Annotated in this window: 42 protein-coding genes, 1 tRNA gene, 2 rRNA genes and 1 pseudogene; all 46 read right to left on the bottom strand. The window is 34.3% G+C overall.

Features of this window, described 5'->3' with window-relative positions:
* Nucleotides 1-4: 4 nt before the first annotated feature.
* A tRNA-Val gene (locus tag CD147_RS01190) sits at nucleotides 5-80 on the bottom strand.
* Between the two features lie 12 nt (nucleotides 81-92).
* A 5S ribosomal RNA gene (gene rrf, locus CD147_RS01185) occupies nucleotides 93-207 on the bottom strand.
* A gap of 558 nt (nucleotides 208-765) precedes the next feature.
* Nucleotides 766-2256, bottom strand: coding sequence for a lysine--tRNA ligase (lysS, locus tag CD147_RS01180; RefSeq protein WP_103165628.1), 1491 nt, complete (start codon nucleotides 2254-2256; stop codon nucleotides 766-768).
* A 203-nt stretch (nucleotides 2257-2459) separates the two neighbouring features.
* Complete coding sequence (folK, locus tag CD147_RS01175) at nucleotides 2460-2939, bottom strand: 2-amino-4-hydroxy-6-hydroxymethyldihydropteridine diphosphokinase (protein WP_103165627.1); 480 nt, start codon at nucleotides 2937-2939, stop codon at nucleotides 2460-2462.
* Entirely contained in the window at nucleotides 2940-3305 is a 366-nt protein-coding gene (gene folB, locus CD147_RS01170; RefSeq protein ID WP_103165626.1) for a dihydroneopterin aldolase, read from the bottom strand.
* The gene (folP, locus tag CD147_RS01165; RefSeq protein ID WP_103165625.1) at nucleotides 3283-4086 is read right to left on the bottom strand and encodes a dihydropteroate synthase; all 804 of its coding nucleotides are present in this window, start codon (nucleotides 4084-4086) and stop codon (nucleotides 3283-3285) included. Before folP ends, folB begins: the two co-directional genes overlap by 23 nt.
* Nucleotides 4087-4352: 266 nt before the next feature.
* Nucleotides 4353-5285, bottom strand: a complete 933-nt coding sequence (gene cysK, locus CD147_RS01160; RefSeq protein WP_103165624.1) for a cysteine synthase A — start codon at nucleotides 5283-5285, stop codon at nucleotides 4353-4355.
* A 240-nt stretch (nucleotides 5286-5525) separates the two neighbouring features.
* Nucleotides 5526-6410, bottom strand: a complete 885-nt coding sequence (hslO, locus tag CD147_RS01155; protein ID WP_103165623.1) for an Hsp33 family molecular chaperone HslO — start codon at nucleotides 6408-6410, stop codon at nucleotides 5526-5528.
* A gap of 237 nt (nucleotides 6411-6647) precedes the next feature.
* Nucleotides 6648-7886, bottom strand: a complete 1239-nt coding sequence (gene pbp4, locus CD147_RS01150; RefSeq protein ID WP_167409763.1) for a penicillin-binding protein PBP4 — start codon at nucleotides 7884-7886, stop codon at nucleotides 6648-6650.
* Between the two features lie 251 nt (nucleotides 7887-8137).
* On the bottom strand, nucleotides 8138-10291 hold the full coding sequence (ftsH, locus tag CD147_RS01145; protein ID WP_103165622.1) for an ATP-dependent zinc metalloprotease FtsH: 2154 nt from the start codon (nucleotides 10289-10291) through the stop codon (nucleotides 8138-8140).
* Between the two features lie 286 nt (nucleotides 10292-10577).
* Entirely contained in the window at nucleotides 10578-11117 is a 540-nt protein-coding gene (gene hpt, locus CD147_RS01140; RefSeq protein WP_103165621.1) for a hypoxanthine phosphoribosyltransferase, read from the bottom strand.
* Complete coding sequence (tilS, locus tag CD147_RS01135; protein WP_103165630.1) at nucleotides 11114-12409, bottom strand: tRNA lysidine(34) synthetase TilS; 1296 nt, start codon at nucleotides 12407-12409, stop codon at nucleotides 11114-11116. Before tilS ends, hpt begins: the two co-directional genes overlap by 4 nt.
* 246 nt (nucleotides 12410-12655) lie before the next feature.
* A complete protein-coding gene (locus CD147_RS01130) occupies nucleotides 12656-13057 on the bottom strand; it encodes a S1 domain-containing RNA-binding protein (RefSeq protein WP_103165620.1) in 402 nt (133 codons plus the stop codon).
* 124 nt (nucleotides 13058-13181) lie between these two features.
* On the bottom strand, nucleotides 13182-13586 hold the full coding sequence (divIC, locus tag CD147_RS01125; RefSeq protein ID WP_103165619.1) for a cell division protein DivIC: 405 nt from the start codon (nucleotides 13584-13586) through the stop codon (nucleotides 13182-13184).
* Nucleotides 13587-13606: 20 nt separating this feature from the next.
* Entirely contained in the window at nucleotides 13607-13885 is a 279-nt protein-coding gene (locus CD147_RS01120; RefSeq protein ID WP_103165618.1) for an RNA-binding S4 domain-containing protein, read from the bottom strand.
* The gene (locus tag CD147_RS01115) at nucleotides 13882-15072 is read right to left on the bottom strand and encodes a MazG nucleotide pyrophosphohydrolase domain-containing protein (RefSeq protein ID WP_103165617.1); all 1191 of its coding nucleotides are present in this window, start codon (nucleotides 15070-15072) and stop codon (nucleotides 13882-13884) included. Before CD147_RS01115 ends, CD147_RS01120 begins: the two co-directional genes overlap by 4 nt.
* On the bottom strand, nucleotides 15072-16646 hold the full coding sequence (locus tag CD147_RS01110; RefSeq protein WP_103165629.1) for a putative polysaccharide biosynthesis protein: 1575 nt from the start codon (nucleotides 16644-16646) through the stop codon (nucleotides 15072-15074). The genes CD147_RS01115 and CD147_RS01110 overlap by 1 nt, the downstream gene beginning before the upstream one ends.
* Nucleotides 16636-20145 carry a transcription-repair coupling factor gene (mfd, locus tag CD147_RS01105; protein ID WP_103165616.1) on the bottom strand — a complete coding sequence of 1170 codons (3510 nt, stop codon included), beginning with the start codon at nucleotides 20143-20145 and terminating at the stop codon, nucleotides 16636-16638. Before mfd ends, CD147_RS01110 begins: the two co-directional genes overlap by 11 nt.
* Nucleotides 20142-20714: an aminoacyl-tRNA hydrolase gene (pth, locus tag CD147_RS01100; protein ID WP_103165615.1), complete on the bottom strand. Its 573-nt coding sequence runs from the start codon at nucleotides 20712-20714 to the stop codon at nucleotides 20142-20144. The genes mfd and pth overlap by 4 nt, the downstream gene beginning before the upstream one ends.
* Before the next feature lie 196 nt (nucleotides 20715-20910).
* Complete coding sequence (locus tag CD147_RS01095; RefSeq protein WP_103165614.1) at nucleotides 20911-21573, bottom strand: 50S ribosomal protein L25/general stress protein Ctc; 663 nt, start codon at nucleotides 21571-21573, stop codon at nucleotides 20911-20913.
* Nucleotides 21574-21756: 183 nt separating this feature from the next.
* Complete coding sequence (locus CD147_RS01090) at nucleotides 21757-22722, bottom strand: ribose-phosphate diphosphokinase (protein ID WP_103165613.1); 966 nt, start codon at nucleotides 22720-22722, stop codon at nucleotides 21757-21759.
* A 121-nt stretch (nucleotides 22723-22843) separates the two neighbouring features.
* Entirely contained in the window at nucleotides 22844-24199 is a 1356-nt protein-coding gene (gene glmU, locus CD147_RS01085; protein ID WP_103165612.1) for a bifunctional UDP-N-acetylglucosamine diphosphorylase/glucosamine-1-phosphate N-acetyltransferase GlmU, read from the bottom strand.
* A gap of 333 nt (nucleotides 24200-24532) precedes the next feature.
* Nucleotides 24533-24835, bottom strand: a complete 303-nt coding sequence (spoVG, locus tag CD147_RS01080) for a septation regulator SpoVG (RefSeq protein WP_103165611.1) — start codon at nucleotides 24833-24835, stop codon at nucleotides 24533-24535.
* A gap of 66 nt (nucleotides 24836-24901) precedes the next feature.
* Entirely contained in the window at nucleotides 24902-25282 is a 381-nt protein-coding gene (locus CD147_RS01075) for a RidA family protein (RefSeq protein WP_103165610.1), read from the bottom strand.
* A 15-nt stretch (nucleotides 25283-25297) separates the two neighbouring features.
* Complete coding sequence (gene purR / locus CD147_RS01070) at nucleotides 25298-26122, bottom strand: pur operon repressor (RefSeq protein WP_103165609.1); 825 nt, start codon at nucleotides 26120-26122, stop codon at nucleotides 25298-25300.
* A gap of 16 nt (nucleotides 26123-26138) precedes the next feature.
* Nucleotides 26139-26987, bottom strand: coding sequence for a 4-(cytidine 5'-diphospho)-2-C-methyl-D-erythritol kinase (gene ispE, locus CD147_RS01065; protein WP_103165608.1), 849 nt, complete (start codon nucleotides 26985-26987; stop codon nucleotides 26139-26141).
* A gap of 307 nt (nucleotides 26988-27294) precedes the next feature.
* Nucleotides 27295-27558 (bottom strand): biofilm formation stimulator Veg, encoded by a 264-nt coding sequence (gene veg / locus CD147_RS01060; protein WP_011276767.1) that lies wholly within the window; start codon nucleotides 27556-27558, stop codon nucleotides 27295-27297.
* Nucleotides 27559-27657: 99 nt separating this feature from the next.
* Entirely contained in the window at nucleotides 27658-28548 is an 891-nt protein-coding gene (gene rsmA / locus CD147_RS01055) for a 16S rRNA (adenine(1518)-N(6)/adenine(1519)-N(6))-dimethyltransferase RsmA (RefSeq protein WP_103165607.1), read from the bottom strand.
* Nucleotides 28549-29100: a ribonuclease M5 gene (rnmV, locus tag CD147_RS01050; RefSeq protein WP_103165606.1), complete on the bottom strand. Its 552-nt coding sequence runs from the start codon at nucleotides 29098-29100 to the stop codon at nucleotides 28549-28551.
* A 189-nt stretch (nucleotides 29101-29289) separates the two neighbouring features.
* Entirely contained in the window at nucleotides 29290-30063 is a 774-nt protein-coding gene (locus tag CD147_RS01045; protein WP_103165605.1) for a TatD family hydrolase, read from the bottom strand.
* A 29-nt stretch (nucleotides 30064-30092) separates the two neighbouring features.
* Nucleotides 30093-32066, bottom strand: a complete 1974-nt coding sequence (gene metG, locus CD147_RS01040) for a methionine--tRNA ligase (protein WP_103165604.1) — start codon at nucleotides 32064-32066, stop codon at nucleotides 30093-30095.
* Nucleotides 32067-32321: 255 nt separating this feature from the next.
* Nucleotides 32322-33161: a 16S rRNA (cytidine(1402)-2'-O)-methyltransferase gene (gene rsmI, locus CD147_RS01035; protein ID WP_103165603.1), complete on the bottom strand. Its 840-nt coding sequence runs from the start codon at nucleotides 33159-33161 to the stop codon at nucleotides 32322-32324.
* Between the two features lies 1 nt (nucleotide 33162).
* Nucleotides 33163-33411 (bottom strand): GIY-YIG nuclease family protein, encoded by a 249-nt coding sequence (locus CD147_RS01030; RefSeq protein ID WP_103165602.1) that lies wholly within the window; start codon nucleotides 33409-33411, stop codon nucleotides 33163-33165.
* On the bottom strand, nucleotides 33404-34129 hold the full coding sequence (locus CD147_RS01025; protein WP_103165601.1) for a tRNA1(Val) (adenine(37)-N6)-methyltransferase: 726 nt from the start codon (nucleotides 34127-34129) through the stop codon (nucleotides 33404-33406). Before CD147_RS01025 ends, CD147_RS01030 begins: the two co-directional genes overlap by 8 nt.
* Nucleotides 34130-34283: 154 nt before the next feature.
* Complete coding sequence (gene yabA / locus CD147_RS01020; RefSeq protein WP_103165600.1) at nucleotides 34284-34682, bottom strand: DNA replication initiation control protein YabA; 399 nt, start codon at nucleotides 34680-34682, stop codon at nucleotides 34284-34286.
* Nucleotides 34683-34698: 16 nt separating this feature from the next.
* Nucleotides 34699-35502: a PSP1 domain-containing protein gene (locus CD147_RS01015; protein WP_103165599.1), complete on the bottom strand. Its 804-nt coding sequence runs from the start codon at nucleotides 35500-35502 to the stop codon at nucleotides 34699-34701.
* A gap of 1 nt (nucleotide 35503) precedes the next feature.
* Nucleotides 35504-36430, bottom strand: coding sequence for a DNA polymerase III subunit delta' C-terminal domain-containing protein (locus CD147_RS01010; RefSeq protein WP_103165598.1), 927 nt, complete (start codon nucleotides 36428-36430; stop codon nucleotides 35504-35506).
* Nucleotides 36431-36686: 256 nt separating this feature from the next.
* A complete protein-coding gene (locus CD147_RS01005; protein ID WP_103165597.1) occupies nucleotides 36687-37016 on the bottom strand; it encodes a cyclic-di-AMP receptor in 330 nt (109 codons plus the stop codon).
* Nucleotides 37017-37043: 27 nt separating this feature from the next.
* Nucleotides 37044-37661 (bottom strand): dTMP kinase, encoded by a 618-nt coding sequence (gene tmk, locus CD147_RS01000; RefSeq protein WP_103165596.1) that lies wholly within the window; start codon nucleotides 37659-37661, stop codon nucleotides 37044-37046.
* A 1-nt stretch (nucleotide 37662) separates the two neighbouring features.
* Entirely contained in the window at nucleotides 37663-39009 is a 1347-nt protein-coding gene (locus CD147_RS00995; RefSeq protein ID WP_103165595.1) for an aminotransferase class V-fold PLP-dependent enzyme, read from the bottom strand.
* Nucleotides 39010-39092: 83 nt separating this feature from the next.
* Nucleotides 39093-39863 (bottom strand): hypothetical protein, encoded by a 771-nt coding sequence (locus CD147_RS00990; protein WP_103165594.1) that lies wholly within the window; start codon nucleotides 39861-39863, stop codon nucleotides 39093-39095.
* Nucleotides 39864-40101: 238 nt separating this feature from the next.
* A complete protein-coding gene (locus CD147_RS12435; RefSeq protein WP_275113139.1) occupies nucleotides 40102-45051 on the bottom strand; it encodes a YSIRK-type signal peptide-containing protein in 4950 nt (1649 codons plus the stop codon).
* Between the two features lie 357 nt (nucleotides 45052-45408).
* Entirely contained in the window at nucleotides 45409-49764 is a 4356-nt protein-coding gene (locus CD147_RS00980; RefSeq protein WP_103165592.1) for a YSIRK-type signal peptide-containing protein, read from the bottom strand.
* A 521-nt stretch (nucleotides 49765-50285) separates the two neighbouring features.
* On the bottom strand, nucleotides 50286-50903 hold the full coding sequence (locus CD147_RS00975; RefSeq protein WP_103165591.1) for a LysE/ArgO family amino acid transporter: 618 nt from the start codon (nucleotides 50901-50903) through the stop codon (nucleotides 50286-50288).
* 3 nt (nucleotides 50904-50906) lie between these two features.
* A pseudogene (locus tag CD147_RS12525) lies at nucleotides 50907-51196 on the bottom strand (fatty acid desaturase).
* A 422-nt stretch (nucleotides 51197-51618) separates the two neighbouring features.
* Nucleotides 51619-51701, bottom strand: a 5S ribosomal RNA gene (rrf, locus tag CD147_RS12615); the annotation flags it as partial.

The raw sequence follows: 51701 nt of genomic DNA, 5'->3' as shown, positions 1-51701 counted from the left end.
AAAATGGTGGAGAATGACGGGTTCGAACCGCCGACCCTCTGCTTGTAAGGCAGATGCTCTCCCAGCTGAGCTAATTCTCCAATATTATAATTACCTGGCAACGTCCTACTCTAGCGGAACGTAAATCCAACTACCATCAGCGCTAAGGAGCTTAACTTCTGTGTTCGGCATGGGAACAGGTGTGACCTCCTTGCCATTGTCACCAGACAATAACTTACTCAATCAATTATAATGTTGTTTATTTTAATTTTCAATAGTTAATTTTACACTTTCTTAAACTTTCGTTTACAAGTTGTTTGCAAAATTAACTTTCGTTTTTGACGACTTTTATATCTTACAATATCTAAAAGTTCATGTCAATTAGTTTTTTAACTTTTATTAATAAAAGTTTTAACTAACACTGTGTTTTTTAGAACACTCATAATATATTAGCACATTGGTCTTCCTCTGACTACTCTTTTTTTCTTAATTTTACTAGAAAAAATCTCCTCTTTCTTCACATATGTAATCACAAGTGCACTACTAACACTTTAACCTTCCTCTTTACGAGCTAGTACATACTAAAAACCCACAACTACAATTCTAAAGATCTGTTTCATAATATAATAAATCCGCAGACGTTACATATGCTACTATGATTTTCAATCTTCAAGATCAATCCCTCTCCTTATTTAATTTCATTTGAAGTCTACCTATCTTTTATTACTTTTCAAATATAAAAAACGCTAACCACATTAGCAGTTAGCGTTCTTAAGTCTTCTATACCTATTTTTGTCTCATATAAGGGAATAATAATACGTCTCTAATAGAAGGTGAGTCTGTTAGCAACATGACTAGTCGGTCAATACCGATACCTAGTCCACCTGTTGGAGGCATACCATATTCTAATGCTTCGATGTAGTCTTCATCCATTTCGTGTGCTTCGTCGTTTCCTTGTTCTTTTTCAATAAGTTGTGCTTCGAAACGTTGACGTTGGTCGATTGGATCATTTAGCTCTGTAAATGCATTGGCATGTTCTCTACCTACTATAAAGAGTTCGAAACGATCTGTGAATCTAGGGTCTTCCGGATTTTTCTTAGCTAACGGAGAAATTTCGATAGGGTGACCATAAATGAACGTAGGTTGAATTAATGTTTCTTCTACTTTTTGTTCAAAGAATTCATTCAAGATGTGCCCATATTTCATATTGTCAGTAATTTCAATTCCATGTTCTTTAGCTAATGCTTTAGCTTCTTCGTCAGTTTGAACTTGGTAGAAGTCTACACCAGTTGCTTCTTTAACGGCATCTACAATGTGTAAACGTGTCCATGCAGATTCTAAATCAATCTCTTCCCCATTGTATTGAACTTTCGCTGAGCCAAACACTTCTTGAGCGATATGTCTAACCATAGATTCAGTTAAATCCATAATATCGTGGTAATCAGCATAAGCTTCATATAATTCAATCATAGTAAACTCAGGGTTATGACGTGTAGACACCCCTTCATTACGGAATACACGGCCGATTTCGTATACTTTTTCAAGTCCACCGACGATTAAACGTTTTAAGTGTAGTTCAATCGCAATACGCATATATAATGTTGCATCTAGAGCATTGTGATGTGTAACGAAAGGACGTGCAGCCGCACCACCTGCAATTTGGTGCATCATTGGTGTTTCAACTTCTAAAAAGCCTTTTTTATTTAAGAAATTACGCATTTCTTGAATGATTTTACTGCGGTTAATAAATGTGCGCGTACTATCTTGATTAGTGATTAAATCTAAGTAACGCTGACGATATCTTTGTTCAATATCTTGTAAACCATGGAACTTATCTGGTAGTGGTCTTAAAGCTTTAGATAATAACGTAAATGTTTTGGCTTTGACTGATAATTCACCAGTATTCGTTTTGAACATTACACCTTCAATACCTACGATATCTCCTAGGTCCGCACTTTTCCAAAGATTATCGAAATCTTCTTCGCCAATTTGATCTTTACGTACATAAATTTGAATTTGGCCCGTTAAATCTTGTACATGAGCGAAACCAGCTTTACCTTTACCACGTTTCGTCATTAAACGACCGGCAATTGAGACATGACTTTCTTCTTCTTTGTCATGTAATTCTTCTTTAGAAAACTCATCCCATTGCGTTTTTAATTCACTAGCAGTAGCTGAACGTTCAAAACGTTTACCAAACGGGTCGATCCCTAAATCGATTAATTCTTGTAGTTTTTGACGGCGGACCTGCATTTGGTCATTCATTTCTTCTGACATAACTTTCTCTCCTTTAAGTTTCTTGTTTTTCTGCTAATAGTTCCATATGTTCTTTTGGAATTTTTGCAAGATATCTATCATTTTATTCAGTATTAATTTGGTTTAGCGTTTTATGTACTTCTTGTCACTTTCAACATCTTTAAGGAAAATAAAGCAATTTACAAACTATTTAATTACTTCAATAGTTTATAAAATTATAGCTCTTAGCCCTTATACTTCTTAACCGTATCGTCCGCTATGACTAAATCACGGATTGGTTTTTGTGAACGTGGTTCAATTTTATCAGATGCGATATCATTTAACGGTATTAATACAAAGGCACGCTCGCTCATACGCGGGTGTGGGACCACAAGGTTATCTTCTTCGATTATGTTATCTTCATAAAGCAAGATATCAATATCTAGTGTTCTCGGACCCCAACGAATTTTTCTCACACGATGCAATCGTTGTTCTACTTCAAAGCAACTTTTAAGGAGTGCTTGTGGCGTCAATTCTGTGGCAATTTCTATACATAAGTTTAAAAAATTGGGTTGCTCCGTATAACCTACAGGAGCGGTTTCATATATTGGAGACACGTTTACAACTTCAATGCCGTCAGTATTATTTAGCATATTGATAGCTTCTTGTAATTGTTGTTCTCTTTCACCAATATTACTCCCTAAACCTAAATACGCTTGTACCATTTAACGATTCTCCCTCACTATCTCTATTCCTACACCGTCATAATATCCTGGTATGGGTGGATTTTCTTTAGTGATTCTGACTTTCGTTTCCATTACACGATTATAGTGTGAATTTATACGTTTTGCAATACGTTCAGCTAGATGTTCTATTAAATTACACGGTGGTCCTTCCATGATTTCTTTAACATCTTCGAACACCTCTCCATAATGTACTGTGTCAGTAACTTCGTCCGATTCACCCGCTTCTGCTAAATCAACCTTTAACGTCACATCTACTTTAAAGATTTGACCGATATCATTCTCTGCAGGTAAAGCACCGTGATATGCATAAAATTGCATTCCATTAAGAAAGATTGTGTCGTTCATCTTCATTCTCCTTTAAGAAGTCCATACTCTGACCTAAACGTGCATTTAATCGCACATTATGTACACGTACGGCTTTAACGCCTTTCATTATACCATAGGCTGTTGTCGCTGCTGTTGCTTCATCGCGTTCAAGCGCTTTTGTTTCTGTACCAATCATCTCTTTAATAAAACGTTTGCGACTGGTTGCTAGTAAGATTGGATACTCTGTGGCTACAAGTTCATCTAAGCGTGCCATAACTTCATTTTCTTCTTCACGACTTTTGGCGAAACCAATACCTGGGTCTAACCATACTTTATGTTGAGGGATGCCAGCCATTTCCGCTTTGTTTGCTTGTGTCATTAATGATAACAACATTTCTTCAACAACTGGTTGTTCTCGATGGCCATCCCCATTGTGCATTAGTACAATCTCCGCATTATACTCAGCTACTTTTTCTAAGATTTTAGGGTCATATAACCCAGCCCATTGGTCATTAATCATTGTTGCACCAAGTTTTAAGCACGCTTCTGCCACTTCACTTCGATATGTATCTACTGAAATTTGAACGTCAAATTGAGCTAATTCTTTAACTACAGGTACCACACGCTCTAATTCCTCTTCTATCGAGATTTCTGTGTAGCCAGGTCGTGTAGATACACCCCCTACATCAATAATATCTACGCCTTCTTCAATCATTTCTTTTGCACGAGCTACGGCTTTTTCAACTGAATTATATTTGCCTCCGTCAGAGAATGAATCTGGCGTAACGTTTAAAATTCCCATAATTTTTGTTTTAGTCATTTTTGTCACCCTTTGCTAATTTTGAAAATGAATAGGCCTAGGTCTTCGATAATCTATACTTTAGAAACATATTAACCTTATCCCCAAAGCGCTATTGGGCCCTAACCTTCTACTTATATTAATGATACCACTCTATCGACAATGATTTCAGTATCTGTACTTAAGTATGTCCCATATAATATTACATATAAGGTTATTACCTTTTCAAAAAGAAAAGCTGAGACATTTTAAATAAATGCCCCAGCCTAAGACGATATAATATCGAATTAATCTTCGAATGAATATAATGGCGTAGATAGGTAACGTTCACCGTTACTTGGTAGTACAGTTACAACTGTTTTACCTTTGCCTAATTCTTTTGCTTTTTGGATAGCTGCATAGATGGCAGCACCTGAAGAAATACCTCCTAAGATACCTTCTTCTTTAGCTACACGACGAGATGTTTCCATTGCTGTTTCGTTACCAACTTTAATAATGCTATCGTAAATTTCAGTGTTTAATGTATCAGGTACGAAACCAGCACCTAAACCTTGTAATTTATGAGGACCTGGATCTCCACCACTTAATACTGGAGATGCTTCTGGTTCAATCGCAACGATTTCAATGTTAGGGTATTTGTCTTTTAAGACTTTACCTGCACCAGATAATGTACCACCAGTACCTACACCTGCTAAGAATGCATCAATTTGTTTACCTTCAAATTGTTCAACCAATTCTGGACCAGTTGTTAATGCATGTACTTCAGGGTTAGCTGGATTTTCGAATTGTTGTGGTTCGAAATAGCCGTGTTCTTCTTTTAATTCTTTCGCTTTTTTAATAGCGCCTTTCATAGCTTCTGAACCTGGTGTTAAGACTAATTCTGCACCGTATGCTTTTAATAAATTACGACGTTCAGAACTCATTGTATCAGGCATTGTAAATACTGCTTTATAACCTTTAGCAGCACATACGAAAGCTAAACCAATACCTGTGTTACCACTTGTTGGTTCAACAATTGTATCACCAGGTTTAATTTTGCCTTCTTTTTCAGCTTTTTCAATCATCGCTAATGCAATACGGTCTTTAACTGAACCACCTGGATTTTGATATTCTAATTTTACATAAACATCTGCTGCATCTTCATCTACTACGTTTCTTAATTTTACGACTGGTGTATTACCAATAATTTGCGTAATATTATCTACTGGTTTTTGTGCCATTGAAAAACGCTCCTTTATTATTCTAATTTAAAAACTTAGTTGTTTTATCGGATATACTTATATTCTATCAGAATTTTCTAAAAAGACAAAGCTAATTCTTTCATTAGGCGATAAAAAGTTACTTTTTACGTATACACCGTTAATTTTCCCTAAAAAAAGAGGCGATAAACACTTGTTTATCACCTTAAATCTAGAAACTAGAGTTTTGCAAACCGATTTCTCTTATTAAGCGTGTATCATTTAAGCTTTCATTGTAGTCAATAATTCTTCCAATTCGCCTTCAGAGTAGTTATATTTATTACCACAAAAATGACATACCGCTTCGGCACCGTGATCTTCTTTAATCATATCTTGAACTTCAGCTTCTCCTAAACCTTTGATTGCATTAAGGAATTTCTCATGACTACAGTTACATTCAAATTGCGCATCTACTGTTTCTAACATTTGCACATTCTCTGTACCTAGAATTTCATTTAAAAGACCTTCTGGTGTTAAACCTTCTTCAATTAGTTTAGATACTGGTCTCATATTATTAATGGCATTTTCCAACTTACTTACTGTTTCATCTTTAGCACCAGGCATCACTTGAATGATAAATCCGCCGGCAGCTTTTATAGAGTTATCAGGGTTAACTAGCACGCCTAATCCCACTGAAGAAGGTGTTTGTTCACTTGTAGCAAAGTAGTACGTGAAATCTTCACCTAATTCTCCTGAGACAATTGGACTAGCGCCAGAGAAGTAATCTTTCATACCCACATCTTTAACGACTTGAATTGAACCATCTGTACCTACTGCGCGTCTTACATCTAATTTACCTTGTTCGTTTAATGGGAAGTGTGTTTGAGGTTTATCCACATACGCACGTACATTACCTTGAGCATCTGCATCGGCAATAATACGTCCGATAGGTCCTTTGCCATCTACTGTGACAGTTAATTTTTGGTCGCCTTTTAGCATGGCTCCCATCAATAGTGTAGCAGTCATTGTTCTACCCATCGCAGCTGAAGCAGTCGGCCATGTATAATGGCGTGTTTGAGCTTCTTGTACCGACTCTGTAGTAATTGTCGCGTACGCACGAATTTCTCCATCAAAAGCTAATGATTTCACAATATAATCATGTGTCATTATGTTTATCTCCTTTATTACATCGAATTTTATATTATTTATTTTTAAAATGTGGACTAAGTAATGTCTTATCTTTAAGGATATTTATTCTACACTTGTTTAATAAGAATATGAAGTAACTTGCTTTGGTATATAAATGAGTACATTAAGCCTATTTTAAACTAAAAAGAACACTGAAACCAATAACAATTTCAATGTTCTTCTATAAATTAAATAACTTTTTAAAAATCCATATCTCTAATTTTTCTTAATATATATTTTAATACCAAACATTACTAAAAAAGCAAATAAAATTAGTCCGAAAATCGCTAAGCAGATATGAAATAATATTTTAAGAGGACTCTCATAGTTTTCCACTTTCACACTAGGTGCGTGATGCCCTTTAATAAAATTGCGGTTGTAATCCACGTATAGACGTTGATTCTCTGAAATTTTCAATTTGTATTTGTTTTTATCTTTAGGTACTAAATCATATAAATCTTTTTCAACAATCACTTTTTTATCGCCAATTTCATGTTTACCTTTTGATATCACTTTACGATATTCATACTTTTCAAATGCTTGTTCTGTTAGGATATTTGATAACTGTTGACGTACATGTTTCGCAGTGTCGTCAGGATAAGGCTGAATATTAAAGATATCTGTATTAATTCTTAAGTGATGACGTTTAGCAGTTAGCACAAGATTATATCCTTGTGTACTTGTGCCTGTCTTCAAGCCATCAACGTCTTTCATCCCATCTACCTCATTCGGTAATGAAGTATTGGTGTTATGTAATTCAATATTCTTTTGCATATCACTAGTAAGTTTTGTGATGTCTAAGAGTTCAGGATGTACTTTCAATATTTGGTTAGCAAGCAATGCCATGTCATATGCTGTAGTACGTGAAACAGTCTGATTTTTATAGCTTTTAGGAGCAAAAGGCTTAATAAGATTATTATTAGCGCCACTTGGATTAGTGAAATATGTATCTGTCATTCCTAATTTTTTAGCTTTACTATTCATGCGATCCGTAAATTTAGATGAATTACCATCGATATGTTCTGCCAATACTAATGTAGCTGCATTACTCGATTCAAGTGCTGCTTGTTTTAACAATTGGTTAATAGTGAACGTTTCTCCCTCTTGAAGCGGGAATGTAGTTAAATTGGGTAATTGCGACATTTCAGCGTATCTAGAAGTAATTTTAACGTTATCGTTCATTTTAATTTTTCCTGATTTAATATCATCATATATTAAAAACATAGTCATTAATTTGGTTGTCGATGCAGGATCTACTTTTTCGTTTTTATGATATTCATATACTATTTGTCCATTATCAGCTGTCACTACCATACCTTTAGGATTATATTTTTCATCTATATATTTATTTTGTTGTTTAGCAATGTCGACTGGTGATTGTTGTGCTTGAACAACAGGTGATATAACTAATGAACATATTAATAACATCATTAGCGTTACAAGTGCTTTTCTCAAAATTCCTCCTCCTTATAGTTTCAACATTTAATGAGATGGTCGATGTAAGTTACATAATATAAAATAATTCATATTGCTGATTATAAATTGAATATTAATATATTGTTGTGCGCTTTACATAACTATTATAACGTAAATTTAAAATTAGATGACTACAATTGTTAAATCTATTAAAAAAACAAAAAATCTCCTTCTACTAAGGTGACTAACCTTAGTGAAGGAGATTTCGTTTAAACTATGAACTTTATCAATTATCTATTGTTTGAATCATTTGGATTAAATGGTTTGTCGATATTAGGAGATTGCTCATAACCTGTTTCATCTTGGTCATCTGAATCTCTATGAGAGCTATCATGTGAATCATCACGTAAACGATCATGTCCAGCATGGTTATCTCTACCATCTCTTTGTTGATCTCTACGAGTGTTATCACTATCGTTATGGTGATCACCATGGTCATCGTCGTTACGTTGTTCTTCACGGATATCATCGTAAGATTTACCATATTTTCCATCATTAAAATCTGAATCGTCATCTTTTTTAACAACACGTGCAAAATCGTAATCTACTTCTGGTAAAGTACCGTCGTAGAATAATGAGCGAATTTGTTCTGCTACTAATGTTTCTTCAGTTAATAATGTTTTAGCGATAAGTTTAAGTTCTTTTTCGTGTTCTAATAAAATTTGTTTACAACGTTCATATTGTTCTTTAATAATACGTTGTACTTCTTTATCAATTTCATAAGCGATTTGACCTGAGTAGTTAGGTTCGCCTTGCATATCTTTACCTAAGAACACTTGTCCACCGCTACTACTTGAGAATTGTAATGGTCCGAGTTTTTTACTCATACCATATTCAGTTACCATTGAACGAGCGATTTGCGTTGCTCTTTCAAAGTCATTAGATGCGCCTGTAGATACTTCATGGAAGTTAATATCTTCAGAAACACGACCACCTAAGAGACCACAAATCTTATCTAATAATTCTGGCTCAGTCATTAAGTAACGATCTTGTTTAGGTAACATCATTGCGTAACCGCCAGCTTGACCACGCGGAACGATTGTAACTTTGTGTACTACTTCTGCTTCATCAAGCACCATACCGATAATCGTGTGACCTGCTTCATGATGTGCTACGATATTGCGTTCTTTTTCAGAAATAACACGTGATTTTTTAGCTGGTCCAGCAATAACACGGTCAGTCGCTTCTTCAATGTCACGCATATCAATTTTGTTTTTACCTTCACGCGCAGCAATTAATGAAGCTTCATTTAATAAGTTCTCTAAGTCAGCACCAGAGAAACCTGGCGTTCTTTGTGAGATTGCTTTTAAGTCTACCGTTTCATCAAGTGGCTTATTCTTAGCATGAACATGAAGAATAGCTTCACGGCCTTTAACATCTGGGCGACCCACTTGAATTTGTCTGTCAAAACGTCCTGGACGTAATAACGCAGGGTCTAAAATATCAGGACGGTTAGTTGCAGCAATCATGATAATGCCTTCGTTTTCACCGAAGCCATCCATTTCAACTAGTAATTGGTTAAGCGTTTGTTCACGTTCGTCGTGACCGCCACCAACACCAGCACCACGTTGACGACCAACCGCATCAATTTCATCGATAAAGATGATACATGGTGCGTTTTTCTTAGCGTTTTCGAATAAGTCACGTACACGGCTAGCACCGACACCAACAAACATCTCTACGAAATCAGAACCACTGATTGAGAAGAAAGGTGCGCCAGCTTCCCCTGCTACGGCACGTGCTAATAAGGTTTTACCTGTACCTGGAGGACCTACAAGTAATACCCCTTTAGGTATTCTTGATCCCATTTGTTTGAATTTCTTATTATCTTTTAAGAAATCTACAATTTCAATTAATTCTTGTTTTTCTTCATCTGCACCAGCAACATCAGAGAAACGTACACGACGTTTTTGGTTATCGTACATTTTCGCTTTGGATTTACCAAAGTTCATCATACGACCGCCACCGCCGCCACCTTGTGCTTGGCTAAGGAAGAATATAAATAATAAAGCGATAATTAATACAGGAATAAGTGTAGTTAACATACTTACGAAGACACTTTGTTTTTCTTCTTCTTTAACCGTAAAATCTAAGTCCTTTTGGCTTTTGGCTTCATTTGTAATTTTTTGTAAATCTTTTTCGTTGTTGTATAAAATAGTTGAAGAGTAATCTTCATCATTCTTAGTTTTACCACTTACCAAGTACACATTTTGTTCAGGTTGGATTTCTAAGGTTTTTAAGTCCCCTTTATCCAATTTCTCTACAAATTGTGAATAGGAAAGTTGTTTCGGAGTATTACCATTCCCATTTATGTAAGAAAATACGCCGAATATAATAACGCCAATAATTGCGATAACTAGCACATTGCGAAAAGCTTTCTGCATGCGTCATTTCCTCCTATTTCTATAATAAAGCTAACAAAAATTGTAACACAATACTTCTTTTAAAGGCTAGCATTTCAACTTTTGTATCACTTTTCTAATTCCCCATAACATCAATCATTTGAAACTACTTCTATCTGAAAAAAGTAAGTATATACCAGATAAAATTATTCTATATTTTGAATAGGAATTTAAGAATATAAAATGAGTCTACACTAAATTAATATTTAAGTATAGTTATTATACCTTAAACCCTATTTAATATCTTTAAAATCGAAAATCTTTTTTCTTATTTACTATAAATTTCTGGTTTTAATGTGCCAATGTAAGGTAAGTTGCGGTAATGTTCACCATAGTCTAACCCATAACCTACAACAAATTCATCAGGAATTTTCTTACCAACATATTTAGCTTCAATATCTGCTTTACGACGGTTTGGTTTGTCTAATAAAGTTACAATTTCTAATGAATTCACTTTACGTGATTGTAAAAGTTCGGTAATTGATTTTAAAGTTGTCCCAGTTTCTAAGATATCTTCAATAATTAGGACGTCTTTATTTTCAATAGAAGAACCTAAATCTTTTAAAATTTGAACCTCACCTGTAGATTCAGTACCACCGTGATAGCTTGAAACATCCATAAAGTCTATTGATAAGTGTGTATCAATACGTTTAATCAAGTCTGCCATAAACATTACAGACCCTTTTAAAATCCCTACGCATACGAGTGGTTTGTCTTTATAGTCCTTAGTTAATTGTTCACCTAAGTCTTTACAGATACCTTGAATATCTTCTTCGGTTAACAAAATTTCTTTTAAATCGTTCTTCATTCATCATTCATCTCCAATTTATTAATCTTGATATATTTATCGTAAGCCTCAGCGATATATAAATCACCTATGGCAATAATATTGTGTTGTTGATCTTCAACTAATGGCATTTGAGCACGGGCATCATTATCAATTTTATAATCTATCAGTAATCGACTTACTTTTTTATGGCCATTTCGACCATTTAATTTAAATTTATCACCATTACGACGTGTTCGAATCGTTAACGGGAAATGTTGCATAGCTAAATCTGAAGAAATCGTAATACGATAAGATCCAAATCGATATGTATCTGCGTGCGTAATAATTTGCTCGTCTAATACAGGTTTCTTATTTTTCGCCATTAGTATAAATTTATCATAAGCAATTTGAATTATCCATTTTTCAGAAAGGGTTATTTCAAATTGTGCTAGTTGGCTTGAGATTTGTTCAAACCATTGTTGATAATTCTTCTCTGAAAAAGTTTTATCTAGTTGTATATCTTCAATTAATTTATCTAATAACACCATTTTGGATATTTCATCAAGTGCATTAAATTCATCTCTATTACATTGAAAATATCCTAGACTGTCTTTATGTATATTAGCATTTATAAAGCATTCTACACGTTGATGAGTAAGACGTAACTGGTTATCATGCCAACTTTTTAATTTTAACAGTTGTGTACTATCGAGATCTACATTGTTATCAATCATCGGCAAGATACGGTTCCGAATATCATTACGAGTATATTTGTTATCATGGTTTGAATGGTCTTCGTAATATGGTACATGGTGACTTTGTTGGTAAGCACGGATATTATCTTTAAATGTATCTAATAATGGGCGACATATTTTGTAGTTATGACGCCAAGCGGTATCAGCTATACCTAATGAATTACGTGTTGAGCGACCGGTAAACACACGATAAAAAATTGTCTCAAGTTGATCATTTAAATGATGCGCTGTAACTAAAACATCCGCTTCTAAGTCATGCATCATAATGTCGAACCACTCATAGCGCTTATATCGAGCATCTGCTTGAATACTTTTACCCTGTGCAACTAAGTCTGAAAGGTCTAAATGTTTGATATAACAAGAGATACTATATTGCGCACAGTAATCTTTGATAAATTGTTCTTCTTCTTGCGATGCTTGTCGTAAACCATGATTAACATGTAAGCACGTAAGTTTTCTATAGGTGTGGGGTAATTCAAATAGTAAACGATGTAATAGACACATACTGTCTACTCCTGTTGAAACTGCGAGGACAATATGATCTGTTTCTTTCCAAAGTGACGTATTCACTTTCACCTCATTCACCTTCTTCTCTTAATATACTATCTTCACCTTAGCTTACTCTTATTATCTCATGAAAAAAGGAGTGGAACTAAAATTCAACATTGAATTCTATGTTCCACCCCGCACAAAGTAACTAAGCTCATATAATATCTTATGGCTTTCTTCTAGTGCAACAATCATTATCTCATTAACTTATCTAGGATGTACGCTAAAGATTAACCAATAGCTTACCCAGTTATTATCACAAGAATATATTAATTAACGTCTAGAACCCTTACCACCGCGTCTAGAGTCAGTTTGACGCTTGATAGAAGTTAATTTATCTTCACTATCTTTTAGGAAATTACTTAATTTCTTTTCAAAATCTTCACCTTTAGGTTGTGGTGGTTTATTTTGACTAGTTTTATGATGTGGTCTACGAGGGCGGTCTTTCGCTTTTTTAATTGAAAGGCTAATTTTACCGTCGTCTGCGATAGATAACACTTTAACTTCAACTTCATCTCCAACTGATAAGTGATCTTCAACATTCTCAACATAGTTATCAGCTACTTCACTGATATGAACTAAGCCACTTTTTCCTTCAGGTAACTCTACAAATGCACCAAATTTTTTGATACCTGTAACTTTACCTTTTAGCTTGTTTCCTACTTCGATTGACATATTCTAAATGAATCCTCCCGATTTTGTTTCGATTTTAACCTTATTATATTCCTGTTTTAACTTTTTCACAATGCTATAAAACGATTATTTTAAACCCATCCAAGACAACAATAACCAAACTTGCTTATTTTGAATTATCATCAGAAGATTTAGATTTAGAAGACTTATCATCTTTATCAGGTAATTTGAAAATAACTTCGCCTTTATTGCTTAGATAATAATCATCTCTAGCGACTTTTTCTATATAATCTTTATCGTTTAAATTATTCAATTCTTCTTTTAAAGCAATTTCTTCATCTTGTTTCTTTTGAAATTGTTCTTCTTTTTGTTTACGCTCAACCGCCATTTGATCGTTACTATGTTTTTGGAAGACAAGCATGATGGATAGAATGACTATAATCGCTAACAATAGACCTCCAAAGACAGTCACCCTACGTCGTACAATTTTCATTTTTTTCTGTTGACGCTTTCTTTTACGATTTCTCTCAGAGGTATACTGATTACCGATTTCTTCTACCTTTTTACTCATAGCTTGCCACCTCCTTCAATCTATTCGTCTTCAACTTGATTGTTATTAATACGTTCTTCTTTTATTAAATCATACATCCCTTTAGCGTTCTCTTTCGATGCATGTTCACTTAATCCAGTTACTTTTACCGTGACAAGCTTTTGTCCGAAACGAATCACTAATTCGTCTTCAACTTTAACATCTGTTCCAGCCTTAGCGACATTGCCGTTAACTGTGATACGACCTTGATCACTGATTTCTTTGGCTAACGTACGACGTTTAACAAGTCGTGATACTTTTAAATATTTATCTAATCTCATGAATTTTTCTCCCCTTGTTGCAAATAATTTTTAAGGGTTTCTTCGTCAAAATCCTTATTTTTTGTTTTATCATACAATGACATGAAATGGTCTGCAAATACTTTCTCAAATTTCAGGCGAGGCGTTTTACCTTCTTTATTTTTAGCTGTCTTCCATATTTCATTTAAATCTTCAACTGACTCTGCATTTTCTTCTCCGAAAATGTGAGGATGACGACGAATCATCTTAGCAGTTAAACTTTCGATGATTTCTTTAATATCAATATAGCCTTCTTTTTTGCCAATACTTGCATGTAAGAGCACTTGTAATAAGATATCACCAAGTTCCTCTATCATGTGCCAGTCATCTTCATTATCAATCGCTTCAAATAATTCAAAGCTTTCTTCAATTAAATAGCGTTTTAATGATTCGTGTGTTTGTATACGGTCCCAAGGACAACCTTTCTCATCATCTACTAGTCGATCGATAATTTGAACAGCAAAATCGAAGTCTTGATACATCGCTTCCTCGTCAGTTAATTTAGGTACAAAGACGCTTGTTAAATTATTAAATGCAGCTTCATGGTGATCGAGTTCATATAAAGGCACTCTAAGTACAGAAGCCCCTGTACTGTGCGCACCAGTTACAATTGAGACTAAAAAGTCATCAGGATAACGTTCCATTAACGTAAGTTTAATTTCTGCTGCTACCATAGCGCTATATACTTGTGTAATTAATGTATGTGTACGTATGTTTAAGACATTTTCAGCTAGTGCAGTACCATCTAATAAGGTGAAACCATCGTTAGGATCTTCGCCAATAGCCGCAAAGACATCATCGATAAAGCTTTTACCTCCTAGAACTTTAACGTCTATATCGTCGTGCGTTTCGTTATATTCAAGCAACTTAGCTGTAGTCGTTTCAGCTACACGGGGGTGTCCAGGAACTGCATACACCACGTCCTCTGTCTGAGCTTTCTCAATTAAGGTGTCTACAATTTGTTGGTAGACATCATCAAACGCTTCATTGGCTTCATAAATATAATCGAAACTTTCGAAATGAAGTTCATCTTGTAAGCTATTTATAACTGGATGGTCGAGTGTACGTGCATAAGCGCGTTGTTGTTGCGTTAAAAAACGATAAATTCCTAATGGCAAGTCTTCTACATCATAGTTTCCCAAGCCAACAATTGTAATTGTATGTCCCATTAACGTCTTCCTTTCTTCATATGATACAACTTATCACCAAATGGCAAATGTTTTAATTCTTTGTACTCTAAAACATTCATATATACTACTGCTATTAATAATACGGCAACACCTATCATTGCTACAATCAATAATTCAATCAGTCCACCTAATCGACCGACAGATGGTAATACGTACATAACTATTTGAATAATAATTGTCATGATGCCGAGTGCAGCAATCATTTTCAAAATGAATCTTCGCATGCGATTAAATCTATAATGCTTAGTTACCTCATAATGTAATATCATGCCAAACGATGTCAATGACAGTACTGTACTTACACTTGCACCTAAGATACCAATATAATGAATAAAGATAACATTGAATATTGTCTTAGATACTAAGCCGATGACAACCCCAATTACGATAGGTCGAATACGATTAAGTACTTGTAAAAGCGCAATATCCATCATAATCAATGAGACACAGATGACAGTTAACATATAAAAGCCTAATGTGGCGCTTAGACTATTCGTCTTAAAGAAGATGTGATTCATCATAGGTAATAAATTGATTAAGCCTATACCTGCGGCTGCACTGATTAATATTGTAATTTTTAAGGAGGCGTTAGCGTAACGATTCATTTTTACAAGATTATGTTGCGCGATAGCTTCTGTTAACAATGGAATAAGGACAAAGCTGAATGTTGTCGTCACGATGAGTCCCATTTGAATAAACGAAGCACCTCGATCATAAATCCCTTTTTGTGTAATCGCTTCTTTAAAAAGTAAACCATATGCTTGTAAGGTATGTACTACCGTGAAGCTATCAATAAATTGCCATAAAATAACTAGTAACTGGCTCAACGCAAAGATAAGCGTAGCCATAAACAAGCGTCGCCAAGGGATGGCGTAGATTTGGGTCTGCCTTTTCAAAGGAAAAGGTCTTGTAAACATTAAAAAGATGCTAGAACCTAAAAATCCGAGTGATGATGCCAAGATGGCGATAGTCCCCGCTTGATAAATAGTCCAATCTCTTACCATAAATAATCCAATAGCTACAATAATAAAACTAACGCGAATAAATTGTTCTATTACCTGAGAAATAGCTGGCAGGTTCATACGTTGTCGGCTTTGATAAAAACCACGAAACACACCGAGTACGCCAATAAAGAGATAGCTTAAACTTGCCATTTTAAGCATAGGTGCGAGACGCGGGTCCCCCATTAACGTAGCTAATGGCTGTGCCAAGATGAGAGTAATTCCAAAGATTACCGCCCCTATAACTTGAAACCAGATAAGCACTTTGGAAAATGCCGAATCCTCACCATTGCTACCGAGGATTTGAGTAACTGCACTTGGTATAGCGTTCATGGAGAGTATCATGCCTAATGCAACAATTGGATAAATTTGTTGATATGCATATAGGCCAGTATCTCCAAGTACATTCTGGTAAGGTACACGATAAATAGCGCTTAGCACCTTTACTATAATCAACGCTATCGTTAAAATGACTACCCCATTGAACGTCGATGACTGCGATGATGTGTCGGTTTGCACATTCTCAGGTTTAAGAGAGTGCTTAGAGTTCATTTTCAATAACCATACTTCCTTCAAGACATTTAACTAAGAATTTTAAATTCTCTAGCCACTGTTTAGATTTAGTTAATGTAATCTGCATTTTACCTTCTTTCACGCCTAGTTTCATTGCGCGTCCTAATGGCTGAGTCTGTTTGAATAGTTCTTCACCATTCATTTGTTCAGTGCCTTTAGTAGATAAGAAGACTTCCAGTTGTTTACCTTTGTCTTTAATTAACGTCACACCTGCATGTAAAGCATGAATTTTAATTTCCACCATTTCTAACAAACGTCCAACTTCAACTGGATAATCGTTGAAGCGGTCAATTAACTCATCTTTGATATCCATTAATTGTTCTTGCGTTTCAACTTTACGAAGCTTTTTATATATTTCAATTTTAGCTTGTTCATTTTGAATGTATTCTGCCGGTAAGTAAGCGTCAAGATGCAATTCCATTTCAACTTCAGGTGCATCCGGCTCTTCCTCTTTAATACCACGCTTTTCATTAACTGCTTCTTCTAGCATTTGTGAATAGAGGTCAAAACCGACGGAATCGATAAAGCCGTGTTGTTGCTTACCTAATAAATTACCAGCGCCTCGAATATTTAAATCACGCATTGCAATTTTAAATCCTGAGCCTAATTCGGTAAATTCTTTGATAGCTTGAAGGCGTTCTTCTGCCGTCTCGGTTAATACTTTATTTGTTGAATGTAAGAAATAAGCATAACCGATTCGACTTGAACGTCCGACACGGCCTCGTAATTGATACAACTGGCTAAGACCAAAGCGATCGGCTTCTTCAATAATGAGTGTATTCGCATTAGGCACGTCTACACCTGTCTCGATAATAGTCGTTGTAACTAAGATATCGTATTCGCCATTGATAAAGCTCAACATCGTTTCTTCTAGATCACGTTCAGTCATTTGACCATGGACTACTGCTATATTTGCTTCTGGCATTAACATCTGTAATTGTTCACGTTTCTCATAAATCGATTGCACTCTGTTATAAAGATAGAATACCTGACCGTCACGTGATAATTCTCGTTCTAATGCTTCTTTAATAAAATTACTATTTTGTTCTAGCACATAAGTTTGTACTGGGAAACGATTCTCCGGTGGCGTTTCAATGACAGATAAATCGCGGACGCCCAACATACTCATGTGTAGCGTTCTTGGAATCGGTGTTGCTGTTAATGTTAAGACGTCGACATTTGTTTTCATCGTTTTAATACGCTCTTTATGACGTACACCAAACCGTTGTTCCTCATCGACAATAAGTAAGCCTAAATCTTTATATTGAATGTCTTTACTTAGTAGCTTGTGCGTACCCACGACGATATCTACATAGCCAGATTTTAAACCTTCTTTCGTTTCTTTAATCTCTTTAGTAGAACGGAAGCGGCTAACCAATTCAATTTGTACTGGGAAATCTTGCATACGTTCAATTAATGTTTCGTAATGTTGTTGCGCTAAGATAGTTGTTGGCACTAGAAATGCTACTTGCTTTCCTTCCATTACTGCTTTAAACGCAGCACGTACCGCAACTTCTGTCTTACCATAACCCACATCACCGCATAATAAGCGATCCATTGGACGTTCACGTTCCATATCGCCTTTAATCTCTTCAATAGATTTCGCTTGATCAGGCGTTAACTCGTATGGGAAATCCATTTCAAATGCATTTTGTTCAGCTGTATCTTCTCCATATTGATACCCTACTGACATCTCACGTTCTTTATATAACGCAATAAGTTCATCAGCAATATCTTCAACACTTTGTTGAACTTTTGCTTTCGTCTTCTTCCATTCGGAACCGCCTAATTTATTTAATCGAGGCGATTTATCTTCTGAAGCTACGTATTTTTGAACTTGATCCATTTGATCGACAGGCACGAAGAGCTGGTCTGTCCCTTTATATTGCAACTTAATATAATCTCGATGTACATCGCCAACTTCTAATGTCTCCACGCCTAGATAACGTCCGACACCATGATGCACGTGAACAATATAGTCACCCACATTAAGATCTTGATAGGATTTAATTTTTTCAGCGTTCGACATCGTCTTCGTACGCTTACGTTGTTTCTTTTGTTTCGTTTTGAAAAGCTCTCGCTCCGTAATCACTACCAACTGCATATATGGTAGTTCAAAGCCTTCAGATAAACTACCTTCTACTACGATAGCTTGACCAGTTTCAATGCCACTATGAACATTCGTTACGGTTGGAATATGCATTTCATTTAACATAGATTGGATACGTTCAACCTTCGTCTCCGTTTCAACTAACACTACAATTGTATAGTCATTGTGTACGAAACGTTGAAATTCTGAACGCATAATATCGTATTGACCATAAAACTGTTGAACAGGCTTACATGAAAATTTAATAATATGTTGAAGTTGGACCGGCATAGATGATGTAAATAACGTGAAATAGGTTACCGGATACTCTTTCAGTAACGTTTCAAAGCCATCATACTGCATAAACGATTGCCCTATAAAACCATTACCACTTTCAATTAAATTTTGGATAAAGTCGTCCACTTCAGTCGTTAATGTTTTCTCTGTTTCTTTAATACGATTATATTCATCAGTTACAATGATGGCATCTTTTTGGAAATAGTCTATCAATGTAGAAGGCTGTTCATACATAAATGACACGAGACGTCGTAGTAATTGATGATCAAAGAACGTAGATTCGAAAAGTTTAAAGCTTTCATACGTTTCTTTTAAATCATTACGCACTGATTTATCAATCTTTGGACGGGTATCTTCATAGGCTGCTTGTAATTCCGTTTGAAGGTGTTGAATGACTCCATCTGTAATAACATAATCACTCGCTGTAGTAATCTCTATTTCTTCAACATTCTCATTCGAACGTTGGGTTTCAACGTCGAAATCACGAATTGAATCAACTTCAGTATCAAACAACTCGATGCGGACCGGTTGCCCAATAAGTGGATAAATATCGATAATCCCTCCACGTAGAGAGAACTCTCCGATATGCGAGACGACACTTTCACGTCGATATCCCATGTTCACTAATTTACTTAAAAAGTCATCAATATCAATATCGTCGCCCACTTTTAAAGTCGTTTGATGCTCTTGCCACATGTCCACTGGTGTGAGCCATTTCTTCAAACCATTTAATGGAACGATAAATAACCCTTTCTCATTATGAGCTAAGGCCGTCAGTGTCCTAACACGTTCGCTCATAAGTTGAGGGCTTTGTGTTGAAAATTCTTCAGTCATAATATCTTGTACTGGATATTTATAAACTTCTGAATGATCTACATATTGCAAAATATCTGTTTCTAGTTTATCAGCTTGATATAAATTATTAGTAATCAACAACATTTGTTTTTGATCTTTTAAGTACTTTTCAGCAATAATCGTAGCTTTGGCTGAGGGAGACAGACCTGTAACGAGAATATTCTCTTGTCCGAAGACATCGTCAAGTTCCTGGAAACGTTTGTCATTTTGAATATAATCTGAAATAATCGATCTCAATTGACTTCTCCATTATATTCATTCATAACATGATCAAAGCGTGAAGTTTCAATAAATGCTTCAACGGCTTGCGCTGAATGTTCAATCACTTTGTCCATTATCATCATTTCTTCTTTAGAAAATTTCTGCAATACATAATCAGGAACTGACATACCATTCGTTGGTCTCCCTACACCAATACGAATACGTTTAAATTGATCTGTACCAAGATGTTTAATAATCGATTTCATTCCGTTATGTCCACCAGCACTACCTTTCTGGCGTAAACGAATATTTCCTTGAGATAAATCTAAATCATCATATAAGACAATTAAATCCTCTACTTCGATATTATAATAGTCCATAAGAGGCGCTACGGCTTCACCTGAGAGATTCATCATCGTCATAGGCTCTATAAATAAGACTTTTTCTCCATTAAGACGTTCAATTGTGTAGGCGCCTTTGAACTTTTGTTTATCTAGCGAGAAATGATTGTTTTTTAAGATGTAATCAACCACTTCAAAGCCGATATTGTGTCTTGTTAATTCGAAACGTTTACCTATATTTCCAAGACCTACAATACATTTCATGCGTTGTACCTCCATTGAATTTCATTTTATATGTTCATCTACAAAAATGTAGTTAGTGATATCGTTTAATCATTATTTTATTCTATAACATTCCCTATAATAACACAAAAAGCACTATGCTTATTAGGATAAGCACAGTGCTTGGACTATAAATAGTCTAAAGTGTAGTTATGACGTTAAAGTCTTAAATAACGAATTATTCTTCGTCTTTATTTTCTTCTTTATCGTCTTCTTTGTCTTCACCAACTACTTCTGGTTCTTCAGTAGCTGATTCACCTTCCATAGCTTCTACTTCTTCTTCAGTAGGTTCATCAGTTGGAGGAACTACTGTTACTACAGATTCTTCAGGATCGTTTTCGATAGTGAAGTCGCCAGATACTTTAATATCTGCAACTGAGTAGCTGTCATTAATTTCTAATGCAGAAATGTCTACTTCAATTACTTCTGGGATATTTTCTGGAGTTGCTGTTACTTGTAAGTCGAATAATGGTTGTTCAACTACGCCGCCTTCTTTAGCGCCTACAGCTTCACCAGTTAAGTGAACTGGTACTTCAACAGTACGTTCTTCAGTCATATTGATTGCTAAGAAATCAATGTGAGTGATTTGGTTTTTTAATGGGTCAAATTGGTAATCAGATACCATTACTTTAATTGATTTTGAACCTACGCCTAAATCAATTACACCATTACGTCCAACTTCACGAATTACTTTGATGAATTCAACTTCATCAACTTTAACTGAAGTATTTTTAGTACCGTAACCATAAACTACTGCAGGTACTTTACCTATATTACGTAATTTTTTAAGGTCAGAACGAGTTTGTTTACCTTGACGGATGATTGACTTTAATGAAGCCATTCGTATTTCCACCTTTCATTTTTAAGTCGCAATATACGTTCTTTTAAGAACATGTATATTAAGACTTCCCTTCACTTACCCATCAACTGAGACAGTTGCTTGCAAGTGTTTATTAGTTCGTAAAACCACGAACGAATGTATTATACACGGTTAAATAACTTAAGTCAAACCCATTTGTAAACTTTAGTCAAATAATACACTTACCGATTCTCTTTCATATACACGAATAATAGCTTGTGCTAATAATCCAGCTACAGAAAGTTCTTTAGTATTAGATGGTTTACGGCTATCATCAAGCATAATAGAGTTTGTAACGATTAATTCTTTTATTGCCGAATTCTCGATACGTTCTTTTGCAGGACCAGATAATACTGGGTGTGTACAACAAGCGTAAACATCTTTAGCACCCTTATCTTTAAGAGCTTGGGCAGCTAATGTAATCGTACCTGCTGTATCGATAATATCATCGATAATAATAGCTGTACGTCCTTCAATTTCACCTACGATATTCATAACTTCTGCTACGTTTGGTTTTGGACGACGTTTATCAATAATTGCAATCGGAGTTTTCAAAATGTCTGCGAGTTTACGTGCACGTGTTACACCACCATGGTCAGGTGATACTACGACGATTTCCTCAGGATCAATGTTAGGGTCATTTTCAAAATGTTGTCCAATGATAGGTACACCCATTAAATGGTCAATCGGAATATCAAAGAAACCTTGAATTTGTGGTGCATGTAAATCTAAAGCAATCATGCGATTAGCGCCAGCTGTTTCAATTAAGTTAGCTACTAATTTCGCTGTGATAGGTTCACGGCTACGTGCTTTTCTATCTTGGCGGGCATATCCATAATAAGGAACTACAATATTAATATTCGCTGCAGATGCACGTTTACATGCATCAATCATAATTAATAATTCCATAAGGTGTAAATTAACCGGATTTGACGTTGGTTGAATAATGAAGACGTCACATCCACGAATACTTTCCTCAATATTGATTTGAATTTCCCCGTCACTAAAGCGTTTTACAGAACACTTACCTAATTCAATCCCAACACGATCAGCAACTTCTTGTGCTAATGGTTCATTTCCTTTTAAAGAAAAGATCTTTAACGATGAATTTTTATATTCATTATTTAACATTTATAGTCCTCCAATTTTTAACTTAGACACTTTCATTATATAAAAAATCAGTAACTTTTACTATGTTCGACAAAAAATTTAAAAAAGAGATACTTAATTTCATTCTAAAATTTTAACTTATTTATTTTTTATTATAGTCTTCCTTAGTAACTTGTCGCGCTCGCGCTAGTGCTAAACTATCATTTGGAACATTATCCGTAATCGTAGAACCCGCTGCAATTAAGACGCCATCACCTACTGTTACAGGTGCTACTAAGTTAGTATTACATCCGATAAATGTATCTTTTCCAACGACAGTTTTAAATTTATTAACACCATCGTAGTTAACTGTAATTGAACCACAACCAATATTTGTACGCTCTCCGATTTCAGCATCACCAATATAACTTAAATGTGAGACCTTTGCACCGTCTTTAAGATCCGCTTTCTTCACTTCGACAAAGTTACCAACTTTAACTTCTGCACCTAAATTTGAACCTGGTCTTAACTGTGCGAAAGGTCCAACTTTCGTCTTGTCGCCAACGACCGACTCATTAATAACAGATTGCTTGACGTCAACTTCAGAACCTATACGACTATTATTAATTTCCGAATATTGCCCGATGACCGTGTTTTCACCAATAGTCGTTTTACCGTTAATACGCACACCTGGTTCTATAATCGTATCCATGCCAATTTCTACATCTGGTCCAATAAACGTTGTAGTTGGGTCAATGATTGTAACGCCATTTCTCATATGTTGAATATTCAAACGTTGTTGTAAAGCCTTTTCTGCATTACTTAACATTACACGGTCATTAACGCCCATCACTTCGTCGAAATCATCAGTATGGTGTATCTCAGCTTTTCCTTCATCTTCTAAAATTAAGGAAATCACGTCCGGCAAGTAATATTCACCTTGCACATTATCATTTTTAACTTGTGCTAATTTATTGAATAATACTTTATTATCAAAAGCAAAAATACCAGAACTAATTTCTGTGATTAATTTTTCTTCCTCAGTCGCGTCCTTCTCTTCCACAATACGTTTAAGTTGCTGATTATTATCACGAACGATGCGTCCGTAACCGAAAGGAATCTGTGCAGTAGCTGACAATACTGTCGCTTGAGCTTGTGTCGCCTCATGATGTTCGATTAACTGTTGTAACGTGCTAGCAGTAATCAAAGGTGTATCTCCGCATACAACTAATGTTGTTCCTTCTTCATTCTCTAAATGTTCTTGCGCCATTTTTACAGCGTGTGCAGTCCCTAGTTGCTCTTCTTGATAACTATATAATGATTGATCGCCTAATGTGCTTTTAACGTCTTCAGCACCATGCCCTACTACCGTCACAATTTGATTAACCCCTGCATTCTTAACGTTCGTTAACACATGTTCAATCATTGTTTTGCCAGCGACCTCATGTAGTACTTTGTATTTCTTTGATTTCATTCTAGTACCTTTTCCAGCCGCTAATATTACCGCATTTCTTTGCATGAATGGTAACCCTCCAATAAATTTTACGCTTCCTATTTATTATAATTTAACTCAAGTTCTAGTTTCAAGATTTAAAAAATTTTGTAAATTAAGCGTCATTAAATTATAAAAATTAATTTTATTATGTATATTAATATAGTCAATTATAGAAAATTTTCAGTCATTAAAAATTTTTGTCAGCAAAATAGGCGGAATACAATTCATCGTCTCCCTAAGGCATAAATTATTAACGTCTTACTCTCTTCTAGCTTAACCGTTTTATACCATCCTCTTTAATAAAAAACAGGTTCAACATATTTAAGTGCTGAACCTGTGCTTTATCTATTAGTTTAATTAAGCTTCGCCTGATTCTTCTGAAGAAGCATTTTTATCAGGGATAACTTCATCTGTTTCATCATATACTTTCATAACCGCATCTTGAATTTCTTGTCTCATTTCAGAGTTAATTGGATGCGCGATATCACGGAATTCACCATCTGGTGTACGTTTACTTGGCATAGCAACAAAAAGACCTGAGTTGCCTTCAATTACACGTAAATCATGAATTACAAAAGCTTCATCAAGCGTAATTGAAACAAGCGCTTTCATTCTACCATCTGTTTGTATCTTTCTAAGTCTTACATCTGTCACTTTCATGCAGTGAGCCCCCCTAGTATATATCTTTGTTTAGTTAGAAGCTTGACAATTTATCAATTAAGGAAATTATAATCCTTTAACTTTACCTACAACTTCGATTTCAACTTTAACGTCTTTAGGTAATCGTGCTACTTGCACACAACTACGTGCCGGTTGATGTTCACTAAAGTAGCTACCATAAACCTCATTAATCTGTTGAAATTCATCCATATCAGAGATGAAAATAGTTGCCTTTACAACTGAGTTTAAATCTGAACCAGCTTCTTCAAGTACTACTGATAAATTTTCTAGTACTTGTTTTGTTTGTTCTTTCACGTCTTCGCTAACAATGTTTCCTTCAGTATCTAATGGAATTTGTCCAGACGTAAAGACTAAATTGTTCACAACCATAGCGTGTGAATATGGTCCTAAAGCTTCTGGCGCTTTATTTGTATTTATTGTTTTCATGATGTAAAAACTCCTTTAAGAAAATTTAGACAAACTATTACCAGGTTCTACTTTAAATTCTTGATTATATTCATCAACATCAGATAGCTTTACTAAAGAAGTATAATCCTCAATCAATCGTTGTTTAACTTCTTTTGATTCTACAAGTACTGATACCCCTTTTACATGAGCCTTAAACTCATTCATCAGATTCATAACCCCGTTAATTGAGCCTCCAGCTCTCATAAAATCGTCCACTACAAGAACGTTAGAATTTTCAGCTAAAGTTCGCTTAGAAAGTACCATTGTTTCGATTTTTCGTGATGATCCTGAAACATAATTAATAGATACAGTAGAACCCTCAGTAACTTTATTGTCTTTTCTAATTACCACTACAGGTAAATTTAATACGTTAGCCACCGCGTTGGCAAGCGATATACCTTTTGTAGCAATTGTTACGACGGCATCGAGCTCTTCTTCCATGTAAATACTCGCTATTAATTTACCAACCTTATTTAAAAGTGAAGGATTACCCACTAAGTCAGATAAAAATAAATAACCACCAGGTAGAAGACGTTCTTTCTCTTGAAGTAGTGAAATAATTTCTTCAGTAATTTCAGCAGCTTCTTCTTTACTCATCATCGGCTTGTAATTTACACCGCCACTTGCACCCGCAGTAGTAATAACTGTTCCTAATTTTTCTTTTTGGAAGGTATTCTTAATGATTTGTACATCTTCACTGATTGAAGACTTAGCTTGTTTGAATTTATTTACAAAAAAAGTTAAAGGCACTAGCTGATTGGGATTATTCATTAAATATTGCGTCATAAAGACGATACGTTCACTTCTTTTATACCTCATATATTGTTCAACCCTTCTATCCTAATAGTCTAACTAAATACACTTCGTTACAACATCCATTAACAGCATTATAAATCTTCTTTGCTTGGCTCTCTTTTTGCGCAAGGCCGTATACAGTAGGACCACTTCCACTCATCAACGCCCCATCTGCGCCACATTGCAACATATTATTTTTTATCTTTTCAATTTCGGGATGCATAGCCATCGATACTGGTTCTAGACGGTTTGATAAGCTTTGACATAACATTTTGTAATCTCCAGTAGTAATCGCCTCTTCACACATACGTGTATCTACATGATGTACATCATTCAGGTTTAAAGCTTTAAAAACATCAGGAGAAGAAATCCCTAAATCAGGCTTTGCTAATATTACCCATGCAGAAGGCGGTTTGTTTAAAAAAGTAATCTTTTCGCCTCTACCTTCACAGATTGCAGTTTTATTATAAATACAAAACGGAATATCTGTACCAATTTGTATTCCTAAGTCACTTAACTCTTTGAGTGGTCGATTTAGATTAAATAATCGGTTGATACCACGCATACTTGCTGCTGCATCAGCAGATCCACCAGCTAATCCCGCAGACACCGGGATATCTTTATCAATTGTTATAGTAACACCCTGCTCTAAATTGTAGGTGTCCATCATCAATTTTGCAGCACGATAAGCAAGGTTTTTATGATCATCCGGCACGTAATTATGTTCAATCTCTACCACAATTTTTTTATCTTTTCTCTTTTGAAAAGACAATCTATCATTCAAATCAACTGTAGTCATTACCATAGCAATTTCATGATATCCATCATCTCTTTTGAAAAGTGTATCGAGCGTCAAATTTATTTTGGCAGGTGCCGTTTCATATATCATTTTTCCGCCCTCTCTTCATCAATAGTAATAAAATGATTTTAACATAAAGAATTAAAATATTTGATAGATACAACACAAATTTATGTAAAAACTTAATGAAAGACATTTTAATTTGTCCTAATATCCGTTTTACGATAAAAATTAAGTTTTCAAAATAAATATTATGTAAAATAATTTGTAAAAAGACGCTTTAATAGACAATTTCTCTAAATCAAAAAAGAGTGCTGAACTTATATAAGCCCAACACCCACATTTTTTATTATAGAGTACGAATTACACTAAGCAACTCTATGTTTATATGTTCAAATTAGTGTGCAACTACTTCTTGATGATTATCTTCTTCAAACGAAACTTGTACGTTCTCTGTAAGAACATCCGTATATGTATACGAAACTCTTTCAAAATTATGCTTATCTTGGTCTAATTCAACGACAAAAACTGAAGGATATGTTTCTTTTAACACACCACAACGTTCAATCGTTTTTTTACGACCACCGTTGGCTTTTAGTACAATACGATTTCCTAAGTGACAATCAATAGAATTTTTGATGTCCAAAATTGATTTTGGCATATTGCTCCACCTCGCTACAAGTTACATAATACCATATTTCGAGGCTTTTCGTCAAATAAAATTTAAATTTTATCAAGGTAATAGCGCTTTGTCAACAATTTAAATTTCTAATTCTGGGAAATTTTTCTTTTCTGCATACAATCGTGCAAAATCTTGTATTGAAAGCGTTTCTCCACGTCTTTTCGGATCTATTTCTGCTTGTTCTAACCACTTTAATATACTTTCTTTGTGGCTTTTGCCATCTTTAAAGAAATTTTGATAGTTATTATTGATTGTTTTTCGTCTTTGAGCAAATGCAGCTTTAGCAAGTTTAAAGAATGCATCTTCATCATCCACTTCTACTAAAGGTGTGCTTCGTTGCATCAACTTCACTACAATAGAGTCAACATTCGGTGGTGGCATAAATACCGATTTAGGTACTGTAAGTACTTTACTCGTTTCTGTATAGTATTGCGTCACAATAGATAATGAACCGTATGATTTCGTTCCTACTCGTGCATTGAGACGTTCTCCCACTTCTTTTTGCATCATCACTACATAACCATCAATCGGAATATCTTGTTGCATTAAGTTAAGTAATATGGGCGTTGTAATATAATACGGCAAGTTAGCTACTACCATAATGTTGTCGCAATCACTTAAATGAGTTTCAACAGCCTTTGCTATATCCGCTTTTAAAATATCTTCATTTATGATAGTCACGTTATCGTAGGGTGCGAGCGTTTCTCTTAGTACTGGAATTAAACGTTGATCAATCTCAAATGACATGACCTTTTTAGCCCGTTTAGCTAATTGTTCAGTTAAAGAGCCCATACCCGGACCTACTTCAATCACACCTGTAGATTTATCAATTTGACTTGCATCGATAATCTTATGAATAATGTTCACATCGATTAAGAAATTTTGACCTAAACTTTTCTTGAAATTAAAATCGAATTGATTTAATAACTCTCGCGTTCGCGAAGGCGTAGCAATATCTTTTCTTTCCACCTATGCGTCACTCTCCTTATCAATTGATAAAGCTTCACGTACATCCGCTTCAGTATAACCAAATGCGTTGAGCTTTTTCAGTAATTGTTTCCCATTTGAATGTCCAATATGTAACTTCTGAGCTAATATTTCTCTTTTACGACGTGCATCTTTTCCTATTATTAGACCTAAATCTATCAATACATTTTTATCTATCGATTCTTCAGCTTCTTCAAATGGAGAACTAACATGCATTAGCGCTTCCCTAATATCACTCGGATGCGCATGTTCAACCCCTATCTTACCACGTCTGTTTTTTGCTTTTTCACGATCCACATAAGCATGTTTCACACCTGCAACGTGTTCAGTAATCGTATTACGAATCTTATCACCCGGAAAATCGGGATCTGTTAATACGATAACACCTCTTGTTTCTTGCGCATTTTGTATCACAGCTAACGTTTCTTTATTAATGGCACTCCCATTCGTTTCAATTGTATCGCATTCAACGGCAGATTTAACACGCTCTGTATCATCCCTACCTTCTACCACGATGAACTCATTGATCTTCATATTGACCTACCATCACCTTTCCTTTATTTCATATTATGCACATTTTTGTGGAAAATGAAGACAACCATCCTATTGACTAATTATATTTAGACTATTTACAAATAGAAAATGAGAAAGATGAAGTCATGTCGCTATTTATTATAAAACGAGACTACGACAGTCCTAATCAACATCTTTCTCACATGGCTATTATTTATTTAATTTAAACAATCTTTCAGCATTTTCAGTTGTTTGTTGACAAACTTCTTCATACGTCATATCACGTAATTCAGCAATTTGTTGCGCAACTAAAGTTACTCTCTCAGGCTCATTACGTTTTCCTCTGTATGGATGAGGAGATAGATATGGCGCATCTGTTTCTACCAATAATCTATCCATTGGCACATGCTTAGCTACTTCTTTAGGCTGTTTTGCATTTTTAAATGTCACAGGTCCGCCTAAAGACACATAGAAGTTCAATTTATTAATCACAACGTCAGCAATCTCTGGAGAAGCACTAAAACTATGCATAATGCCACCAACTTCTTCCGCATGTTCTTCCATCAAAATATCAATACAATCTTGTGTCGCTTCACGATTATGAATAACAATTGGTAAGTTCACTTTCTTAGCTAGAGCAATTTGTTTTCTAAATACTTCTTTTTGAACATCAGCAGGTGATTTATCCCAATGATAATCTAGACCCATTTCACCGATACCAATAATTTTAGGATGTTGGGCTAATTGTTCTATCCACTCTAAGCGCTCTTCAGTAAAATCAATTGCATCAACTGGATGCCAACCGATAATACCGTAAACAAAGTCGTACTTATCGATTAACTCCATTGTACGTTCAATTGTAGGTGTATCAAACCCTACTACAAACATACGGTCCACGCCTGCTTCTCTAGCACGTGTAATGACTTCATTTAAATCCTCATCATATTGTTCATCGTTTAAGTGAACATGTGTATCGATTAACATTTTATCTCTCCTATCGTTCAATTTGTGAATTATTTAATAATTGCACCATTTGCAATAGCGTTTGGCAAGCTAACTAATGTTAAAACGCCATCTTTCTCAGCAGATAAAATCATACCTTCTGATTTTTGGCCCATAAGTTTAGCTGGTTTCAAGTTACTAACTACTGCTACTTTTTTACCAATAATATCTTCCGGACGATAAAATTTAGCAATACCAGAAACGATTTGACGTTGTTCAGTGCCTAAATCGACTTGAATTTTTAATAACTTATCCGATTTTTTAACATTTTCAGCGTCAGTAATCGTTGCAGCTTTAATTTCTACTTTATCAAAATCTTTAATATCGATTTGAGGTTTGCTTGGCACCTCTTCTTCAGCTTTCTCAGATTTAGGCGGTTGCATAGATTCTTTAATATAAGCAATTTCCGCTTCTGTATCTAATCTTGGGAAGATTGGTGTTGGTTTTTCAGTAACCATTACAGGTTCTTTAAGTGCACCATAATGTTCGAGACTTGCTAATTCAAATAACTCTATCTCATTGATATTTAATTGATTGAAAATCTCTCTTGGCGCATGTGTTAAGAATGGGCGTAATAGTACTGTCGCAAAGCGAATATTTTCAACTAAGTGTGCCATCACATTACCAAGCATTTCTTTTTGGCTTTCATCTTTAGCTAATACCCATGGCGTTGTTTCATCAATATATTTATTTGTGCGACTAATAAATTTCCATACAGTAGAAAGCGCTACAGAGAATTGGAAGCTTTCCATACTATCATTGAAACTTTTCACTGTTTCAAGTGCAAGTGCTTCCATGTCTTCATCTAATTCATGTTTTGGTCCTTCATAAGCAGGCAATTCACCGTGGAAGTATTTATTAATCATAGAGATGGTACGATTAACTAAGTTACCTAAGTCATTCGCTAAATCATAATTTGTACGTTCTACGAAAGCTTCAGGTGTAAACACACCGTCCGAACCAAATGGTAATTCACGCATTAAATAATAACGTGCTGCATCTAAACCATAACGGTCAATTAATACGTTAGGATCTACCACGTTACCTTTAGACTTACTCATTTTACCGTCTTTCATTAAAATCCAACCATGTGCAAAGACTTTTTTAGGAAGTGGTAAGTCTAAAGCCATTAACAAGATTGGCCAAATGATAGAATGGAAACGCACAATTTCTTTAGCCATTAAATGTACATCGGCTGGCCAATATTTTTGGAATAATTCATCATCATCTGATAAATATCCAAGCGCTGAAATATAATTGACTAACGCGTCAATCCATACATACACCACGTGTTTAGGATTAGATGGTACACGGACACCCCAGTCGAATGACGTACGTGATACCGCTAAATCTTCTAAACCTGGTTTGATAAAGTTGTTAATCATTTCATTTTTTCTTGATGGCGGTTGAATGAAATCAGGATTAGCATCATAGAATTCTAATAATCTGTCTGTATATTTATTGATATTAAAGAAATAACTTTCTTCTTTAACTAGCTCAACTTCATGGCCAGAATCTGGACTTTTACCACCCACGATTTTGCCGTTTTCATATACAGGATTTACTAATTGAGATTCAGTGTAATATGTTTCATCTGGCACTGAATACCAACCTTCATATTCACCTAGGTAGATATCTCCTTGTTTTAATAAACGTTCAAAGACTTTTTCAACAACTTGTTTGTGGCGCTCTTCAGTTGTTCTAATAAAGTCATCATTAGAAATTTCAAGTTTATTCCAAAGACTTTTAATGCCACTAATCATTTCATCTAAGTATTGTAATTCAGTTTTACCTGCTTTTTGCGCTTTTTCCTGAATCTTTTGACCATGTTCATCCGTACCTGTTAAATAACGAACATCATACCCTTGCATACGTTTATAACGTGCAATCACGTCACCTGCAACCGTTGAATATGCGTGGCCAATGTGTAAGTTACCACTTGGATAGTAAATAGGGGTTGTAATATAAAATGTTTCTTTCACCATCACTGGTCCTCCTCTTCGTTTCCATCAAATAATAATTAATTATATTTTAGTATGGTTTAACATTCTTTTAAGCCACATATGATGACTTAATCTCATATTTTTACGTTACTTTTTAATTATAACTTATATAGAAAGTTTAGTATCGTATCTTATTTACATTACCATAATTTTATTGTCTTATGGGAGTAGTCTTATCTTGTCGTTTTATTTTTTGAAAATAATTTAACTAGAAGATCTTCATTTTCAAAAATAAGATTAATTAACTTCGTGATAAATGTCATAAACCTCACCCGTCTTCATATGACGGTCTTCGGCTACTAATTTAATCGCTTTTTTAGGTTTTAAATCTTGTTCCGAAATGTAGTGATTTACGTGTTCAATAATAGATAAACTTTCAAACCATTGTTCAGTTTCCAATGGTTGGGCACCTTCAATAAGGATAACAAATTCGCCCTTTTGAGGTATATCGCCATCTTGCAAAGCATTCAATAGCGTTGTTGCCTCATGCATAACGATTTGTTCGAACTTCTTAGTTAATTCACGCCCAATGGCAACGCGTCTGTTGGAGTCTACTTTGATAATCGCTTTTAACATTTCAACCACTCTAAAAGGCGATTCGTAAATAATCAATGTACTATCTTGATACATTCTTTCTTGTAAAATATCCACTTTATCTTTATCTTTTCGTGGTAAAAACCCTAAAAATGTATACTTATATGAAGGTAAGCCGCTTGCCATTAATGCTGTTAAACCGGCATTAGGTCCCGGAACAGTTTCAACGTGAATGTCATATTGATGTGCTTCCACTACGAGTTCATAACCAGGGTCACTAATCAAAGGTAGTCCCGCATCTGAAACTAATGCTACATCATGTCCTTCAGTTAGCAAGCTAATTAAATAGTCAGTTTGTTGTGCTTTATTATGTTCGTGATATGACTTTAAAGGAGTCTGGATATCATAGTGATGACATAATTTTTTCGTTACTCGCGTATCTTCACATGCTATAAAGTCTACATTTTTTAACGTTTCGATTGCTCTAAAGGTGATGTCGCCTAAATTACCTATAGGTGTACCAACTAAATATAGTGTAGCCATCTCAATTCTCCTCAATCATTTTTAATTTTTGTTGTCTAGTGAACGTTTTAATTTCATCCTCTCTACGCAATGCTTCAGACTTAGAAGTATATAATTCTTGATAAACTAACACTACCGGACGTCTTATTTTAGTGTATTTAGCACCTTTTCCAGCATTATGCTTCGCTACTCGCGCTTCCACATCTTTAGCGTAACCGGTATATAAACTATTATCGCTACACCTTACTATATACACATAGTGTTTATCCATAATACACATCTCTCATCTCATCACTATATTCTCCATCGCTATTGTAAATATAGAATGGTGGGGCAATTTCTAAACCTTGTTTTCCATTTTTACGGCCTTCAACCACTACTGTTACAGCTGATTTATTTATTTTACTATAAATCATTATTACACGCTTAGGTTCGATGTTCGCACCTCGCATCTCTGTTAAGACATCCATCAATCTATCGGCACGATGAACCATCATAAGACGGCCACCTTGTTTTAATAAATGACGAGAAGCTAACATACAATCTTCTAACGAGCACATCACCTCATGTCGTGCAATTTTATGCGCTTCTTTCTGATGTTGATTCAGTTGATTCGTTTTAAAATAGGGTGGATTACAAGTGACTAATGTGTATTGAGACGGCTTAAACGTTCGATACACTTCTTTTAAATCCATATGATGCATATGTAATCGATCTGTGAGTTGATTAAATTCATAACTACGTCTTGCCATATCTACAAGCTGCTCTTGAATCTCGATACTCTCAATTGATTGTTGGCCTTTTGCAGATAATAGGAGAGAAATAACTCCGTTTCCAGCACATAAATCTAAAATTTTGTCATTCTTTCTCACTTCTGTAAAATGGCCTAACAATAAGGCATCGGTAGAAAATGAAAACACATCATCATTTTGGATAATTTTTAACTTCTCTTTAATTAAGTAGTCAAAGCGTTCGTTATTTTTTAACATCTTTTTACTCCTAAAAAAGGGATGTCTTTGCAATACAAACTAGCAGTCATACGTGTTGAAATCCATCCCTTGTTATCAAACTATATATTATTAGTTTCTATCTTTTATGTTATTCGTAAACCTTAACTATAATATTTTACGATAAAAAGAATACTTAGCTATTTAACACATTCATACATAATAAACAATCTTCGCCATAGCGATGTTTTCCAAATAATTCGCCATTACAAATATGGAATCCTTCACTATAAAGTACCGCTAAATTGTCTTTACTTGGTAAAGGTTTTTTAACGTTTTTAATTGATCGTTTCGTCTCATTAGTGTCCTCAGTCTTTTTCTTATCATCGTTAACATCATTAGAAACTTTGGCTACTTCAACATCTTGTTCGCTTTTAGCCATTAATGTTTTTAAATTATCATTTTCAACTTGTAATGTAACGTTCTCTTCAATAAGTTGGATGGCCAACGATTTAAGTTCGCTCATATCTTCATTTAACTGCTTTACATTGCTTTCAAGTTGTATAACTTTTTCAAATAAGTCATTACGGTTCAAGAGTACTAAACCCTCCTTAATTTAAAGCTTCTAATTCTTCCATTTTATATTCCATTGGTTGCTCTAAACCTTCGACCTTAACTTGCATAGAAATATCTAGTATATTCAAGCCAACTACTTGGCCTCTACCTTCAGGGGTTTCTACTTTATCACCGACATCTGGTAATTGCGTTCTAGCTTCTTCATATAAATCATTTTCATATTTTAAGCAGCACATCAAGCGTCCACAAGCACCAGAAATCTTTGTTGGGTTTAATGATAAGTTTTGATCTTTAGCCATTTTTATAGATACAGGTTCAAAATCACCTAAAAAGGTAGCACAACAAAGTGAACGTCCACAAGGTCCAATACCACCTAATAGTTTGGCTTCATCACGTACACCAATCTGTCTAAGTTCGATACGTGTTTTTAAATTCTGCGCTAAATTTTTCACTAGTTTACGAAAATCGATACGATCGTCTGCTGTAAAATTAAAAATAACTTTAGACTTATCTAGTGTATATTCACAATTAACTAAGCGCATATCTAGTTGTTGTTCTTTCACTAAATCTTTACACAATGCTAATGCATTACTAGCGTCTTCTTCATTTTGATGATATGTTTCAATATCTTCTTCAGTTGCAACACGTATCACTTCTTTTAAAGGTAGTGTTACGTCTCCATTTTCCACATTCTTTGGTGGAAATTTTACTTTCCCAATTTCAATGCCTCGTTTAGACTCGACAACTACCCAGTCACCAGTGTCGACATCTAAATCTCTAGGCGCGTAATATTCCAATTTCCCTGCCTTTTGAAATTGTACACCTACGATAATTGGCATTTTATCTCACACCTTTGATTACAATTTGTTCAAATACGAGCGTTGGGTTAACATTTTGCATTAACTTTTTATGCGCTTCCGTAATTTGATCATACATTAATATAATTTGATTAAATGTTAATTGGCTTGCGTACTTTTCAACTTCTGCTTTTAAGTCCGGATAAATATATTCCTTCTCAGTGCCTACCTTAGCATGCATAATATCTTCAAAAAAAGCATTAACTGCTGCTAACGTAAGCGACTGTAATTTACGGTTTTTGGCATTTTTTAACAAATCAATAATTGCTATAAGCGCCATAGGTTTATTAGTTAATAATAGTTCACACCAATGTACAATAGACTTTCTAAGCGTGACTAAATCATGTTCTTCGTTTAAATCTTTAGCTGTGTCTAACTGTGTCGTGTATGTGCTTAACATTTCAGCCACAGCCCTGTTGATGCCTTGCTCTACTAACCTATCTATAAAGTGTTGTTTATCACTTGGTTTGAAATAAACATGCTGACAACGTGAATGTATCGTATCTAGTATTTGTTCAGGTTTCGTAGACATTAAAATCGCGATGGTGTTCTCAGGAGGTTCTTCTAAAAATTTTAAAATACTATTTTCACCTTGCACCGTCAACTTTTCAAAGTCTTCAATAATGTAGACCTTATGTGTCCCTTCTATAGGTAGTTGATTCATACGATGTACAAGTTGTTCGATTTGTTCTTTCTTGATGGTATTTTCTTCAGAAGCTACATAGATAAAATCTGGTTGATTATAGTTATCTACTTTTAATTCACATTGCTGGTTCCCATTACAAAGAATAAGTTTTGCAAATTCCATCGCTACATGTTGCATTGATTGTGCATCATCACCCTCAAATAAATACGCATGCGATAGTTTATTTGAATGATAAGCGTTAGCCAATTTTTGTTGTTCATCCATGTTTGCATACTCCTTATTCATCTTCTTATATAAAAAAAGGTTAGGACAAAAGCTTTCGGATTTAAGCAAGATTTAATGTGAAACAAAATTGTATTTCAAATTTTGTTTCACATTATGTATCCTACAAAAATCTGCTTCAGACTACCGTATATCGGTGTCCTAGTGCACAAACTTTTAATGTCCCAACCTCGAATATTGTATCGTCATCTAAGGTGTCTTTGTTTTTCTAGTTTTAACATTCTCGTCATCTTAAAAATTAAAAACGGTGGAATGAATCAACTGGCATTACGAATACCGTAGCGCCACCCACTTCTACTTCAACTGGGTAAGGTATGTATGAATCTGCACTACCACCCATTGGCGTCATTGGAGAAACGAGTTGGTCTCTATTACCACAAGTATTATCAATTACTGTTAAAATGTCATCAACCCGGTCGTCATCAACACCACATAAAAATGTTGTATTACCAGCTCTTAAGAACCCACCAGTAGTTGCTAATTTTGTAGCTCTAAAGTTATTTTTTACGAGTTGGTCTGAAAGTTCTTGACTATCTTGATCTTGAACGATCGCTATAATCATTTTCATCTTAAAACACCTCTTCTTGATATTATATCATAATTTTTTTAAAAAATTTAAGATAATCTTATAAGTTTCAGTCACTACTTCATCAACATTTCGTGTTGCATCTACTATCGCAAAACGTTCAGGTGTTTCTTGAATGATATGTTGATATCCTTCGATTACTTTTTCATGGAAAGCTAAATCTTCTTTATCAAGTCGATTCTGATCTCGTTGATTTTTTAAAATTCTATCTCGACCTACTTCTGCAGTAATATCCAAATAAATTGTTAAATCAGGATATCGACCATTAATCGCAAATTCATTTAACTGTTTCACTTCTGAAATACCTATACCCCGTGCAAAGCCTTGATATGCAAGAGAACTATCAATATATCGATCACATAAGACAATTTTGTTCTCATCTAATGCAGGTAAAATCTTCTCTACCAAGTGTTCTCTTCGTGAAGCCGCAAACAACATCGCTTCTGTGCGAATATCCATGTTATCGCCTTCTAATACAATTTCTCGAATTGCTTCACCAGTACGTACTCCTCCAGGTTCTCGAGTGGTAATCACATCATAATCATTACTTAGTCGTTCGAACACTTTGCGCAAGACCGTAGTTTTACCAGAACCTTCTGGGCCTTCAAATGTTATAAATGCTGACATTCTATTCATCCTTAACCAATATTTTATTATTCTTCATACCTTCAACTCTATCTTCACCTTGAAGATAATATTGCATTAATTTTATCATATTTTGTGATATTTTCTCTCCTTTAAGGAAAATAGGAATACCAGGTGGATAGGGCGTTAAATGTTTAGCTAATATTTTATTTTCAGCCAAATCTATATCAATCCATTTAGTGTGTTCAAGCGATTCTGAAGAATAGAATCCTTCTTCTAGTACTAAGGGTAGAGATTTTAATTCTTTGTCTTTTTTTAGTGGTAACTTCATTGTTTCTATTTTTTTTAATAATTTCTGAAAAGGATAACTATCACCCTCATGCCACAACGGTAAAATTATCAATGTATGATATTCATCTGCTAATTCTGTATAAATCTCACTCGTTTCAAACCAATCTTGCACTTCATATCCTGAATATCCCGAGTAGCGAATTAATAATTTTAACGGATCATCTACACGTACAACTTCGAAACCTGTCTGAATTAAGACATTAATAAATTCTTCTCTTTTTTCAAAAAATGAATTACTGTCATAATCTTTATAAAACTGATGCGCTAATTCAATACTAGCCATTATTAAATATGAAGGACTTGAAGTCTGAAAGTACTCTAAATAACGGACGACTTCTTCTTTGAGTGGCGCATCTTTATGAATAAATAAGACTGATCCCATTGTGAGTGTGGGCAACGTCTTATGATATGACTGAACTACAAAGTCTGCGCCCGATTCTAACGCTGATTTAGGAAACTGAGGCAACCCAAAATGCGCGCCATGTGCCTCATCTACGAGCACAGGTATATGATGTTGTTGTAAGGACTGAACACTTGTATTAATATCGAAACATTCACCATAATAATTGGGATAGGTTAGGATGGCTAGGTTCTGTTGGTTGTAGTTCATGCGTTCAAAATCAGGCTGGAGATAATGTTGGCTTATGGTACTTTTAATCATTGGCATTAAATCAGCACTTTGTCGCGTTAAATCTATACCATGAAATACAGATTTATGCACATTTCTAGTTAGTAAATAGTTGCCGTCTCTATTTGAAAATGCCTGAATGACCGCTAAAATGCCTGAAGTCGTTCCATTGACAAGAAAATAAGCATCATAGTCTGGATGTTTATTAATCATTTTCATACTATCCAAGATGATTGATTCAGGATGATGTAAATCATCTAAACCAGTAATTTCAGTCATGTCCATTGTCTTTTTTAATTGTTTGAGATGTCCTATAGTCATATTTTTATGGCCTGGCACATGTAGGGAAATCGCCTGATTATCTATTAATTTATTTAGTTGTGTCGTAATAGGAAGATGAGAATACTTCATTTTAGTCACACTTTCTTGTGGTTTTAGAGTTAGAATATACGTTAGTCATGTATATTCTAACTGTACTGATTATTTATATGCCACTATTCTTTTTGTTTATTTAACATTACTTGAGTATATAATGCTAACCACAATTCTTGCGGGTAATCATAGGTATCAAGAACAGTTATATAATGTTTTTCACCTCTACGTTGAGTTATTAAATTTTTACCTAAATCAAAGAGAGAACGATGTGCGAGTAATATATCGTTATTACCTTCTTGTATAGTGGTCTTAGTTGAAAAGTAAGGGTTGTTAAAATAATAATGATTCTTATAGTCTAGAAAAATATAAGGAGTTTGTTGCTTAATCCCTCCATCTATAATCCTTCGCATCTTAAACTCTCCAACTTTATATTTATCAACATAAACATGATAATGAGGACGTAAGGACCATAATTTAACTCTCTTTACAATCACTTTATGTTGAGAAGATATAACACTTATCCCAAATGCTGACATAAAATTAAGAATACTTAGCCACTTTTCTACTAAATTATTAAAATAAGGTTGCCAACTTGTATCATTCATACCGTGAATTTTAATATGAATATCATCAACTATATAAATGGGTGATTGATAAAAAAGTTCATTTTCTTTTAAAACGGGACTATCTTCGCTATGCATTAACTCTTTCTTATACTTATTTCTATAAAAGTGTCTTATTATCAAAGAAATTGATAATGCTAAAATACTTGAAATCCAATAAATTGAAATGTGTAATATTGGAATATCTATATCAACTAACCCAAAAAAGTTAAATAACATAACTATCGTAAGTATAATAGTACTTATAAGTAACATCAAAACTTCCAATAATAAACCTCCAATATCAAATTAGATTTTCTACTCACTATAATAAATAAAATAATTTAATATGTTAATGCTATCATTTTAGCTCTCATGAACATATATTAAAGTCTCAAAAATACTAGTAAGCGTATTTAAAGTATGATTACTAATGAATTTTTAAACTAAAAACTCCCTCCAAAAGTTTTAATTTCTACTTTGGAGGGAGTTTAGTCACTTTATAACGTGAAGCTAAAGTATTTGGTTATTGTGTTTTAGTTTTTCTATCTTTTTTTCTAAACATAAACAATGTACCTAACGTTAATAGTACACTCGCGAAGATTGATGTATTACCTTCTGTTTTACCTGTTTCTGGTAATTCCATTTTATGAGACGTACTATATTGTGTTGCTTTATGTGGATGTTCTTTTTCCATTGGTACAGTTACCTTAATATTTTGTGGTGTGCATAATTTTTTATCAGATTTAATTGGGGCAACCACTTTTTTACATTTAGGCGTAGGAGCCGGTTGTTCTTTAACCTTTTCGTATACATAAGTTGTAATACCATCATGTTCCTCAACAATACCAGTATATCTCCATCCATTTGGAATATTAGCGTATGGATTTTGTTTACCTTTTCTTGCACTCATAATTGGGTTACCGTGCTTGTCTACATAGCACGTAACTTGTAATTGCGGTAAGTCATAGTATGGTGCTTCGTTTGGTAATTCTGTTTTGATTTTTTTATACACATACGTCGTGATGCCATCTTCTTCTATCATTTGTGATGTATATTGCCATTGATCTCCAATAACGCTTGGTGGTGTTTGTATCCCTTCTTCCGGATCTTTCAATTCATTACCGTCTGTGTCGACATAGCGTGTGACTTTTAATTCTGGTAAGTCATATTGTGGTGCTTCATTTGGCAATTCTGTTTTGATTTTTTCATATACATACGTCGTAATGCCATCTTCTTCTGTCATTTGTGATGTATATTGCCATTGATCTCCAATGACATCTGGTGGCTGTTGTGTGCCTTCTACCGCATCTTGAACTTCATTACCATCAGTATCCACATAGCGCGTTACTTTTAGTTCTGGTAAATCGTATTGTGGTGCTTCATTTGGCAATTCTGTTTTGATTTTTTCATACACATACGTCGTAATGCCATCTTCTTCTGTCATTTGTGATGTATATTGCCATTGGTCCCCAATGACATCTGGGGGTTGTTGCGTACCTTCTACCGCATCTTGAACTTCATTACCGTCAGTATCCACATAGCGCGTTACTTTTAGTTCTGGTAAGTCATATTGTGGCGGATTATCAGGAACTTGTTCATAGGTTGTGATTGGTTCATACACATAATGCACCGTAATATCTTGATTACCTACTACTTCACCACTTTGATTTTCTGGTAGACCTGTTAAATGATAATGAACCGTCTTCTTAATACGTCCATTTTCATTATCTTCATACGTTACTTTATCAGGAATTGTAGGCTCCGTAGTGGTATAGCGAGTTCCCTCTACTTGATGATCTAAAATCGTAACTTGTGGGCTTAAGATTTCTCCATCAATCGTTTTAAAGTCCGCATATACGCTTCCTTCGAATGCTTCTTTATAAATTAAATGTACAACTTTCGTTTGTTTTTTCTCATAATGTCCAGTAGTCGGATCGAGTTGGTCATCTACTTTCACAAATTTATAGTGATGATTATTGTTATTAATAATTTGTGGTATATCTACATTATATTCAGTATTTTTTACACCTTTAGAAGTAGTGTTATTTTGGATAGTATTTCCTTCTTCATCCGTATATCTAACCTCTAAATCTCCTCTATTATCTTCCGTTTCAAGCGTTACCTTATTACCAGCTAACCAGAGATCATCCGTACCAAGAGTAAAGATTTGTGAATGTGCTTTTGTTAAAATTGGCGCATCTTCTGGTACAGTTACTTTTACGTTAGTGCTAAAAGATTCATTTTTATTAACTACTAGTGGTATATCAAAGACATATTTAACCGCAGTAACTTTGGATAAATCACTTGGGTTTGCAGTATAAGTCCCATTTTTCACATCACTATCTGTTGTATAAACAACACGATATTTACTCGTGTCAGGAACCTTTTCAGCTAACGTTGTTTGTACATTATCTTTAGGAATAGTAACAATAATTTCTTTTAAGATACCAGGACTATCCGTATAGTTAATTGTCGTCGTTTGTAAGTTAACAGTTTCTCCTAGGTTGACATCTACACGCGATTTATCAAAACTATTTGTAGAATCTTTACCAATTGTCAACGTAGAGGCAAATTCTTTGGCGAGCGCAATTTTGAACGGCACATCTATTACTGAAACTCGATTTTCATTCGTATTTGCACTTAAATCATCAGTAATAACGTCAGATAATAAAAGGTGGTTACTACTTAATGATTGATTTTCGCTAGGGCGCACAAGTTCAGAATCTTTATCCCATATTGCAGCATAACGAATTGAATAAGAACCTATTGGCAACGTCCCTCTATTATAGATATCAAATGTAATTTCAGGTGTATTTTGGGTTAATGAACTACGATACGTACCTTTATTATTCTTATTAGTTTGGTTCCATCCATAACCTTCAGGAGCTTTATATACATATAATGTTCTGCCACTATTTTTATAGTTAGGAATGACTTTAATAGGATCTAATACTGGTCTGTCTCTAAGCGCACTGGTATTTGTATTTTCAAATGAAGCATCGTCCCACCAAAAAGAAGTACGAATAAGTTCATTGTTTGTCCACGCTCGAACATTTCCTAAAGCAGTCCCATCTGGCGCACTAAGAGTTAAATAAACATTTTTTATATCGTCTAATTTAGTATTATCTATATCTGAATTATCGTCTAGCACATCTGTACTTAGATATCTTAAGTAATCTTTCGTATTGGCTTTAACTATCACGTTCGCTTTGTCATTATAATTTAGCGTATTTCCTGTAAAACCATTCGTATTCTTAAGTACTGGCGTTGCTAATATATGAGGAAATGCTTCTTTTGTATGAATATAAGAATAGTTTGGATGGAATAAAGCTCCAGATAGTCCACGCGTTGGTACCGCGCTTGCTGCTTCAACTGTATTTTGTGACACTTGATCAATAATGATACTATTTTGCATTTTTATAACGGTGTCATCTTTTGACGCATCTTGCCATCTCTTCTCATCAACTGCATAAGTGACATCTGCGGTCCATTCATAAATATCTTTTTGTGCTTCATCAACTGTTGAAATAGTATCACGAAGTACTGGTGTCTGTAAGACTAGATGGTCATAATGAGTACTGCCGAATTTATACGTCGAATTATCTTTATTTAATGTAGTCCATTCAGTTAGCTTGGTTGTTGAACCATCACTATTCACACCATATAGTATAAATGGAGTTTTAAATTCATAGTTGTCATTTTCAGAAGTTTTTGTCGTAGAGCCATTAAAATATTTAACTCCAAATGGCATTAAGTTAAATGTTGTAAAATAATCCCCATCTTGCCCTTTCGGCAGTTGAATAGAGTGCATATATGTTGGCACATACTTGTTAGATTGATCACGGTTCTTAATATATTTAATTATTCTAAATGTTTCGTGTTCATGATCAGCTTTAGTAAACAATCTTGAAGGGTCGTGATGTCTAAGCGCTTGGAAATACACATCTCCAGTTTCTGAACCAGCTTCATTAATCATTTTAAATTTAATACCTTCATCAGCTGGTAAACTTTGGACATAATCTTGACCATTAGGTAAACGTCCGACCGTTTGCCACAACAAGTTCACATTAATATAACCATCTTTTTTAATCTTTTGTATATCTTCAGATGTAAGTGCAGATTTTTTTAATCTTAGTGATGGTTTATAAGCTACAAAAGGTAATTTTTGCCCATCAGTTAAATGCATATGAATGCCCTTGTCGTCTTGTGTCCAATATTGATTGCCCGATGCATCTGGATCTAATTCAAGCCAACTCGGTACATTTAAAACGCTATACGTAAAATCAGTGTAACGTCCATAATCCTTTGGTGTAGTAGTATCATCACGATTCTCTAAGAACCAGTTGTCACTTGGTAAAGGAACATTATAGCGGTAATTATCCGATTTGTCAGAGACCGTACCGTCTTTTGAAATAATACCAATAGTTGGTTCTGCATTAGCTGTAGTCTTAGTAGTCCCTGTAATTTGCCATATCGAAGTTGGCTTGGTTTGACCATAATCGGCATAAAGTCCGCCTTTCACATTATCAAACGTGGCATTAGTTTCTTGAGAATCAAGCAAAGTATCGCCTTCATATACTTTCATAGTCGTAGTAACCGTATCACCGTCACCAGGGCCACTCCAAATCATACCACCAATTACTTGTGAAATTTCTATTTCGCTAGCCGCTGCACCCGATATAGGTCTAAGTTCAAATTGATAACGCCATGTATCTGCATCGGATAAGTCTGTCTTTTTAGTCACATATTCCGATTTAGAAAATGCCGGCTCTGCTATAATAAATCTTTTGGGTGCTTCATAAACTAGTTTTCCATTATCTAAACTATTTTGCCCAGAACTTGCAAATGAAAACGTAGTGTTCATTACACGACGATTATTATTTACATCCGACGTCAAATTAAAATGTTTATCACTTGTATGTGTATCGCTAAATACTAGCCTGCTTGTAACTTCTACTGCATCATCATTAGCAACATCTCTTCTTACACGTCGTTTTGGTTTTGTAGAACTTGTTTCAGTTATTGGTTGATGTGCGTCAACTTGATTAGATGTTGAATTTTCTATAGGTTGTTCGCTATTATTGTTATTTTGACTCGTAGTAGCCCCAACATCTGATTCTTTAGGTTGATTACTTCCAACATTCGTTTGTGCATTAGTGTCACTACCTGGTTGTTGAGAAGTTAATACATCTTCTTTATCCGTAGTTATATCATTGCTCTCTTTAGGAGTTACTTGAGCATCTTGAGAAGATTGTTTTACACTAGTATCTTCCTGTTTATCCGTTGTGTTATTAGAAACATCTTGAGAATCTTGATGATTAGTATCATTATTTGTAGAAATGGCTGAATTATTTTCTTGTTCGGCAGCATGCGCTTCATTATTTACCCCAAAAATAATAAATGAGCCGATTAAAATCGACGAAATGCCCACAGAAAATTTTCTAATCGAATATTTATTTTGTTTATTCGACAAAAAATCAACTCCCTTTTTGTTGTTATTTCTCATAGTTGTTTTACTCCTTCATTTATTCAGAGATGACCTTGTCTATTTTTTCGCATCGTCTTCAATAGAATACTATTTATATAGTAATATTTCAATATAATTTTTATATTTAATTAAAAATATTATATTATAAATTACAACGGTTGGTATTATATCAAAATATACGTTTATAAATCCCCTCTTTTATCTATATTGTTAAAGTTATTTAACGCAATATAATATAATCCTCTCTTTTAGGCTTCTAAAATTCTGTACTATTTTATAGATAGAAGGCTAAGGCCTAATAGTCTTTATATTCTATAGCCTTAACCTTCAAAAAGCATTTAATTATTTTGTTTTAGATGTTCGATCTTTTTTTCTAAACATAAAAATCGAACCTAATGCTAATAGGATACTCGCAAATAGTGTTGTATTACCTTCAGACTTACCTGTTTCTGGTAATTCCACTTTGTGATGAGTACTATGTGTTTTCTCTTTCGATACTTGTTCTTTTTTAACAGGCGAGCTCACCTTAACATGGTGTTTCATAGGTGGTGTTTCATGACGTTTAACTGGTGGGTTCACTTTTTTACATTTAGGTGTAGGATGATGTTTAACTTTTTCATAAATATAAGTAGTAATACCATCATGTTCTTCAACAATACCTGTATATATCCAACCGCCCGGAATATTTGGATAAGGTTTATGTTTACCTTTCTTCGGTTTAATGATATCTCTACCGTGTCTATCAATATAGCGTGTTACCTTTAATTGCGGTTTATCTGTTTGTGGTGGATTGTTTGGAACAAGTTCATATGTTGTTACAGGTTCATAAACATAGTGCACATAAATATCTTGATTTCCTATTACTTCCCCACTTTGGTTTTTAGGTACTGCCACTAGACGATAATGAATCGTTTTCTTAACACGTCCATTTTTATTTTCCTCATATTTCACTTTATCAGCAAATGTTGGAGCTGTTGTTGTATAATGTGTACCTTCAAGTTGATGGTCTAAAACTGTAATTTGTGGACTTAAAACTTCACCATCAGTCGTTTTAAAGTCAGCAAACACGCTTCCTTCAAGTACTTCATTATAAATAAGGTGAACAACTTTTGTTTGTTTTTTCTCGTAATAACCTATAACTGGATCGAATTGGTTATCTATTCTTAAAAACTTGTAATGATGCCCTTGACTATTAATCATTTGTGGTATGTCAACTTTATATTTAGTATTTTTGACACCTATAGAAGAAGTGTTATCTTGAACGTTCTTACCCGCTTCATCCGTATATCTCACTACTAATTTTCCACGATTATCTTCCGTTTCTAATTCTACCTTGTTTCCTGCTAACCAAACATCATCCGTACCTCGTGTGAAGATTTGAGAATGTGCTTTAGTTAAAATTGGTGCATCTACAGGTACAGTTATTTTTATATTGTTATTAAAAATTTCACCTCTATTTACTAAAAGTGTCGTGTTAAAAATATATTTGACAGCAGTTACTTTCGTTAAATCGGTAGGAGCTGTAGTATATGTACCATTTGTCACATCGCTATCAGTCGTATAAACAACGTGATATTTATCTGTGTTAGGAATTAACTCAGTTAATGTTGTTTCAACATTATCCTTAGGAATGGTTACCATAATCTCTTTTAATATTCCAACATTATTCGTAAAGTTAATCGTTGTAGTTTGTAAATTAACACTTTCTCCTAGACCTACACCTACAAGTGATCTATCGAAACTATCCTTCGCATCTTTACCGATAGTTAATGACGATGCAAATTCTTTTGCGAGCGCAATTGTAAATGGTACATCTATAACAGATACTCTATTGTCATCCGTCAACGAACTTAAATCATCGGTAATAACATCTGATAAGTCAATATGGTTGCGATCTAATGTTTGATTTTCAATAGGTCGTACAAGTTCAGAATTTTTATCCCAAATTGTAGCGTAACGAATAGAATAAGAACCGCTTGGCAATGTTCCTCTATTAAAAATATCGAAAGTCATTTCTGGAGTGTCCTTCGTAAATATTAAATTACGAGAATCTGGTAGTGTTTTGTTCCAATCATAACCTTCAGGCACTTTATAAATATATAATGTTCGGCCACTTTCCTTATAATTAGGAATGACTTTAATAGGGTCAATCACTGGTCTATCTTTAAGCGTTGATGTAGGCGAATTTTCTATAAATCCACTATCAAGATCAGACGCATTACGAATTAAGTCATTATTAGTCCAAATTCTTACATTACTTATAGCTGTACCATCTGGCGCATTAAGTGATAGATATACATTTTTTATATTATCTAATCGATTATTGTCTATATCTGATCTATTGTTTGTTACATCTGTACTTAAATATTTTAAGTAGTCGCTAGTGTTAGCTTTAATTATTACATTAGCCTTATCATTATAATTTAATAAGTTTCCTTGGAAACCATTTGTATTTTTTAATACAGGTTTAATCAATGTATGAGGGAATAAATCTTTAGTGTGGATATAAGAATTTCCCGGGTTAGACAACTCATCTGATAAACCACGCGTTGGCACAGCACTAGCTGCTTCCACTGTATTTTCTGGAACCTGATCCACAATTAAAGTGTTTTGCATTTTAGTAACATTGTCGTCTTTTGCAGCATCTTGCCAACGTTTCTCACCTACTGCATAAGTTACCTCTGTTCCCCATCCATAAATATCTTTTTCACTCGCACCTTCTGGCGTAACAGTGTCACGTATAACAGGCGTTTGAAGCACTAAATGATTGTAACGTTTGTCACCAAACTCATATGTTTTATTCGTTTTATTTATTTCTTTCCATTCAGCTAACTTTGTTGTCGAACCATCACTATTGACCCCGTACAAAATAAATGGTTCTTTTAAAGTGATACTATTGCCTGCGTATTTATCATATTTTCCTTGGAAATATTTTATATAAGATAAATTAAAATCAAATTTTGTGAAATAATCTCCATCTTGTCCCTTAGGAATCTGAATAGAATGCATGTAAGTCGGCGCATACTTATTAGAACGGTCACGATCAGTAAGGTATTTTAATATTCTAAAGGTTTCATGTTGATGGTCGGCTTTAGTAAATAATCGTGAAGGATCAAGAGTACGCAATGATCGAAGAGCTACATGCCCCGTAGGTATACCGTGTTGATTAATCATTTTAAATTTAATACCATCATCGGCCGGTAAACTTTGAATATAATCTTGACCATTTGGTAAACGACCTACAGTTTTCCAAATTAGGTTTACATTTATAAACCCGTCATCTTTAAATTTTTGTAAAATTTCGGGAGTAACTGCAGATTTTTTTAATTTTAACGTTGGCGTATATGCTGTATTAGATAAATTTTGTCCTTCGCTTAGATGTAAATGAATTCCATTTTCGTCTTGCGTCCATAATTTATTATTATTAATGTTAGGATTTGGATCTAATTCAAGCCAACTAGGGATATTTAAAATACTATAAGTAAAATCTGTATAACGACTATAATCTCTTGAAGTAGTAGTAACATTATCATTTTCTAAAAAATAATGATCGCTTGGGAACGGTACTTGATAAATGTAATCATCTGACTTATCTGAAATTGTCCCATCCTCATCGATGATTCCAATTGTCGGCTCTGAGTTAGCTGTTGTCTTCGTATTACCTGGAATTTGCCATATTGATGTCGGTTTAGTTTGTCCACGATCAGCATAAAGACCACTTTTAACATTTTCAAAAGTTGCATGAGTTTCTTTTGTATCAAGTAAAGTATCACCTTGATATATTTTCATAGTAGATGTAATGATATCCCCATCACCTGGGCCTGACCAAATCATTCCTCCAACGATTTGTGAAATATCTATTTCTCCGGCAGCCGCCCCCGTTAACGGTCTTAAATCAAATTGATAACGCCATGTATCTGCATCTGATAAGTCCGTTTTTTTAGTTACATATTTTGATTTAGAAAACGCTGGCTCTGCAATAATAAATCTTTTTGGTACTTCATAAACTAATTTTCCATCATTAAAAATACTGGAACCTGAGCTTGTAAATGAAAACGAGTTATTCATTTCACGACGGTTGTTTGTGATATCCGGTGGTAATACATAATATTTTTCAGTATCATCAGTACCACTAAATGCTAGCTTGCCTTCAACTCGTATGTCATTATTATCAACATCTCTTCTAACACGTCTTCTTGGTTTTATAGCACTACGCTCACTAGTTGGTTGACTCGAATCAACTTGGTTAGAAGTCAAATTATCTGATGATTGATCATCCTTACTATTTCTAGTGCTTGTATTAGGTGCTGAATTTGAATTTTTAGGTTGTGTAGCTTCAACATTACTTTGTGAGTTGCTCTCACCGTTGTTTTCTTGAGGAGTTGATGTTTCTTTCTGATTAGCGTTAACATCGTTTTCCTCTTTAGATTCTGCTTTAGAAGATGAGTTCAAATTAGTATCATCTTGCTTATTCACAGATTGGTCTGGAGTGATTTGTGTTTCATTATGACTATTGTCATCATTTGTAGAAATATTTTGTACATTATTTGGTTCTGCGGCATGTGCTTCATTATCTACTCCAAAAATAATGAAAGATCCTATTAAGATTGATGAAATGCCTACAGAGAATTTTCTAATTGAATACTTATTCTGTGTATTTGATAGAAAATTCCATCCCTTCTTGTTATTTCTTTCCATAACAGTTCTCTACTCCTTAATTGATTTCGGAGATGACCTTCTCTATTTCTTCGCATCGTCTTTAATAGGATACTATTTGTATAAAAATATTTCAATATAATTTTATATTCATTTAAAAATTTTATTTTATAACTTTAAATAGCTGATAAATTATTAAAATGTATATCTTATATTATCGTTCATTTTGACTTCAATTAATCTTTTATATTCGATATTTTCAACTTTATCTTCGGGTACTTTTGTATATAAAAGGGATATAAATGTAATAGTTCTTTTTCAAATATAGATAAATTTTATTTTTTGCATTTTAAAAAGTAGGAATCAGATTAACGACTTTCTTTGGCTTCACGTTAGCATGATTAAATATTGCGTTAATTATTTAAATTAAAAAAAGAGGTTAAGCGACAAAGCATCGCTTAACCTCTACAAATAAATTTATTACTCTAACAGAATGTAGTCTAATACCACTGGCGCTATGGAGCTTTCTTTACTTTAAAACACGCCTTAACTAGCCTCAATGGTTAACTTAATATTTCAATAATATTTTTCAATATAATCAAACCTACAATCAATACAATAACACTAGAAATTTTATTTAAAATAACAATATACTTACCAGTTTTATCAACTTTCCCTATTATTCTGCCTAATATTGCTAATAATACAAACCAAAACCATGATACAGAGATAGTAGCCAATGAAAAAATAATTTTTTCATAGCCTTCATATATTGAAGCACTTGTTCCAATTACACCAATAGTATCCATTATCGCATGTGGATTTAACAATGAAATAGATAAGGCAAATAATACTTGTTTTTTAGCACTCATAGGTTCTATTTTTTCAATATTCATAGGCTTTTCCATCCATAATGTCCATGAGATATATATTAAAAATAAAAAACCGATAATATAAATTAAAAGTTGTAAAGTTGGTATAGATACAAGTATTAAAGAAACTCCTAAAACCGCAATTACAATTAAAAAAGTATCACATAATCCAGCAGTTAATATTACTGGTAGTCCTCTACTAAGTTTCTTTTGATTAGCTCCTTGGTTAAATACAAACACATTTTGAGCACCTAAAGGCAAAATCAAACCTAACGCCAACAATATTCCATGTATTAAAGGTTGTAACATATATTAACTCTCTTTTCTTTCAATATTTGGTGTACATATATCTTTGACCACGCTGTAAAATCCAGGTAATATAGTTTTAAAAAATCCGGTGCAATGATGAGCATTTCGATATGCTTCATCTTTCATCAAAAAATTTTATGTACTTTTCTGTGGCTTATCCAAACCAACTAATCTATATCTCTTAGTATCGGGATCCTTCTCCTCATCCCATTATTAAAAAAATTATTTTTAAATAAAGATTTATGAGATGCTTCATGCATTAAATTATCAAAAGCTTTCATTCTACTAATTATTTTTCTTCATCAAAGGCTTAACTCTTTTTTTATTTCTTTTGAAAACGCTGCTTTTTTCAATTTATTTGTCATAAAATTCTTTCCTATTATATTCTAAATATTATTAAAATTCAGTAAATTATTCAATATTAATTTTTTTAAAGGTATGGAGGTTATTCAATAGTATCGAAAAGACTTTTAAAATTATAATCATCTGCGCAACCGTATTATTTTGTGTTCTAAACTTTATACATATAAACCAAAAAAAGAGATTAAGCAATGTTTCGTTGCTTAATCTCTACAATTGAACTTATTACTCTAGCGGAACGTAATCTGCTACCATCGGCGCTAAGGAGCTTCCTTTGCTTTGATGCTAAATTTAGGCATAAAAAAAGAGACCTTTCAGTCTCAATATCGGCTCATCGCATCCATACGATTTATTTGCCTGGCAACGTCCTACTCTAGCGGAACGTAAATCCAACTACCATCGGCGCTAAGGAGCTTAACTTCTGTGTTCGGCATGGGA

Source organism: Staphylococcus devriesei, from assembly GCF_002902625.1.
In the GTDB taxonomy this organism is placed as follows: Bacteria; Bacillota; Bacilli; order Staphylococcales; family Staphylococcaceae; genus Staphylococcus; species Staphylococcus devriesei.
Note: the sequence above shows the minus strand (reverse complement) of the source record. Positions and strands in the feature narration are given on the sequence as shown.

Coding starts and splice junctions, on each gene's coding strand:
- lysS (WP_103165628.1), bottom strand. CDS start 2,256: ATGTCAGAAGAAATGAATGACCAAATGCAGGTCCGCCGTCAAAAACTA.
- folK (WP_103165627.1), bottom strand. CDS start 2,939: ATGGTACAAGCGTATTTAGGTTTAGGGAGTAATATTGGTGAAAGAGAA.
- folB (WP_103165626.1), bottom strand. CDS start 3,305: ATGAACGACACAATCTTTCTTAATGGAATGCAATTTTATGCATATCAC.
- folP (WP_103165625.1), bottom strand. CDS start 4,086: ATGACTAAAACAAAAATTATGGGAATTTTAAACGTTACGCCAGATTCA.
- cysK (WP_103165624.1), bottom strand. CDS start 5,285: ATGGCACAAAAACCAGTAGATAATATTACGCAAATTATTGGTAATACA.
- hslO (WP_103165623.1), bottom strand. CDS start 6,410: ATGACACATGATTATATTGTGAAATCATTAGCTTTTGATGGAGAAATT.
- ftsH (WP_103165622.1), bottom strand. CDS start 10,291: ATGCAGAAAGCTTTTCGCAATGTGCTAGTTATCGCAATTATTGGCGTT.
- hpt (WP_103165621.1), bottom strand. CDS start 11,117: ATGAAGAACGATTTAAAAGAAATTTTGTTAACCGAAGAAGATATTCAA.
- CD147_RS01130 (WP_103165620.1), bottom strand. CDS start 13,057: ATGTCAATCGAAGTAGGAAACAAGCTAAAAGGTAAAGTTACAGGTATC.
- divIC (WP_103165619.1), bottom strand. CDS start 13,586: ATGAGTAAAAAGGTAGAAGAAATCGGTAATCAGTATACCTCTGAGAGA.
- CD147_RS01120 (WP_103165618.1), bottom strand. CDS start 13,885: ATGAGATTAGATAAATATTTAAAAGTATCACGACTTGTTAAACGTCGT.
- CD147_RS01115 (WP_103165617.1), bottom strand. CDS start 15,072: ATGGGACATACAATTACAATTGTTGGCTTGGGAAACTATGATGTAGAA.
- CD147_RS01110 (WP_103165629.1), bottom strand. CDS start 16,646: ATGAACTCTAAGCACTCTCTTAAACCTGAGAATGTGCAAACCGACACA.
- pth (WP_103165615.1), bottom strand. CDS start 20,714: ATGAAATGTATTGTAGGTCTTGGAAATATAGGTAAACGTTTCGAATTA.
- CD147_RS01095 (WP_103165614.1), bottom strand. CDS start 21,573: ATGGCTTCATTAAAGTCAATCATCCGTCAAGGTAAACAAACTCGTTCT.
- CD147_RS01090 (WP_103165613.1), bottom strand. CDS start 22,722: ATGTTAAATAATGAATATAAAAATTCATCGTTAAAGATCTTTTCTTTA.
- glmU (WP_103165612.1), bottom strand. CDS start 24,199: ATGCAAAGAAATGCGGTAATATTAGCGGCTGGAAAAGGTACTAGAATG.
- spoVG (WP_103165611.1), bottom strand. CDS start 24,835: ATGAAAGTGACAGATGTAAGACTTAGAAAGATACAAACAGATGGTAGA.
- CD147_RS01075 (WP_103165610.1), bottom strand. CDS start 25,282: ATGAAAACAATAAATACAAATAAAGCGCCAGAAGCTTTAGGACCATAT.
- purR (WP_103165609.1), bottom strand. CDS start 26,122: ATGAGGTATAAAAGAAGTGAACGTATCGTCTTTATGACGCAATATTTA.
- ispE (WP_103165608.1), bottom strand. CDS start 26,987: ATGATATATGAAACGGCACCTGCCAAAATAAATTTGACGCTCGATACA.
- veg (WP_011276767.1), bottom strand. CDS start 27,558: ATGCCAAAATCAATTTTGGACATCAAAAATTCTATTGATTGTCACTTA.
- rnmV (WP_103165606.1), bottom strand. CDS start 29,100: ATGAAGATCAATGAGTTCATCGTGGTAGAAGGTAGGGATGATACAGAG.
- CD147_RS01045 (WP_103165605.1), bottom strand. CDS start 30,063: ATGTTAATCGATACACATGTTCACTTAAACGATGAACAATATGATGAG.
- metG (WP_103165604.1), bottom strand. CDS start 32,066: ATGGTGAAAGAAACATTTTATATTACAACCCCTATTTACTATCCAAGT.
- rsmI (WP_103165603.1), bottom strand. CDS start 33,161: ATGGCTACACTATATTTAGTTGGTACACCTATAGGTAATTTAGGCGAC.
- CD147_RS01030 (WP_103165602.1), bottom strand. CDS start 33,411: ATGGATAAACACTATGTGTATATAGTAAGGTGTAGCGATAATAGTTTA.
- CD147_RS01025 (WP_103165601.1), bottom strand. CDS start 34,129: ATGTTAAAAAATAACGAACGCTTTGACTACTTAATTAAAGAGAAGTTA.
- CD147_RS01015 (WP_103165599.1), bottom strand. CDS start 35,502: ATGCCAATTATCGTAGGTGTACAATTTCAAAAGGCAGGGAAATTGGAA.
- CD147_RS01010 (WP_103165598.1), bottom strand. CDS start 36,430: ATGGATGAACAACAAAAATTGGCTAACGCTTATCATTCAAATAAACTA.
- CD147_RS01005 (WP_103165597.1), bottom strand. CDS start 37,016: ATGAAAATGATTATAGCGATCGTTCAAGATCAAGATAGTCAAGAACTT.
- tmk (WP_103165596.1), bottom strand. CDS start 37,661: ATGTCAGCATTTATAACATTTGAAGGCCCAGAAGGTTCTGGTAAAACT.
- CD147_RS00995 (WP_103165595.1), bottom strand. CDS start 39,009: ATGAAGTATTCTCATCTTCCTATTACGACACAACTAAATAAATTAATA.
- CD147_RS00980 (WP_103165592.1), bottom strand. CDS start 49,764: ATGGAAAGAAATAACAAGAAGGGATGGAATTTTCTATCAAATACACAG.
- CD147_RS00975 (WP_103165591.1), bottom strand. CDS start 50,903: ATGTTACAACCTTTAATACATGGAATATTGTTGGCGTTAGGTTTGATT.